Origin of the sequence: Nonomuraea sp. NPDC050394, from assembly GCF_044459065.1 — a bacterium.
Classification (GTDB): domain Bacteria; phylum Actinomycetota; class Actinomycetes; order Streptosporangiales; family Streptosporangiaceae; genus Nonomuraea.
The window spans coordinates 1-55,421 of record NZ_JBITIO010000023.1 but is presented as its reverse complement, the minus strand read 5'-3'; the positions used below and the strand labels follow the sequence as shown (position 1 = coordinate 55,421).

56 protein-coding genes (1 of these 56 running past the window's edge) are annotated in these 55,421 nt (G+C 70.4%); 24 read left to right on the top strand and 32 right to left on the bottom strand.

Annotated elements, in window-relative coordinates; translation table 11 throughout:
- The 3 genes in view from ACIBKY_RS49905 to ACIBKY_RS49895 are tightly spaced (at most 23 nt apart) and all read left to right on the top strand, a layout consistent with a single transcriptional unit that may run on beyond the window.
- On the top strand, positions 1-477 hold the 3' end of the coding sequence (locus tag ACIBKY_RS49905; protein WP_397108826.1) for an acetyl-CoA carboxylase carboxyltransferase subunit alpha. Its footprint begins 1,188 nt before the window's first position; 477 of the gene's 1,665 nt are visible here — the last part of the coding sequence; the start codon falls outside the window, past its left edge; it ends in the stop codon at positions 475-477.
- Between the two features lie 14 nt (positions 478-491).
- The gene (gene accB, locus ACIBKY_RS49900) at positions 492-926 is read left to right on the top strand and encodes an acetyl-CoA carboxylase biotin carboxyl carrier protein (RefSeq protein ID WP_397108824.1); all 435 of its coding nucleotides are present in this window, start codon (positions 492-494) and stop codon (positions 924-926) included.
- Positions 927-949: 23 nt separating this feature from the next.
- Positions 950-2,305 (top strand): acetyl/propionyl/methylcrotonyl-CoA carboxylase subunit alpha, encoded by a 1,356-nt coding sequence (locus ACIBKY_RS49895; protein ID WP_397108822.1) that lies wholly within the window; start codon positions 950-952, stop codon positions 2,303-2,305.
- Positions 2,306-2,307: 2 nt separating this feature from the next.
- On the opposite strand, the gene ACIBKY_RS49890 is transcribed toward ACIBKY_RS49895, so the two are convergent.
- Together ACIBKY_RS49890 and ACIBKY_RS49885 are read right to left on the bottom strand one after the other, a co-directional pair.
- The gene (locus ACIBKY_RS49890) at positions 2,308-3,129 is read right to left on the bottom strand and encodes a BTAD domain-containing putative transcriptional regulator (protein WP_397108820.1); all 822 of its coding nucleotides are present in this window, start codon (positions 3,127-3,129) and stop codon (positions 2,308-2,310) included.
- Positions 3,130-3,289: 160 nt separating this feature from the next.
- Positions 3,290-4,783, bottom strand: coding sequence for a peptide MFS transporter (locus tag ACIBKY_RS49885; RefSeq protein ID WP_397108818.1), 1,494 nt, complete (start codon positions 4,781-4,783; stop codon positions 3,290-3,292).
- Between the two features lie 194 nt (positions 4,784-4,977).
- On the opposite strand from ACIBKY_RS49885, the gene ACIBKY_RS49880 reads away from it, so the two are divergent.
- Positions 4,978-5,346, top strand: a complete 369-nt coding sequence (locus ACIBKY_RS49880; RefSeq protein WP_397108816.1) for a TcmI family type II polyketide cyclase — start codon at positions 4,978-4,980, stop codon at positions 5,344-5,346.
- A complete protein-coding gene (locus ACIBKY_RS49875) occupies positions 5,343-6,371 on the top strand; it encodes a methyltransferase (protein ID WP_397108814.1) in 1,029 nt (342 codons plus the stop codon). The genes ACIBKY_RS49880 and ACIBKY_RS49875 overlap by 4 nt, the downstream gene beginning before the upstream one ends.
- On the opposite strand, the gene ACIBKY_RS49870 is transcribed toward ACIBKY_RS49875, so the two are convergent.
- On the bottom strand, positions 6,368-7,657 hold the full coding sequence (locus ACIBKY_RS49870) for a glycosyltransferase (protein WP_397108812.1): 1,290 nt from the start codon (positions 7,655-7,657) through the stop codon (positions 6,368-6,370). The two genes, ACIBKY_RS49875 and ACIBKY_RS49870, sit on opposite strands and share 4 nt — an antisense overlap.
- A 225-nt stretch (positions 7,658-7,882) precedes the next feature.
- On the opposite strand from ACIBKY_RS49870, the gene ACIBKY_RS49865 reads away from it, so the two are divergent.
- On the top strand, positions 7,883-8,518 hold the full coding sequence (locus tag ACIBKY_RS49865; RefSeq protein ID WP_397108811.1) for a DedA family protein: 636 nt from the start codon (positions 7,883-7,885) through the stop codon (positions 8,516-8,518).
- On the opposite strand, the gene ACIBKY_RS49860 is transcribed toward ACIBKY_RS49865, so the two are convergent.
- Both ACIBKY_RS49860 and ACIBKY_RS49855 read right to left on the bottom strand, forming a co-directional pair.
- On the bottom strand, positions 8,472-11,444 hold the full coding sequence (locus tag ACIBKY_RS49860; protein ID WP_397108951.1) for a BTAD domain-containing putative transcriptional regulator: 2,973 nt from the start codon (positions 11,442-11,444) through the stop codon (positions 8,472-8,474). The genes ACIBKY_RS49865 and ACIBKY_RS49860 overlap by 47 nt on opposite strands.
- A gap of 309 nt (positions 11,445-11,753) precedes the next feature.
- On the bottom strand, positions 11,754-13,136 hold the full coding sequence (locus ACIBKY_RS49855) for an MFS transporter (protein WP_397108809.1): 1,383 nt from the start codon (positions 13,134-13,136) through the stop codon (positions 11,754-11,756).
- A gap of 437 nt (positions 13,137-13,573) precedes the next feature.
- On the opposite strand from ACIBKY_RS49855, the gene ACIBKY_RS49850 reads away from it, so the two are divergent.
- From ACIBKY_RS49850 to ACIBKY_RS49825, 6 genes are all read left to right on the top strand, one after another.
- Positions 13,574-14,392, top strand: coding sequence for an SGNH hydrolase domain-containing protein (locus tag ACIBKY_RS49850; protein WP_397108807.1), 819 nt, complete (start codon positions 13,574-13,576; stop codon positions 14,390-14,392).
- Complete coding sequence (locus tag ACIBKY_RS49845; protein WP_397108805.1) at positions 14,392-15,588, top strand: acyltransferase family protein; 1,197 nt, start codon at positions 14,392-14,394, stop codon at positions 15,586-15,588. The genes ACIBKY_RS49850 and ACIBKY_RS49845 overlap by 1 nt, the downstream gene beginning before the upstream one ends.
- 35 nt (positions 15,589-15,623) lie before the next feature.
- Positions 15,624-16,154: a hypothetical protein gene (locus ACIBKY_RS49840; protein ID WP_397108803.1), complete on the top strand. Its 531-nt coding sequence runs from the start codon at positions 15,624-15,626 to the stop codon at positions 16,152-16,154.
- Positions 16,151-16,834 carry a response regulator transcription factor gene (locus tag ACIBKY_RS49835; protein WP_397108801.1) on the top strand — a complete coding sequence of 228 codons (684 nt, stop codon included), beginning with the start codon at positions 16,151-16,153 and terminating at the stop codon, positions 16,832-16,834. The genes ACIBKY_RS49840 and ACIBKY_RS49835 overlap by 4 nt, the downstream gene beginning before the upstream one ends.
- Complete coding sequence (locus tag ACIBKY_RS49830) at positions 16,831-18,315, top strand: sensor histidine kinase (RefSeq protein ID WP_397108799.1); 1,485 nt, start codon at positions 16,831-16,833, stop codon at positions 18,313-18,315. Before ACIBKY_RS49835 ends, ACIBKY_RS49830 begins: the two co-directional genes overlap by 4 nt.
- Before the next feature lie 74 nt (positions 18,316-18,389).
- The gene (locus tag ACIBKY_RS49825; RefSeq protein WP_397108797.1) at positions 18,390-19,280 is read left to right on the top strand and encodes an alpha/beta fold hydrolase; all 891 of its coding nucleotides are present in this window, start codon (positions 18,390-18,392) and stop codon (positions 19,278-19,280) included.
- A 25-nt stretch (positions 19,281-19,305) separates the two neighbouring features.
- Here ACIBKY_RS49825 and ACIBKY_RS49820 read toward each other — a convergent pair whose 3' ends face one another.
- The 6 genes from ACIBKY_RS49820 to ACIBKY_RS49795 are packed head-to-tail and all read right to left on the bottom strand — an operon-like array spanning position 19,306 to position 26,591.
- The gene (locus ACIBKY_RS49820) at positions 19,306-21,135 is read right to left on the bottom strand and encodes a S9 family peptidase (RefSeq protein WP_397108795.1); all 1,830 of its coding nucleotides are present in this window, start codon (positions 21,133-21,135) and stop codon (positions 19,306-19,308) included.
- Positions 21,125-22,093: an ABC transporter ATP-binding protein gene (locus ACIBKY_RS49815; protein WP_397108793.1), complete on the bottom strand. Its 969-nt coding sequence runs from the start codon at positions 22,091-22,093 to the stop codon at positions 21,125-21,127. The genes ACIBKY_RS49820 and ACIBKY_RS49815 overlap by 11 nt, the downstream gene beginning before the upstream one ends.
- Positions 22,090-23,070 (bottom strand): ABC transporter ATP-binding protein, encoded by a 981-nt coding sequence (locus tag ACIBKY_RS49810; protein WP_397108791.1) that lies wholly within the window; start codon positions 23,068-23,070, stop codon positions 22,090-22,092. Before ACIBKY_RS49810 ends, ACIBKY_RS49815 begins: the two co-directional genes overlap by 4 nt.
- Positions 23,067-23,936, bottom strand: a complete 870-nt coding sequence (locus ACIBKY_RS49805; protein WP_397108789.1) for an ABC transporter permease — start codon at positions 23,934-23,936, stop codon at positions 23,067-23,069. Before ACIBKY_RS49805 ends, ACIBKY_RS49810 begins: the two co-directional genes overlap by 4 nt.
- Positions 23,933-24,898: an ABC transporter permease gene (locus ACIBKY_RS49800; protein ID WP_397108787.1), complete on the bottom strand. Its 966-nt coding sequence runs from the start codon at positions 24,896-24,898 to the stop codon at positions 23,933-23,935. Before ACIBKY_RS49800 ends, ACIBKY_RS49805 begins: the two co-directional genes overlap by 4 nt.
- A gap of 7 nt (positions 24,899-24,905) precedes the next feature.
- On the bottom strand, positions 24,906-26,591 hold the full coding sequence (locus tag ACIBKY_RS49795; protein ID WP_397108785.1) for an ABC transporter substrate-binding protein: 1,686 nt from the start codon (positions 26,589-26,591) through the stop codon (positions 24,906-24,908).
- A 164-nt stretch (positions 26,592-26,755) separates the two neighbouring features.
- On the opposite strand from ACIBKY_RS49795, the gene ACIBKY_RS49790 reads away from it, so the two are divergent.
- Positions 26,756-27,520, top strand: coding sequence for a TetR/AcrR family transcriptional regulator (locus ACIBKY_RS49790; RefSeq protein WP_397108783.1), 765 nt, complete (start codon positions 26,756-26,758; stop codon positions 27,518-27,520).
- Here the strand turns inward: ACIBKY_RS49790 and ACIBKY_RS49785 are convergent.
- Entirely contained in the window at positions 27,461-28,549 is a 1,089-nt protein-coding gene (locus ACIBKY_RS49785; protein ID WP_397108781.1) for a M20 family metallopeptidase, read from the bottom strand. The genes ACIBKY_RS49790 and ACIBKY_RS49785 overlap by 60 nt on opposite strands.
- Before the next feature lie 289 nt (positions 28,550-28,838).
- Here ACIBKY_RS49785 and ACIBKY_RS49780 point away from each other — a divergent pair, with 289 nt between their 5' ends.
- Entirely contained in the window at positions 28,839-29,432 is a 594-nt protein-coding gene (locus tag ACIBKY_RS49780; RefSeq protein WP_397108779.1) for a hypothetical protein, read from the top strand.
- Here ACIBKY_RS49780 and ACIBKY_RS49775 read toward each other — a convergent pair.
- The 6 genes from ACIBKY_RS49775 to ACIBKY_RS49750 all read right to left on the bottom strand — a co-directional run bounded on the left by ACIBKY_RS49775 (position 29,398) and on the right by ACIBKY_RS49750 (position 33,308).
- Positions 29,398-29,763 (bottom strand): hypothetical protein, encoded by a 366-nt coding sequence (locus ACIBKY_RS49775; protein WP_397108777.1) that lies wholly within the window; start codon positions 29,761-29,763, stop codon positions 29,398-29,400. The genes ACIBKY_RS49780 and ACIBKY_RS49775 overlap by 35 nt on opposite strands.
- A 66-nt stretch (positions 29,764-29,829) precedes the next feature.
- The gene (locus ACIBKY_RS49770; RefSeq protein WP_397108775.1) at positions 29,830-30,267 is read right to left on the bottom strand and encodes a hypothetical protein; all 438 of its coding nucleotides are present in this window, start codon (positions 30,265-30,267) and stop codon (positions 29,830-29,832) included.
- Positions 30,264-30,521 (bottom strand): hypothetical protein, encoded by a 258-nt coding sequence (locus ACIBKY_RS49765; protein ID WP_397108773.1) that lies wholly within the window; start codon positions 30,519-30,521, stop codon positions 30,264-30,266. Before ACIBKY_RS49765 ends, ACIBKY_RS49770 begins: the two co-directional genes overlap by 4 nt.
- 14 nt (positions 30,522-30,535) lie before the next feature.
- Complete coding sequence (locus ACIBKY_RS49760) at positions 30,536-30,805, bottom strand: hypothetical protein (protein ID WP_397108771.1); 270 nt, start codon at positions 30,803-30,805, stop codon at positions 30,536-30,538.
- Between the two features lie 121 nt (positions 30,806-30,926).
- A complete protein-coding gene (locus tag ACIBKY_RS49755) occupies positions 30,927-32,792 on the bottom strand; it encodes a hypothetical protein (RefSeq protein ID WP_397108769.1) in 1,866 nt (621 codons plus the stop codon).
- A gap of 312 nt (positions 32,793-33,104) precedes the next feature.
- Positions 33,105-33,308, bottom strand: a complete 204-nt coding sequence (locus ACIBKY_RS49750; RefSeq protein WP_397108767.1) for a hypothetical protein — start codon at positions 33,306-33,308, stop codon at positions 33,105-33,107.
- Between the two features lie 430 nt (positions 33,309-33,738).
- Between ACIBKY_RS49750 and ACIBKY_RS49745 the strand changes: the two genes are divergently transcribed.
- The 3 genes from ACIBKY_RS49745 (at position 33,739) to ACIBKY_RS49735 (ending at position 36,884) form a co-directional block, all read left to right on the top strand.
- Positions 33,739-34,908 (top strand): hypothetical protein, encoded by a 1,170-nt coding sequence (locus ACIBKY_RS49745; RefSeq protein ID WP_397108765.1) that lies wholly within the window; start codon positions 33,739-33,741, stop codon positions 34,906-34,908.
- A gap of 11 nt (positions 34,909-34,919) precedes the next feature.
- Positions 34,920-35,489 carry a hypothetical protein gene (locus ACIBKY_RS49740; RefSeq protein ID WP_397108763.1) on the top strand — a complete coding sequence of 190 codons (570 nt, stop codon included), beginning with the start codon at positions 34,920-34,922 and terminating at the stop codon, positions 35,487-35,489.
- Positions 35,490-35,552: 63 nt separating this feature from the next.
- Positions 35,553-36,884, top strand: a complete 1,332-nt coding sequence (locus tag ACIBKY_RS49735; protein ID WP_397108761.1) for a PKD domain-containing protein — start codon at positions 35,553-35,555, stop codon at positions 36,882-36,884.
- 34 nt (positions 36,885-36,918) lie between these two features.
- Here ACIBKY_RS49735 and ACIBKY_RS49730 read toward each other — a convergent pair whose 3' ends face one another.
- Entirely contained in the window at positions 36,919-37,851 is a 933-nt protein-coding gene (locus ACIBKY_RS49730; RefSeq protein ID WP_397108759.1) for a helix-turn-helix transcriptional regulator, read from the bottom strand.
- Between the two features lie 87 nt (positions 37,852-37,938).
- Between ACIBKY_RS49730 and ACIBKY_RS49725 the strand changes: the two genes are divergently transcribed.
- Both ACIBKY_RS49725 and ACIBKY_RS49720 read left to right on the top strand, forming a co-directional pair.
- On the top strand, positions 37,939-38,367 hold the full coding sequence (locus ACIBKY_RS49725; RefSeq protein WP_397108757.1) for a VOC family protein: 429 nt from the start codon (positions 37,939-37,941) through the stop codon (positions 38,365-38,367).
- Positions 38,364-38,729: a YdeI family protein gene (locus ACIBKY_RS49720; protein ID WP_397108755.1), complete on the top strand. Its 366-nt coding sequence runs from the start codon at positions 38,364-38,366 to the stop codon at positions 38,727-38,729. The genes ACIBKY_RS49725 and ACIBKY_RS49720 overlap by 4 nt, the downstream gene beginning before the upstream one ends.
- A 120-nt stretch (positions 38,730-38,849) precedes the next feature.
- On the opposite strand, the gene ACIBKY_RS49715 is transcribed toward ACIBKY_RS49720, so the two are convergent.
- Entirely contained in the window at positions 38,850-39,611 is a 762-nt protein-coding gene (locus ACIBKY_RS49715) for a hypothetical protein (protein ID WP_397108753.1), read from the bottom strand.
- Between the two features lie 261 nt (positions 39,612-39,872).
- Here ACIBKY_RS49715 and ACIBKY_RS49710 point away from each other — a divergent pair, with 261 nt between their 5' ends.
- The 4 genes from ACIBKY_RS49710 (at position 39,873) to ACIBKY_RS49695 (ending at position 43,854) form a co-directional block, all read left to right on the top strand.
- On the top strand, positions 39,873-40,577 hold the full coding sequence (locus tag ACIBKY_RS49710) for a TetR/AcrR family transcriptional regulator (protein ID WP_397108751.1): 705 nt from the start codon (positions 39,873-39,875) through the stop codon (positions 40,575-40,577).
- A complete protein-coding gene (locus ACIBKY_RS49705; RefSeq protein WP_397108749.1) occupies positions 40,570-41,469 on the top strand; it encodes an ATP-binding cassette domain-containing protein in 900 nt (299 codons plus the stop codon). The genes ACIBKY_RS49710 and ACIBKY_RS49705 overlap by 8 nt, the downstream gene beginning before the upstream one ends.
- Entirely contained in the window at positions 41,466-43,064 is a 1,599-nt protein-coding gene (locus ACIBKY_RS49700; RefSeq protein ID WP_397108747.1) for an ABC transporter permease, read from the top strand. The genes ACIBKY_RS49705 and ACIBKY_RS49700 overlap by 4 nt, the downstream gene beginning before the upstream one ends.
- 355 nt (positions 43,065-43,419) lie before the next feature.
- Positions 43,420-43,854: a hypothetical protein gene (locus tag ACIBKY_RS49695; protein WP_397108746.1), complete on the top strand. Its 435-nt coding sequence runs from the start codon at positions 43,420-43,422 to the stop codon at positions 43,852-43,854.
- Positions 43,855-44,018: 164 nt separating this feature from the next.
- On the opposite strand, the gene ACIBKY_RS49690 is transcribed toward ACIBKY_RS49695, so the two are convergent.
- The 8 genes from ACIBKY_RS49690 to ACIBKY_RS49655 all read right to left on the bottom strand — a co-directional run bounded on the left by ACIBKY_RS49690 (position 44,019) and on the right by ACIBKY_RS49655 (position 49,815).
- Positions 44,019-44,393 (bottom strand): YbaB/EbfC family nucleoid-associated protein, encoded by a 375-nt coding sequence (locus tag ACIBKY_RS49690; protein ID WP_397108744.1) that lies wholly within the window; start codon positions 44,391-44,393, stop codon positions 44,019-44,021.
- 2 nt (positions 44,394-44,395) lie between these two features.
- A complete protein-coding gene (locus ACIBKY_RS49685; RefSeq protein ID WP_397108742.1) occupies positions 44,396-44,779 on the bottom strand; it encodes a YbaB/EbfC family nucleoid-associated protein in 384 nt (127 codons plus the stop codon).
- Entirely contained in the window at positions 44,776-45,603 is an 828-nt protein-coding gene (locus ACIBKY_RS49680) for a hypothetical protein (protein WP_397108740.1), read from the bottom strand. Before ACIBKY_RS49680 ends, ACIBKY_RS49685 begins: the two co-directional genes overlap by 4 nt.
- Complete coding sequence (locus ACIBKY_RS49675; RefSeq protein WP_397108738.1) at positions 45,600-45,923, bottom strand: hypothetical protein; 324 nt, start codon at positions 45,921-45,923, stop codon at positions 45,600-45,602. The genes ACIBKY_RS49680 and ACIBKY_RS49675 overlap by 4 nt, the downstream gene beginning before the upstream one ends.
- Before the next feature lie 443 nt (positions 45,924-46,366).
- The gene (locus ACIBKY_RS49670; RefSeq protein ID WP_397108736.1) at positions 46,367-46,825 is read right to left on the bottom strand and encodes a helix-turn-helix domain-containing protein; all 459 of its coding nucleotides are present in this window, start codon (positions 46,823-46,825) and stop codon (positions 46,367-46,369) included.
- Positions 46,826-46,951: 126 nt separating this feature from the next.
- Positions 46,952-47,848, bottom strand: a complete 897-nt coding sequence (locus ACIBKY_RS49665) for a LysR family transcriptional regulator (protein ID WP_397108735.1) — start codon at positions 47,846-47,848, stop codon at positions 46,952-46,954.
- Complete coding sequence (locus tag ACIBKY_RS49660) at positions 47,845-48,540, bottom strand: hypothetical protein (RefSeq protein ID WP_397108733.1); 696 nt, start codon at positions 48,538-48,540, stop codon at positions 47,845-47,847. The genes ACIBKY_RS49665 and ACIBKY_RS49660 overlap by 4 nt, the downstream gene beginning before the upstream one ends.
- A gap of 258 nt (positions 48,541-48,798) precedes the next feature.
- Positions 48,799-49,815, bottom strand: coding sequence for a helix-turn-helix transcriptional regulator (locus ACIBKY_RS49655; RefSeq protein ID WP_397108731.1), 1,017 nt, complete (start codon positions 49,813-49,815; stop codon positions 48,799-48,801).
- Positions 49,816-49,909: 94 nt separating this feature from the next.
- Here ACIBKY_RS49655 and ACIBKY_RS49650 point away from each other — a divergent pair, with 94 nt between their 5' ends.
- Positions 49,910-51,154: an FAD-dependent oxidoreductase gene (locus tag ACIBKY_RS49650; RefSeq protein WP_397108729.1), complete on the top strand. Its 1,245-nt coding sequence runs from the start codon at positions 49,910-49,912 to the stop codon at positions 51,152-51,154.
- A gap of 232 nt (positions 51,155-51,386) precedes the next feature.
- Here ACIBKY_RS49650 and ACIBKY_RS49645 read toward each other — a convergent pair whose 3' ends face one another.
- The 4 genes from ACIBKY_RS49645 to ACIBKY_RS49630 form a co-directional block, all read right to left on the bottom strand.
- On the bottom strand, positions 51,387-52,598 hold the full coding sequence (locus ACIBKY_RS49645) for a PucR family transcriptional regulator (protein WP_397108728.1): 1,212 nt from the start codon (positions 52,596-52,598) through the stop codon (positions 51,387-51,389).
- A 331-nt stretch (positions 52,599-52,929) separates the two neighbouring features.
- A complete protein-coding gene (locus tag ACIBKY_RS49640; RefSeq protein WP_397108726.1) occupies positions 52,930-53,709 on the bottom strand; it encodes a maleylpyruvate isomerase family mycothiol-dependent enzyme in 780 nt (259 codons plus the stop codon).
- 69 nt (positions 53,710-53,778) lie between these two features.
- On the bottom strand, positions 53,779-54,531 hold the full coding sequence (locus ACIBKY_RS49635; protein ID WP_397108724.1) for an IclR family transcriptional regulator: 753 nt from the start codon (positions 54,529-54,531) through the stop codon (positions 53,779-53,781).
- 73 nt (positions 54,532-54,604) lie between these two features.
- On the bottom strand, positions 54,605-55,421 hold an 817-nt coding region (locus ACIBKY_RS49630; protein WP_397108723.1), incomplete at its 5' end, for an SLC13 family permease.

The following is a 55,421-nucleotide window of genomic DNA, read 5'->3' as shown; positions in this document are numbered from 1 at the left end:
CCCGGCGCGTACCCCGGAATCGAGGCGGAGGAGGACGGCCAGGCGTGGGCGATCGCCGAGAACCTGCGCCTGATGTCGACGCTGCCCGTGCCGGTCGTCACCGTCGTCACCGGCGAGGGCGGCAGCGGAGGGGCGCTCGCGCTCGGCGTCGCCAACCGCGTCCTGGCCCTGTCCAATGCCGTGTACTCGGTGATCAGCCCCGAGGGGTGCGCGTCCATCCTGTGGAAGAGCCCGGCGGCCGCGCCGCTGGCCGCCGAGGCGCTCCGCCTGGACACCCGCGAGCTGCTGCGGCACCGGATCGTCGACGGCGTGATCCCCGAGCCGGGAGAGGGCGCCCACTCGGACCCGGCGACGACCGCGCGGCTGCTGGCGGCGGCGGTGTCCGAGGTGTTCGAGGATCTGGCCATCCATGAGCCGCGCAAGCTGATCGCGGAGCGCCGCCAGCGGTTCCGCCAGTTCGACGTGGGGTCACGATGAGCGCGGAGGATCCCATGGAACGGCCGCTGATCTCCGAGCTGTGCCGCCACGCCGCCGAGCTCATCGCCGTCGGCGGCGGCATGCGCAGAGTGCGGCTGCGGTCCGGCGACACGGTCGTCGAACTGGAACGGCCGGAGGCCGCCGGGGTCCCGGCGGCCGTCTCGGCCCCGGTGCCCGACGCCCCCGCCGAGCGCGACGACCTGCGCCACGTGTGCGCACCGATGGTGGGCACCTTCTACCGGGCCCCCGAGCCCGGGGCGGCGCCGTTCGTCGGCATCGGCGACACGGTCGAGAAGGGGCAGCAGATCGGAATCCTTGAGGCCATGAAGCTCATGAACCCCATCGAAGCCGACACCTCCGGCCGGCTCATCGACATCCTCGTATCCGACGGCACGCCGGTGGAGTACGGGCAGAAGCTGTTCGCCGTCGCCCCGCTCGCCACACAGTGAACGATCGCGCGCCTGGAGGCTCCATGTTCTCGTCGGTCCTCATCGCCAACCGGGGCGAGATAGCGTTGCGCATCGCCCGGAGCTGCCGCGAGCTCGGCGTCCGCGTCATCATGATCCACTCGACGGCCGACCGCGACTCGCCCGCGCTGCGGCTGGCCGACCAGCGGGTGCAGATCGGCCCGGCGGCGGCGAGGCGCAGCTACCTCTACCCGCCCGCGATCCTGGAGGCGGCGCTGAGCACGGGGGCGCAGGCCGTCCACCCCGGCTACGGCTTCCTGTCCGAGGACGCCGACTTCGCCGAGATGTGCGAATCGAAGGGGCTGGTCTTCATCGGCCCGTCACCGTCGGTGATCGCCTCCCTGGGGGACAAGACGCAGGCGCGCAACCTCGCCGCCGCCGCGGGTCTGCCCGTCCTTCCGGGCAGCCCGCGCCCGCTCCAAAGCGGGCCGGAGGCCAAGGAGGTCGCCGACACGATCGGATACCCCGTCATCATCAAGGCCGTGGCCGGCGGCGGCGGCCGCGGCATGGCCGTGGTCCGCGACCCGCGAGACTTCCCGCGGGCGTTCGCCGAGACGAGGGCGAACGCCCAGGCGGTGTTCGGCGACGCACGGGTCTTCGTCGAGAAGTACGTCGAGCACGCCCGCCACATCGAGGTCCAGGTTCTGGGCGACCTCCACGGCGGCCTCGTGAGCCTGGGCGAGCGCGACTGCACCGTCCAGCGGCGCAGGCAGAAGCTGATCGAGGAGTCCCCCGCGCCCGGGTTGCCGGCCGAACTGGTCGGGCGCATCCGCGAGGCAGCCGTGGCCCTGGCGCGGCGCGTGGGCTACGTGAGCGCCGGGACGTTCGAATTCCTCGTCGACGACGCGGGCGGGTTCTTCTTCATCGAGGCCAACTGCCGGGTCCAGGTCGAACACCCCGTGACCGAGATGGTCACCGGGGTCGACGTCGTCAGGGAGCAGCTGCTGATCGCCGCCGGCCGCCCGCTCTCTTTCCGCCAGGAGGACGTGGAGCTGCGCGGCGTGGCGATCGAGTGCCGGGTGAACACCGAGGACCCGCGGCGCGGGTTCCTCCCGACGCCGGGCGTCGTCGAGCACTTCGTGCCGCCCGGGGGACCGTTCACCCGGGTCGACACCCACGGCGCCGACGGCGTCACGATCGGCGCCGAGTACGACTCCCTTCTGGCCAAGGTCATCGTGTGGGCGCCCGACCGTGACCAGGCGATCGCCAGGATGGCACGTGCGCTGAGCGAGTTCCAGGTCACGGGGCGCGGGATCCGCACGACGATCGGCTTCCTGCTGGACGTGCTGGCGGATCCGCGCTTTCGTGACGCCCGGCACACCACGTCGCTCGCCGACCTCATGGTGACCACGCGGTCGTGAGCTCACAGCACGCAGTCAGCCTTGCGCGGGTACGCCGGCCCGTGCCGCCCGGCCAGCGGAGCGTGGCCGGGTACATGGCCGGTGGCCAGCACCGTCCGCTGCAGCTCCTGCATCTCCGAGCCGGGCTCAAGGCCCAGTTCCTCGCGCAGGATGTAGCGAAGCCGGTGATAGACCTCCAGCGCCTCATGCCGCCGGCTGGCCAGCGAGAGCGCCTCCATCAGCCGCAGGTGGAACCACTCGTCGAGCGGGTGGACCGCGGTGAGCTGTTTGAGCTCGGCGATCACCTCGTGGTGCCGGCCCATCCGCAGCCAGGCTTCGATCTTGAGCTTGGTGGCGTGTACGCGCAGTTCTTCCAGCCGGGTCGTGTAGATCGCCAGCCGGGGCCCGGTGACCACGTCCGCGAGCGCCGATCCGTGCCAGAGGCCGAGGGCCTGGCACAGCGCCGCCGACGCGGGTTCGAGCTTGTTCGTCTTGAGGTGCTGCCGTGCGGCGTGCACGAGCCGTTCGAAGCGGACGGCGTCCAGCATGTCGTCCTCGACGGCCAGCAGGTACGCGCCGTGTTTGGTGACGAGCCGAGGCCCGTCGGCCTCCCGGTCGCCCCGCGACAGCAGTTTGCGCAGTTGGTAGATGTAGGTCTGGAGAGTGGTCGGCGCGCTCACCGGTGGGTGCCCCTCCCAGAGTTCCTGGACCAGCGCTTCGGTCGGCATGATCTCATTCGCCGAGGACAGCAGCAGTGCGAGTACGGTCCGCTGCTTCGGCGCGCTCGGTGTCAACCGACGTGTACCAGCCTGTACCTCCAGGGTTCCGAGCACTTGAAAGCGCATGTCGCATCGTTTCCTCACGTAGCGGCGTCGGCACGATCGGGGTTCTGCCTACCGGGGAGTGCGGTCCCTTCACCCTTTGTAGTCGATGCTGGTAAACTGCCGCTTTCGTCTTTCTTTCGCGCATTATCTGGCGTGAGATCCCGGAAACGGGGACAGGCGCTCAGGAGAGCGCCGAGGTCACGGCTACCGCGTCCGAGGGCGACATCGCGGCCGCGAGCCGCCGCCGGGCGACGGCGAACCCCACGGCCGTCACGAGCGCGAGTACGGCGAGGCCGAGGAAATACCCGGGCTGCGGATCCCCGGCGGAGACCACCCGGCCGAGCAGACTGCCGAGCCCGCCACCGACACCCGCGAACATCCAGTAGAGCGCCATGGTACGGCCCGCGAACGAGGAAGGGGCCAGATCCACGGTCGCGCTCATGACCGTCGGCCCGAGGATCACCTCTCCGATCGCCAGCGTGAGCAGCACGAACAGCAGCCACGCGGGCGAGACGGCCTGCCCGCCCGCCGCGAGCACGGCCGCCACGCCGATCGCGGTGAAGCCGGCCGCCGCCAGTCCGTGCCCGAAAGCGATCTTGTCCACCACGCCGACGCGTCCGCCGCCGCGGGTCCAGAACCATGCCGCGACGGGCGCGGTCACGAGGATGAACAAGGGGATGGCCGCCTGGAACCAGCTCGCCGGGATCAGGAAACCGCTCACCTCGCGCGCGGTGTGCCGCTGCGCGAACAGGCTGAGCGTCGAGCCGGCCTGGATGACGAACATCCAGAAGAGCGCCACCGCGAGCAGCATCCACCGGAACGCCGACAGCCGGCGGTTCTCGGCCGGGCCGAGCCGCGCCCGCCGGCGCAGGACCGCGAGGTAGGCGAACGGCGCGACCAGGGTGACGAGCCCCACGAGCGCGATCCCGTGGGTGATCGCGAAGCCGCCCGACAGGACGGCGACCCAAAGCAGCACGCCGAGGACGCCGCCGGCCAGTGCCACCCGGACCGCCACGGTGCGCAGCTCGGCCCGGCTCGCCCGCTGTGCCGGCGCGCGGCCGATCTCGCCGAACCCCCGCGAGCCGATGGCGTACTGGATCACCCCGAAGGTCATGCCGAGCCCGGCGGCCCCGAAACCGAGGTGCCAGTCCATGCGCTCGCCCAGGAAACCGGTGACCAGGGGCGCGAGCAGCGCGCTGATCTGGATGCCGACGTAGAAGACGACGAGCGCGGCCTCGCGCCGGTTGCTCTCGTGAGGGCCGTAGAACCGCCCCAGCAGCGCCAGCATGTTCGGCTTCAGCAGCCCGGTGCCCACGGCGATCGTCACGAGCCCGAGGTAGGCGGTGGGCCGGGTCGGCAGCATCAGCAGGTAGTGGCCCAGCGCGATGACGATCCCGCCGTACAGCGTCGCGCGGTGCTCGCCCAGGACCCGGTCGCCGAGCCAGCCGCCGGGCAGGGACAGCACGAAGATCAGGCCCACGTACGCGCCGTACAGGGCGACCGCGGTCGAGTGCGGCAGCCCCAGCCCGCCCTCCCCGGTGGGGGCGACCGCAAACAAGATCAAGATCGCCTGCATCCCGAAGAAGCTGAACCTCTCCCACATGTCGGTCAGGAACAGCGTGACGATCCAGCGCGGCCTTTCGCGCGGCTTCGGGGTGCTGGAAGGGGGGTGCATGGCGCCTCCAAACCTCCGGACACCCGCCATGCTCCCGGCCGCGGCTAGAGGACAGGTCGAAGGCCGGTCGAGGAACGGCCCTCGAGGTGGATTCGAGCCGCGTGCTAGCCCGCCGACGCAGACTGACGGCCAGATCGCCATCCGGATTCCGGTCCCCCCCGAGGGCCGTCAGCGAAACGCCGAGGAGAAACCGCATGGAACGCATCCTGGTCGTGGCGCGCATTCGGCCCTCCGCCGAAGCGGAGGTCGCCCAGTTATTCGCCGCATCAGACCAAACCGAGCTGCCCCGGCTCGGCGGCGCCGTGAGCCGCAGCCTCTTCTCCTTCCACGGCCTGTACTTCCAGCTCATGGAGGTACGCGAGAACGCCCGGCACACGATGAGCCAGATCCGCCGGCACCCGGAGTTCCAGCGGCTGAGCGAGCGGCTCACGGAGTTCATCGAGCCGTACGACCCGCCGACCTGGCGCTCGCCGCGCGATGCGATGGCCAGGGAGTTCTACCGATGGGAGGCCGAGCCGGGAGGCTCTCCCGTCCACCTCGTCGACGACAGGGAGGGACGATGAACGCCGGCAAGAAATCCATCACCCGCGAGTCGCTGCTCGGCATGATGCAGGCCTACAAGACGACGAGCCTGCTCAGGACGGGCGTCTCGATGGGCGTGTTCGACTGCCTGGAGGACGGGCCGGCCGACGCCGAGACCGTGGCGGGCCGCCTGGGCAGCGACGTGCGCGGCATGCGCATCCTGCTGAACGCCCTCGCCGCCGTCGGCCTGGCCGAGGAGACCGACGGCCGCTTCGCCCTGATCGCCGGAGCCGAGCGGTTCCTGGTGAGCAAGAGCCCGGCGTACTTCGGCGACATGGTCCGCGTCATGGCCAGCGACTGGGAGTGGGACGCGCTCAAGAAGCTGGACCAGGCCGTACGCCATGGCGGAACCGTCATGGAGGTCCACGCCGAGACGCCCGGCTACGCGTACTGGGAGGACTTCGCGTCCTACGCGGTCGCGGTGGCCCGCCCGACCGCCCAGGTCGTGGCCGATGCTCTGGAGCCATGGGCGGTCGGGCGGGACAACCTCGACGTGCTGGACGTGGCCTGCGGCCACGGCCTGTACGGACTGACCCTGACCCGGCGCAATCCCCAGGCGCGGATGTGGGCGCTCGACTGGCCCAACGTGCTCCCGCTGACCGAGCAGCACGCCGAGGCCATGGGGGTACGCGACCGCGTCCACCGGCTGCCGGGCGACATGTTCGAGGTGCCGCTCGGCGGGCCGTACGACGTGGTCCTGGTCACGAACGTGCTGCACCATTTCTCCGAGGAACGCGCGGGTGAACTGCTGCGCAGGCTCGCCCCGGCGGTCAAGCCCGACGGCAAGATCGTGCTGGTCGGCTTCACCCTGGACGCGCCGCCCGCCGAGGACCCGGCCCCGCACCTGTTCTCGATCCTGATGCTGACCTGGACGTTCGAGGGCGAGGTGCACACCGTCCAGTCCTATACGCGGATGCTGGCCGCGGCCGGGTTCACCAACGGCCATCGGCATGAGGTACCCGGCCTGGCCTTCCGCGTTCTGGTGGCGGACAAGGCGGCCGGTTAGGCCAGTTGCTGGACCCGCCGGCCGTACGTCTGGGTGAGGCCCGTGTAGATCTCCTCAAGCCTGGTGAGCGAGCGCAGATGGTCGTGCGTGACCGCGACGGCGCGGCCGATCCCGCCCATGGTCGCCGCCAGCTCGGAGTCGGTCAGTACCCGCGTGAGGAGGCGGGCGAACACCGGCACCTCGCCGGTGCGGTAGAGATATCCGGTCTTGCCCTGCTGGACGAGGTGCGTGAGCGCGTTCGCCTCGGCCGCGACGACTGGAAGGCCGCTGGCCATCGCCTCAAGGGTGGCGACGCTCTCGAGGCCGGAGACGTTCGGCATGGCGAACACGTCGGCCGAGGCGTAGGCGAGGTGCAGGTCGTCCTCCGCGACGTGCCCGAGGAAGTGGGTGCGGCGGCCGACGCCGAGCGTGTCCGCCAGCCGCGCGAGCTGCGGCCGCTCGGGTCCGACGCCCACCAGGACGGCCTGCGCGTCCGCCTGGCGGCACACGTACCGGAGGGCGCGGAGCAGGTCGTCGAGCCGCTTCTCCGCCTCCAGCGGGCCGACGAACAAGGCGGTCTCCCGGTCGGGCAGGCCGAGTTTCGCGCGCGCCCACGTCTTCGGCTCCTCGCGCGGCCGGAACCGGCTCAGGTCGACGCCGCACGGCACCGCCTCGACCGGCCGGGTGAGGCCCTTGTCGGCGAGCAGTTCCGCGGCGCCCCGGGTGGGGACCGCGACGTGGTCCGCGCGCCCGAACACCCGGGCGAGATCGCGCCAGGCCAGCGCCCCCACGAGGTCGTCCACCGCGTTGCTCGCCACGGACCCCGGCGACGGCGCGCGGTGCGGCGGGTGGATCGGCGGCGTGACATGGGTGGTGGCCACGACGGGCACGCACAACTGGCGGGCCGCGTTGATCAGCGTGCGCCCGACCAGGAAGTGGCTGTGCACGTGGACCACGTCGGGAGCGATCCGCCGCAGCAACTTCGTGAGCGTGCCCATGAGCAGGAGTGGCACGGTGACGCGTTTCGTCCGTCGTGCCCGCGTGCGTACCGACCACAGCCGGTGCGCCGTCACGCCGCCCACCTTCTCCACCCGGGGCGGCCCGTCCTCCGATTGGCACACGATGTGCACGTCATACCCGCGGACGGCCAGGGCGTGGGCCAGCCGGTAGGCGGAGCCGGCCGTGCCGTTCACGTCGGGCGGGTAGGTGTCGGTGCCGATGAGCAGCCTCAGCGCTCGTGGCTCGCCCTCGGCTCCGCCGATCGGACGTCCCGGAGGACGGGATCGCCCCCGCGTCGCGGAGATCATGGACCACTCCTTCGCAGCCGTCGTTCGCACGGGAGAGCTGGGGGTCGGTCACCGACCGCATGTCACCATGCTCGTCAGGTACGGTGACGGGTGCCATCGGGAACAACCCTGACGTTTGCCCGGCCGTCCCTGAGATGACCCTGACAAAGCGGCAATCGGCCAGTTGATGACTGCTGTCAACGGCATCATGCGGCGAAACGACACCTTCAGAGGAGATCGCCCAGCATGGGGCTGATCGAATACTTGACCGATGCCCACCCGCTGATGCTCTGCGGCGCCGCGCTGCTGTTCATGTCCGTGGAGACCTCGCTGCTGGTCGGGCTCTTCGTCCCGGGCGACGGGGTGGTCCTGCTGGCGGGGACCACCGTCGACTCGCCGCTCCGGTTCGTCCTGCTCGTCGCCGCCACCACCATCGGGTGCCTGGCGGGGGAGACGCTCGGGTACGTGCTGGGACGCCGGTTCGGCCCGTCGATCCGGCACAGCTGGGCGGGCCGGCGCATCGGCGCCGGGAAATGGGACAAGGCCGAGAGCTTTCTGCGCCGTCGCGGCGGACCCGCCGTCTTCGGGTCGCGGTTCGTCACCGTGATCCATTCCCTGGTGCCGATCGCGGCGGGCACGCTGGCCATGCCGTACCGGCGGTTCATCGGCTGGGCCCTTCCTGCCGCCTTGACCTGGTCGTGCCTCTACGTGGGGGTGGGGGCGGCCGTCGGCGCCTCCTATCGTGAGTTCGGCTCCGAGCTGGGGTTGTGGGGCACGCTGATCCCGCCCGCGATCGTGGGCGCCGTCGTGGCCGTCCGCGTCGTGCGCGCCCGGCTCAGGCGGCGCCGCTGCGACCGTCGCGCCCGAGCGAGCGCGCCGTGAACTCCCCGGCCCACCGGCCGCCCCGCTGGTGCTCGCCGAGCGCGATGTTGGCCTCGGCGAGGATGCGCGAGGCACGCTCCCGCACACGGTACGCGCCCAGTTCGTTGAGCCGGCTCAGGCTCGGAACCAGGAGGGCGACGGCGTCCCGCGCCCGGCCGGCCTGCAGATGGATCTCTCCTTCGAGGCAGGCGACCTCCGCCTCGCCGCAGGTGTCCCCGAGCCGGGCGAAGGTGCGGCGGCTCTCCTCGGCCAGCCGCATCGCCTCCGCGAACTGCCCCTGCTCCAGCGCGACGGCGCCGAGCAGCGCGAGGGGACGCGCCTTGCCGTAGCGGTCGCCGATGCCGGTGAGCTCCCTGGCCTCGTGGGCCCTGAGGGGCGCCGACCGCAGATCGCCGACGCGGAGCGAGGACCAGCCGAGCCGGTTGAGCGTCACCGCCTCCAGACGGGTCTCGCCCAGCTCGCGCGACTGCCGCAGCACCCGCTCAAGCGCGGCGCGCGCCTCGGCCTTGCGCCGCAGGCCCAGCAGCGCGTCAGCGGTGCTGCCGAGCGCGAGGACCTCGGCGTGCGGGTCGGAGCGCCCCCTGGCCAGCTGGTACGCGCGCTTCGCCAGCGTCAGCCCGTCACCGGCCTTCGACCGCGTCACGTTCACGAAGGCCAGGACCGCCAGGCTGTACGGCAGCTCCCCGGCGGCCTCGAGCCGTTCGAAGTTGCTCACACACTTGACGATGAGCCTGTGTGACTCGCTCACCCGGCCCTGCCTGAGCAGCAGCAGGGCGCGGCAGTGCTCGGCCCGCCACCCGGTCCGCTCGTCGCCGTTGGCCCACGCGGTGTCGCGGACCACGACGCACAACCGGATGAGCGCCGACAGGTCGTCGCTGTGGCTGGCGAGCAGGGCGATGATCTCGGTGATGCGGGCGGCGCGCTCGTGCCAGCCGTACCGGCAGCAGCGGACCACCATCGCCCGGAGATGGTCGCGTTCGGCGGCGAGCCACCGCCAGGGGCGGTCGTCGATGCGGGAGAGGTCGTGCGCGGGGATCGGCGCGCCGAAACCGCTCTCCGGCGGGAGCTGGCCGACCGCCCGGGGCAGGTGCCCCGACGCCCGTTCGGCGAACGCGAGGATGGAGTCGGTGTAGCGGCGCAGGGCCGCGCTCGTGAGGACCGGGTCGTCATGCTCGGCGAGGCCGGCCGCGTAGAGGGAGGACAGGGGGTGCAGGCGGTAGGTCGGGTCGAGCAGCGTGTTGAGGCCGACCGGTTCGAGCAGGTTGTGCTCGATCAGCCGGTCGGCCAGCCGCTCGTCGTCGGGGTCGGCGAGCGCGGCCAAGGTCAGGGGCGTGACCACGGTGTCGGACAGCAGACCGAGCCGCCGGAAGGCGGCGCGGGCCGGCGAATCCAGCGCGACGTAGCTGCGCTCCAGGCTGCGCCGCAGGTCGAGATCGCTGATCCTCAGCTCGTTCAGACGGCGCTGCCCGTCCTGCAGCCGGGCGGCGAAGGACCCCAGGCGCGCCAATGGCTGGGCCGCGAGCCTCGCCCCCGCGATCCGCAGCGCCAGCGGCAGGTATCCACAGGCGGCGACGATCTCCCTGGCCGCCTGCACCTCCTCGTGGACCCGCCTGCGTCCGGCCAGGACGGTCAGCAGGTCGAGCGACTCGCCTTCCGACAGGCAGACCAGGCGCTCCGAGACGGTCCCGGCCAGCGCGGACAGCAGGCGGCGGCTGGTGATGACCACGGCACAGGCCGGCGTACCGGGAAGGAGCGGGCGCACCTGCTCGACGTCCCGCACGTCGTCGAAGACGAGCAGGACCCGGCGGTCGGCCAGCCGGGACCGGAAGAGCGCCGATCGCTGTTCCTGGCCCTCCGGGATCGCCGACAGGCTCAGCCCCGTCGCCTCCAGCAGCTCGCCCAGCACCTCGGCGGGCGTGCGCGGATGCTCGCCCGTCCCGCTCAGCCGGACGTACATCTGGCCGTCGGGGAACCGGTCCCGGACATGATGGGCGATCCGGACGGCCGTGGTGGTCTTGCCCACGCCGGCGGGCCCCGTCAGCGTGACGATCGCCATCGAGCCGGTCCGGTCGGCGTCCAGGACCGTGCCGACCCGCTCCAGAAGCTCGGCGCGTCCCACGAAGTCGGAGATGCCGACGGGCAACTGGCGCGGCGTCGCCCATGAGGAGACGGCCGTGCCCAGATCCCTGCCTCCTCTCCTGTAACCGTTTACGGAGACGAGGTCGGGGTCGCCGGTCAGCACGGCGTGTTGAAGGCGCTCCAGTTCGTCGCCGACGTCGAGCCCGTATTCGTGCCGCAGCACGGCGGAGACGGACGCGAACGCCTTCAATGCCTCCACCTGCTGGCCGCAGCGGAACAACGCGATCATCAACTGGCTGCACAGCCGCTCGCGCAAGGGAAACTTCCGGACGAGTCTTCGCAGTTCGGGGACGACGCCGTCGTGGTTTCCCAGCATGAGTTCCACGTCGAAACGCCGATGCAGGCACCGGAACCACTCCTCGGTGAGCTGTGGCACCTCATCGCGCAGGATGGAGTCGGAGCGGATGCCGGCCAGCGCGGTGCCGCGCCACAGCGCCAGCGCCTCGTGCAGGAGGTTGAGCTCGCCGGGCAGGTCGCCGGCGCTCTCCACCCTCGCGGCCCGGTCGACGAGGGCGCGGAACCGCAGCAGGTCGAGATGGTCCTGGTCGGACTCGATGAGGTAGCCGCCGGGGATGGTGTGGATCACCTCCACGTCGCCGAGCGTGCGGCGCAACCGGGCCAGATGCGTCTGCAACGAGGCGCGCGCGTAGCGCGGCAGACGGTCTTCCCAGAGCCGCTCCATGAGGTCGTCCGCCAGCACGACACGGTTCGCCGACAGCAGCAGAGTGGCGAGGATCGCTCTTTGCTTCTCGGCGTTGACCGCGATCGGCCGATTTCCACGCTGCACTTCCAACGGTCCCAAGATTGCGAACCGTATCCCCTTTGCCATGGGTATTGCCCCCCGTGCAGGAATGTAATGAATGGCACATGAAGTGCGCTCGAACATTACGTACGCGATGGCCCCCGCTGGCCCGCCGCTTGGTGCGCGCGTCGCCGGGCCGCGGAGTCCTCGCGCCACCCCACTTGGTCAGTCTTACAAAGTTGCCTTGCCTTGACAAGAATCTCCAACCATTATGTCGAGATCCGTTTAATAGGCGCAAACGGTTTTCTTCCCCTATTTGTGCGTGCGCCTATTCCTATTAAGGGCGGGGAGAATTCAGGAAGTGCCCGTGGGCACCTGCCGCCCGCCCGCCGGCGTACCGTGCGCACGGGTGCGCCGGGGCAGGAGCGGGACCAGCGGGATGGCGGCGAGGAACACCCCGGCGTTGTACAGCAGGGTCTGCCAGGTGGCGCCCGCCCATGCCGCCGGATCGCGCGGTCCAGGACCGACCAGGCCGAAGAAGATCGCGCCGACGACCGCCACGCCCACGGCGGTGCCAAGCTGGATAGTGGCATTGGCCACGCCGGACCCGGCCCCCGCGTCACGGGCGGGAACTCCGGCCAGGACCAGGTCCACCAGGATGGGGACGACCAAGCCGGAGCCCATGCCGGCTGCGAGGAGGCAGGCGAAGACCTGCCAGGAATTCAGGGCGCCGCCGTGAAGCCGGAGCAGCACGATCAGTGCTCCCATTCCCGCGGCCATGACGGCCAGACCGAGGGCGATGAGCCGGCGGCCGGCGATGGCGCCGTACCTGATCGCGAGGGTGGCGGTGAGGCCGAGGCCGATCGTCCAGCCCAGGCCGGTCAGCGCCATGCGCAGGGGAGTCCAGCCGTGTGCGATCTGGAAGTTCCAGACCAGCACGATCATGTACGACATGATGCCGGAGAAGACGAGCGCCATCAGGATGGAACCGGCGACGAACGACCTGTTGCGCAACAGCGCCGGTGGGACCAGCGGGGAGAAACCCTCCCGGCGGAACTGGCGCAGGCCGAAGACCGTGAACACCGGCAGCGAGGCGGTCATCGAGACCACCGCCCATTGCGGCCAGCCCAGCTCGTGCCCCTGCACCAGCGGGAACATCAGCATGACCGAGGCGAGCCCGAGCAGCAGCACGCTCGGGACGTCGAGGCGCAGCGGCCGGTCGGACTTCGACTCGGGCACCATGCGCGCCGCGCCCGCGAAGGTGAGCACGCCGATCGGGACGTTCACCCAGAAGATCCAGCGCCAGCCGGGCCCGGCGGTGAGCAGGGCGCCGACGACGGGTCCGGCGACCGAGGCGAGCGGGACGACCACGCCGAGCAGTCCCATCGCCTTGATGCGCTCGGGCGGCCGGAACATCACCTGGATCACGGACAGCACCTGCGGCACCATCAGCGCCGCGAACGCCCCCTGCGCCACCCTCGCGCCGGCCATCATCTGGCCGCTCTGGGCGAGGCCCGCCAGCGCCGACGCGACGGTGAACCCCGCGACCCCGATGAGGAAGACCTTCCTGCGGCCCGCGATGTCCCCCAGGCGCCCCCCGGTGACCAGGAGCAACGCGAACGCGAGCGCGAAACCGGCCAGGATCCACTGCTGCAGCGAGACGCCCGCCCCCAGTTCGCGCTGGATGTACGGCAGGGCGACGTTGACGATCGTCACGTCGAGCTGATTCATGAACATGGCCGTGAGAACGACCAGGAGTGCGAGCCACCTTCGGGGGAATGCCGTGCGACTTTCGGTGGCCATGTGACCCTCTTCTACAGCATCTTTCGACGCGGAGCTGCGGACATATCTACCTATAGTGTCGTGGGTGACTAGAGCCCGGCTCAAATCCTGCTGGAGCCCATTTCCCGGGTTCAGAGGGTGAAAGGCGTCAATATCCATTTAGGAGAAATAGCCGGTCATGGTGGATTTCTTGGTGATTGTCTAGCCTGATTTCCGCTGGTTCAGGAGGATCGCCAGAGCCGGTATCGCCCCCGGGTGCCCGCCGGGCGCGCCGGGCGAGGTGGGGGGACGGCGGTGCCGCTGGCCTGCCTTTATGACGGCAAGTCCCTCATTGTGTGATGAAACGATGACAACGCCGGTGAGCACTGGATTCGCCTGATTGCCTGACGGCCATGCGATCGACGAATCTCTTCCAGAACATCTGGTTTGCCCAAAAGCAGGCCGGTCGCCGCCGTACCGTGGCGGCCGTGACCGTGACGGCCGTGGTCATGCTCGCGGGGTGTGGCACGGCGGCAGGCGACGGACAAGCGACGGCCAAGCACACGCCGCGGGCCGCGACCGACGTCCGAGTGCTGTGGATGGGCGACTCCATCGCAGGCACGCAAGCCCCGGCCCTGGAAGCGGCGTTGAAGGCCGGTGGAGTGGCGTTCAAGAACGCCAGCTCCGAAGGCGGCGGCACCGTCGTCGCCGGCGACCACCCGGTGACGAGCATGATAGCCGCCGACACCTGGAAGGCGCTGAAGCAGGACCTCTCCTCCTTCCGCCCGACGGTGATCGCCTACCAGCTCACCGGCTACGACTGGGGCACCGCCCGCCAGCAGCTGTCGGCCTATCAGAAGCTCGCCCGGACGGCCAAGGACGCCGGTGCCCGGCTCGTGCTGGTGTCGGCGCCGCCGTTCAAGATCGACGAATTCTTCAAGCCGCACGAGGCCGCGATCAAGAGGGCACCCGCGATGGCCGCCAAGGCCGCCGCAGGCGCTGACGCCCGCTATCTGGACGCCTCCGAGCTGTGGGGCGGCGACCACACGGCCGGCAAGGCCCAGCGTGCCAAGGACGGCATCCACTCCTGCCAGCAGGGGTCGGCGGCCTTCGCCACCTGGTTCACCAAGCAGCTCGGCGAACTGGCGGGCTTCACCCCGGCCGCCCCCGCCGTCTGGGCCACCGGGTCATGGACCGGCGACGAGCGGTTCGTCAAACTCGGCTGCGGCTGATGGCCGCGACCCCTCGCCGCGCGCACATCGGCGCGCTCGACGGGCTGCGCGGGCTCGCCGTCGCCGCGGTCCTGCTGTTTCACGCCGGGCACCTGGACGGCGGGTTCCTGGGCGTCGACCTGTTCTTCGTCCTGTCCGGCTTTCTGATCACCGGCCTGCTGCTGGACGAGCTCGGCCGACATGGCCGCCTCGATCTGGCGGCCTTCTGGGCGCGCCGGGCCCGCCGCCTGCTGCCCGCGCTGACGCTGATGGTGGTGGCGACACTGCTGCTGGCTTGGGCGTTCGCCAGGCCGGACATGCTGAGCTCCGCGCTGCGGGACACGCCGTGGGTGGCCGCCCAGAGCGTCAACTGGCACTACATCGGCGAGCGGATCGGCTACTGGGACGCCTCCGGCACCCGCCTGTTCGCCCACTTGTGGAGCATCGGCGTCGAATGGCAGTTCTACCTGGCCTGGCCCTTGATCGTCGCCGTGGCCGGGCGGGGGCGGGGCGGGCAGCGGCGGGTCGCGCTCGTCGCGGTCGCCGGCGCACTTGTCTCCCTCCTGCTCATGATCAGGCTCGGGGCGGCGGTGGACACCACCCGCGCCTACGAAGGCAGCGACACCCGGGCGTTCTCACTGCTGCTCGGCGCCGCCGCCGCCACCGCGCCGGCACGGGACGCCGTGGCCCGCCTGCCGCGCACGGTCACGGACGTGATCTGCGTCCTGCTGCTGTGCGGGCTGGGCGCCTCGTGGGTGGTGACCGCGGGGGAGAAGGCGCCCGGCCTGTTCCAGGGAGGGATGTTCGCCCACTCCCTGGGTAGCGCCGTGCTGATCGCGCTGCTGTCCCACGTGCCGGACGGGCGGATGGGCCGGGCGATCGGCAGCGCGGTGCCGCGCCGGCTCGGTGAGCTGTCCTACAGCCTGTACCTGTGGCACTGGCCGATCTATTTGCTGCTGCCGCGCCCGGCGCCCGGCGGCTGGGCCTGGAGCTGGGCCTGGACGGTCGCCGCGATCGGGCTGTCGCTGCTGGCTGCGGTAGTCTCGAAGACCGCCGTCGAGGATCCGGTACGGCTGCGCGCCGGATGGGCCACCGGGCGGCGCGGATGGGCGGCGCTGGCCGTCACGGCGGTGACCGCGGCGGGGCTGTGGGCGGCGATTCCGCGACCGGTGCCGGGCGCCGGGACGGTGGACCTGAGCAGACTCGACCAGTTTTGACCGCACCGATCATGCTGGAGAACAGGAGACGACAGATGCCGGGGGTGCTGTGCCGCACGGTCGCCGTCATGGTCGCGGCGGCGACGCTGGCGGGCTGCGGGATCACCGACACCGACGCCCACCCCGCCGGTCAGGTGGTCCGGGGCAGCCTGACCGCGAGCGGCAGCAGCCTCCTGCGGGTGTACTTCGTCACGCCGCAGGGCACCTGGCCGGTGTCCCGCCCGGCCCTGGCGGGCGACCGGTTGCCGCAGGCCATGAAGGCGCTGTGGGCGGGCCCCACGGCCGGCGAGCGCGCCCGGGGGCTGATCACGCACCTGCCCGCGGCGGCGCGGCCGATCCAGGCCCGCGCCACGGAGGGCGGAGCGGAAGTGCGCCTGCCGTGGCTGGTGCGCGACTTGCGGAGCGTGGCCGTGAGCCAGATCGTCTGCACGGCCGCCGCGGCGTCGGACGGCGGTGGCGATGCCGTCATCGAGGTCCTGGAGCCCGGCATGGGTGACCACCCCTGGCAGGTCAGATGCGACGAGAACGGGACAGCCGAACCCACCGGGCGGGGAGGCTTCTCATGACCCGGGTCCTGCTGATCGAGGACGACCCGGCCGTACGCCGGGGCGTGAGCCTCGGCCTTCGCCACCACGGGCACGAACCCGTGGCGGTGACGAGCGGGGAGGACGGGCTGGCCGAACTCGTCGCCGGCGCCCCCGACATCGTGCTGCTCGACCTGATGCTGCCCGGCATGAGCGGCCTGGAGACCTGCCGCCGCATCCGCGCCTTCAGCCAGGTGCCCATCGTGATCCTTTCGGCGCGCGACGACGACGTGGACATCGTCGTGGGCCTGGAGGCGGGTGCCGACGACTACGTGATCAAACCGGCCAGCGGCGAGGTCATCGAGGCCCGCATGCGCGCGGTGCTGCGCCGCACCGCACCGCCGGCCTCCGGCAACCAGGCGCGCACCACCCAAGGCGACCTGCTCATCGACCGGGTCGCGCTGCGCGTGCTCAAGAAGGGCGCACAACTCGCGCTGGCGCCCACGGAGATGAAGCTGCTGTTGTTCCTGTCGGCCGCGCCCGAGCAGACCTTCAGCCGCCAGCAACTCCTCGAACAGGTGTGGGAGCACACCTTCCACGGCGACTACCGGCTGGTCGACGCGTGCGTCATGCGGCTGCGGGCCAAGATCGAGGACGATTCCCGCAATCCCCGCTACATCCAGACCGTACGTGGCTTCGGTTACCGGTTCGGCCCGCTGTGATCCGGCTGTCGCTCGCCCGCGGTCTGCGAGCGCAGCTCGTCGCGGCGTTCTTCCTGGTCTCCGCGCTCAGCGCGCTGGTGGCCGCCGCGGTCACCTTTCACCAGGGCCGCACCGCGATCGTGGAACGTGCCCAGGCCGACGCCCTGCAGGAACTACGCGCCCACCTCACCGCCCGTACACCCGACCTGCCCGCCGAGCCGGCCGTGGCGGACCTGCGTGCCCTCGCCCTGCAACTGGACCGCGCGATGGGCACGCGCGGATGGCGCACCGCCCTGTCCTATCGCGGCGGCCCGCTCGTCACCGCCGGGGCGCAGACACCGCCGCTGCCCGCGCCGCTGCGCTCCCGGGCGGCCACGGCGACCACGGCGCTGGCCCAGCGCTTCCACCACGTCCGGTCGCCCTGGCTGGCCGTGGCCCTTCCCGTCACCGCCGCCGCGCGCCCGGACGGTCCCGCACCGCTCGTCGTCTTCGCGTCCTTCCCGCTGACCTCCCAGCAGCAGGACGTGGACACGCTGGCCGCCGCCGCGCGCGCCGCCGCGCTGCCCGTCGCCGTGGCCTCCATCGCGGCCGCCCTGCTGGCGGCGCGCCGGCTGCTGCGGCCGGTCCGGCGGCTGCGTGCGGCCGCCGTGCAGATGGCCGGCGGCCGCCTGGACACCCGGGTGAACGTCACCGGCGAGGACGAACTCGCCGACCTCGGCCGGACCTTCAACACGATGGCCGCCACGCTCCAGGCCGACGCCGACACGCTGCGCGCCATGGAGGCGCGGGCCCGCAGGTTCGCCGCCGACGTCTCCCACGAGCTGCGCACCCCGCTCGCGGCCATGAGCGCGGTGACCGAGGTCCTCGACGCCGACGCCGCCGGCGGCAGGCTCGCGCCGCTCACCGCCGAGGCGCTGCACCTGGTCTCCGACGAGACACGCAGGCTCGCCCGCCTCGTCGAGGACCTGATCGAGGTGTCACGGTTCGACGCCGGCGCCGCCGTACTTCACCTCGACGAGATCGACCTGGGCGAGCTCGTCACCAACACGCTCGCGCTGCGGCACTGGCAGGAGCGGGTCCGCACCGAGATCCCGGCCGGGCTGCGCGCCCGCCTCGACCCGCGCCGCGTGGACGTCATCCTGGCCAACCTCGTCGGCAACGCGCTGCGGCACGGCGGCGCGGCGGCGTCGGCACTCATCCAGGCACAGGCCGACACCGACCGGCTCGTCGTCATCGTCTCCGACGACGGGCCCGGCATTCCCGCCGGCCTGCTGCCGCACGTCTTCGACCGCTTCACCAAGGGCGACGCCGCCCGCGCCCGGACCGAGGGCAGCGGCCTGGGCCTGGCCATCGCCGCGGAGAACGCGCGCCTGCACGGCGGCATGCTCACCGCGGCCAACAGCCCGCGGGGCGGGGCCGTCCTGACCCTCACCCTGCCCATCACCCCGGGAAGTGGCGGGACGAGGCCACCGATAGGCAGCGACGATCGGTCAGATAGGTAGCGGCTCTTGGACGCCGGCCTGACGGGCCTGCTCGAATCGGTACCATCCACTGTCGAAGCCCTGTGAAGGAAAGCATGAGCGTCCCGCTGCCCGGCATGTTCGCATCACGCACCATCGACGTGGACGGCGTCGCCATCCACACGGTCGTCGGGGGTGACGGGCCGCCCGTGCTGCTCCTGCACGGCTACCCGCAGACGCACCTCATCTGGCACGACGTGGCCCCGGCGCTGGCGTCCCGGCACACGGTCGTGCTGACCGACCTGCGTGGGTACGGCGACAGCGCCAAGCCGGAGCCGGTCACCGACGACGTCTACTCCAAGCGGGCGATGGCCGCTGACCAGCTCGGCGTGATGCGGGAGCTGGGATTCGACCGGTTCTCCGTGGTGGGCCATGACCGGGGGGCGAGAGTGGGCCACCGGATGGCCCTCGACCACCCCGGCGCCGTCGAGGCGCTCGCCGTCCTGGACATCGTGCCGACCCGGCACACGTTCGCGCACGCCGACGCCGCCTTCGGCCTCGGCTACTACCACTGGTTCTTTCTCGCCGCCGGGAATGGCATCCCCGAGCGGCTGATCGGCAACGATCCCGGGTTCTGGATCCGCAGCCGGATGACGGCACGGCATTCCGGCGGCGCCGCCTACGACGAGGCCGCGGTCCGGGAGTATGTGCGCTGCTTCTCCGACCCCGCCGCCATCGCCGCGTCGTGCGCCGACTACCGGGCGGCGGCCGGCGTCGATCTGGAGCATGACGAGGCCGACGCCGCGGCGGGCCGCCGCGTCCGTTGCCCGGTGCTGGCGTTGTGGGGCGAGCACAGCTTCGTCGGCCGCGCCTATGACGTCCTGAAGGTCTGGCGGGAGTACGCCGATCACCTCGGCGGTACGGCGCTGCCGAGCGACCACTATCTCCCGGAGGAGGTTCCTTCGCTGGTCACCGCGGAGCTGGCGGCGTTCCTGGCCGGGGCCTGAGACAGGGCCCCGGCCGGGAGGGCCCTCAGGACCAGCGCTCCCCGCGCAGGGCCTTGCGGGCCAGCTCCATCTCCAGCTCGATCTTGCCCACCACACCGTCGTTGCCGACGGGTCCGTGCCCGCCCTCGAAGAAGCGCAGCAGCACGTCCCCGCCGGCGGCGCGCAGCCGCCGCGCGTACTCCTCGGCCTGGCGGGCCGGGGTGCGGGTGTCGTGGCGCCCCTGGTTGATCAGCACCGGCGCCCGCACGTCCTCGACGTAGGTCATGGGTGAGCTCAGCCGGAACCGCTCTTCGGCGAGCTCGGGCCGCCCGCCCAGGAACCCGCGCCAGGCCGCCTGCAGGGCGGGGTGCATGTCCTCGTAGGCGAGCTTCCAGTCGGCCAGCGCGATGAAGGCGAACCCGCCCGCGAACAGGCCGGGGAGCCGGCCGAGTGAGAGCAGCGTCAGGAAGCCGCCGTAGGAGGAGCCGCGGATGAACACGGCCGAAGGGTCGGCGACGCCCTCGTCGACCAGCCACCGCCAGGCCGCCTCGACGTCCTCCAGCTCGCGGTCACCGACGGCTCCCCAGAACCCCTCGCGGAACGTCCGGCCGAACGTGACGGACCCCCGGTAGTTCAGCGACGCGTAGGCGAAGCCCTCGGCCAGCCACGCCTGCGCCGCGGGATGGTATCCGCCCACGTCGGCGAGGTTCGGGCCGCCGTGCACCCGCAGGACAAGCGGCACCGGCCCGCTCGCGCCCCGCGGCGCCGCGACCCACAGCTGCAGCGCGGTCCCGTCCTTGGAGGTGACGGTGACCGAACGCGTCGGGATGCCCGGCACGACGTCGCGCGGGGCCATGACACCGCGCGGCTCGCTCTGGCCGCGCTCCAGGGACAGCATCTCGAACGGCAGGTCGGCGCGCTGGCGCAGCAACCGGATCTGACCACCGGGCCCGTAGTGCGAGCTCCACTGGTTGGTCACCGCGCACGCCACCTCGGGAGAGAAGTAGGCGCCGTCGGGGTGGGACACGCGCAGCAGCCGGCCGGCCTCCAGGTCGTACTCGTAGACGCGGTGGAGGCCGCCGTCGACGTGGACGAGCAGCAGCCGGGCGCCGTCGTCGGACCAGTCGAGCGGGACGAGTTCGCCCGCCAGCCCGGGTGCCTCGACATCGGTCCGCTCACCGGTGAGGGGGTTCCATATGGCGGGCCGCGCGTACCCGGTGCGTTCGGTGCTGAGCAGCATCCGGGGGTCCCCTGCGACCGGCGAGAACCGGACCCCGCGCACGGGCGCGAGCGGCCCGTCGGAGACCGACGCCAGTACGGCGCCGCCGGAGGCGTCGAGCACCGTGACGGCGAAACGGCGGATGCCGGGGTTGTGGTCCGTGGTGTCGATGCTCGCCAGCGTTCCATCGGCGGAGACCAGGCTGTTCCAGGCCTCGTTCCTGCTGCGGTACAGCCGGTGGGCTCCTGCCTCGGTGAGGTGGTAGAGGGTGAATCCCTCGTCGGTGACCGTCGCGATGACGACCGCCGAGCCGTCGCGCGCGACGTCGATGCCGCGCAGCGTGTAAGGAGGCAGCCCGGGGGTGAGGTCGACGGGTTCGCCGTCGGCCGGGCAGGACCACAGATGGCCGACCTCGCCGCCGTCCTCGTCGTGCAGCACCAAGATGGAGCGCCCGTCGGCGGCGGGCAGCGGGTTCGCGACGTGCGGCGGCAGGCCCGGTACCCGCACGGTCTCGCCGGTGGCCGGATTCCAGAAGGACACCTCGGCGTCGCTGAGGCCCGCCGCGTAGATCATTTCGAGGTTGAGGTCGCCGGGACAGGGACGGATGTCCTGGATGATCGGCGTGTTGAAGCGGTCGCGCCAGGCGTCAGAGGACATGGATCAACTCCGGTTTGTGACAGGCGACGCCGTGGCCCCGCGCGTCGGTGACGAGCGGGGGGACCTCGGCGGCGCAGATCGGGCTCGCCTTCGGGCACAGGGTCCGGAAGCGGCAGCCCGACGGGGGGTCGGTCGGGCTCGGTACGTCGCCGGTCAGGATGATCCGGCGGCGGGCGCGCTCGGCCCGCGGGTCGGGGATCGGCACCGCCGACAGCAGCGCCTGGGTGTAGGGGTGGCGGGGACGCTGGTAGAGCTCGTCCGGCGGTCCTTGCTCGACGATCCGGCCGAGATACATGACGGCCACCTCGTCGCTGGCGTGCCGTACCACCGACAGGTCGTGCGCGATGAGGAGGTAGGTCAGCCCGAGCTGATCCTGGAGGTCTTCCAGGAGGTTGATGACGCCGGCCTGGATGCTGACGTCCAGTGCGCTGACCGGCTCGTCCAGCACGATCACGTCGGGCTCGACGGCGAGCGCGCGGGCGATGCCGACGCGCTGGCGCTGCCCTCCGGAGAACTCGTGCGGGAACCTTCCGGCGTGCAGGGGGTCGAGCCCGACGAGCTCCAGTAGTTCGGGGACGCGCCCGGTGTCCAGGCCGTGGGTTTCGAGGGCCTCGGTGAGGATCGCCCGGACGGTCATGCGGGGGTTAAGCGAGGCGTACGGATCCTGGAACACCATCTGGATGCGCCGCCGCGACCGGCGCAACCGGTCGGACGGCAGCGCCGTGAAGTCGGTGCCGTCGAGGAGCACCTGGCCCGACGTCGGTTCGACGAGCCGTACCAGGCACGCGGCCAGCGTGGACTTCCCGCAGCCGCTCTCCCCGACGAGCCCGAGCGTCTTGCCGCGCTCGATCTCCAGCGACACCCCGGAGATGGCCTGCACGGTGCCGGACCGGCGGCGGAACGCCCCGTTGCGCACGGGATAGGTCTTGACCAGGTCCGTGACCCGCAGCGCCGTCATCGCGGCCGCACCTCCTCCAGCTCCGCCGCACGCAGGCAGGACGCCGTGTGGCCGTCACCGATCAGGACCGGCGACGGGACCGTCGTGTCGCACAGACCGGCGCGGGCGTGCTCGCAGCGCGGATGGAACGGGCAGCCCGGCGCCCGCGAGGGCTGGCCGGGGATCTGGTAGAGCCGCTCGCCGTGCCGGGCGTCGAGCCGGGGGAGCGAGGCCAGCAGACCCCTGGTGTAGGGGTGTGCGGGCGTGTAGAAGATCGGTTCGACGGCGGCCTCCTCGGCCTTGGTGCCCGCGTACATCACCAGCACCCGGTCGGCGACACCGGCCACCACGCCCAGGTCGTGGGTGATCAGCATGAGCGCGGTCGCCGTGCGCCGCTGGATCCGTCTGATCACGTCGAGGATCTGCGCCTGCACGGTCACGTCGAGGGCGGTGGTCGGCTCGTCGGCGATGAGCAGATCCGGTTCGTTGGCGATGCTCATCGCGATCATGACGCGCTGCCGCATGCCGCCGGACAGTTCGTGCGGGTACTGGCTCGCGCGCCTGGCCGGCGAGGGGATGCCGACCAGGTCGAGGAGCTCGACCACCCGCTCACGCAGCGCGGCGCGGGTGACCGACGCGTCGTGCACGCTGATGGCCTCGGCGATCTGCGCGCCGACGGTGTGCACGGGCGTGAGCGCGGTCAGCGCGTCCTGGAAGATCATCGCGATGCGGCTGCCCCGCAGGGTACGCAGGTCGGACTCGGAGCGGCTCAGGAGCTCCTCGCCGCGGAACCGGATCGACCCCGTGACCAGGGCGCGGCCGGGCAGGATCCCGAGCACCGCCATCGACGTGACGCTCTTGCCCGAGCCCGACTCGCCGACGATGGCGAGCGTTTCGCCGGGCGCGACGGAGAACGAGAGCCCGGTGACGGCCGCGACCGTGCCGCCGTCCGTGGGGAGCCGGACGGTGAGGTCGTCGACCTCCAGCAGGGCGTTCACGGGCGTGCTCCCTTCGGGTCGAAGGCGTCTCTGAGGCCGTCGCCGAGGAAGTTGATGGCCAGCGCCGTCAGGAGGATGAACAGGCCGGGGAAGTACAGCAGGTAGACCTTGCCGGTGCCGATCAGCCCGGACGCCTGGCTCAGCAGGTTGCCCCAGCTGGACTCCGGAGGCTGCACGCCGTACCCCAGGAAGGAGAGCGTCGATTCGACGATCACCGCGCTCGCCGCGCCGAGGGAGGTGCTGACGGCGATGACACCGGTGAGGTTGGGCAGGATGTGCCGCACGATGATGCGCCACTTCGTCACGCCCAGCACGGTGGCCGCGGCGATGTACTCCTTCTCCCGCAGCGACAGCACCTGGCCGCGGACGATCCTGGCGACGGTGGTCCAGCCGATCGCCGCCAGCACCGGGACGATCACGACGGGGGAACGGCCGGCGCCCTGGAGCACGACCGCCAGGACCACGATCGCGGGCAGGACGATGAACAGGTCCGTGATCCGCATGATGATCTCGTCCGTCCAGCCGCCGAAGAAGCCCGCCGCGGCTCCCAGCGCGGTGCCGGCCACGGTGGCGAGAACGGCGACGCACAGGCCGATCGCGAGTGAGATTCGCCCGGCGTACAGGAGTTCGGTGAGGTAGTCGCGGCCCAGCTCGTCGGTGCCGAACCAGTGCGCCGCCGACGGCGGCACGGGCCCGAGCATCAGGTTCTGGGCGCCGCGCTCGTAGGGGGCGATCAGGTCGGCGCCGAAGCAGCCGAGGAGCAGGAGCACGAGCACCGCGAGCCCCGCGACGGCCAGACGGTGGCGCAGGAACCGCCGGCGGGCCAGTCGCCACGGGGTGAGTTCCGGTACGGTCGCCGCGGTCATCGCAGTCTCACTCTCGGGTCGAGTACGGCGTAGGCGAGGTCGGCCAGCAGGTTGAACACGATCACGACCACCGCGACCACGAGCGTCCACGGCACGAGGACGAACACGTCGCCCGCGAGCAGGGAGTCGAGGAACAACCGGCCCATGCCCTGGATGGCGAAGATCTGCTCGGTGACGACGAGCCCGCCGAACAGCAGGCCGGCGTCCACGGCGGTGACGCTGACAAAGGGACCGAGCGCGGTGCGCAGGGCGTGCCGCGTGACGATCCGGCGTTTCGGCACTCCCTTGGCCCGCGCGGTCCGCACGTACTCGCTGGTGAGGGCGTCGAGCATCGTGGCCCGGGTGAACCTGCTCCAGCTCGCCACCAGGCCCACGGTCAGCGTCAGCACGGGCAGGACGAGATGGCGCGCGTAGTCGAGCGGGCCGCCGCCGTCGGGGGAGTGCAGGCCCACGAAGTAGAGCGGGGGATCGGTCAGGCCGAGCAGTTCCTGCGGCCAGGCCGCGAGGATCTGGATGAGGATCAGCCCGAGCCAGAACGGCGGCATCGCGACCCCGAGGTAGGACAGCCCCGTGAAGGCCAGGTCGCCGGCGGAGTACTGCCGCACCGCCGAGTAGACGCCGACGGCCAGCGCGATCACCGCGGCGACGAGGACACCCCAGACGATCAGCTGCAGGGTGGTGCCGAGGGCGGGCAGGATCAGGCCGTGGACCGGGCCCGCCGTACGCGAGCTGACTCCCCAGTCGCCGGTGACGAACCGCGTGAGCCAGTGCCAGTACTGCACGGGGATCGACTGGTCGAGGCCGAGGCGCTCGGCCGCGCGGGCGAGCGCGCCGGGGTCGCGCCCGCCGCGCAGTTTGGCCAGCGGGTCGAAGGCGATCCTGACCGCCCAGAAGAGCAGGAAGGAGGCGATGAGGACGACGGGTACCGAGTAGAGCAGCCGCCGTGCGAGGTAGGCGAACATCGGCGGGTCAGCTCGCCAGGCCCCATTGGGCGAGGTTCCAGAACGGACCGCGCGCGGGGTCGATGGCCAGCGGGCCGCCGATCTTGTTGTTCCACAGCAGGATGTTGGGGATCACGTCGAGCGGCAGGAGGGCGGCCGAGTCGGCGAGAAGCTTGTCCGCCTGGCGGGAGATGCCGACGCGCTTGGTCTCGTCGAGAGATGACGCGGCCGTGTCGAGCACCTTGTCGAGGCCGGGCAGGTCGATGCGTGACATGTTGAGCCCGGAGCGGCCGTTGTCCTCGGTGGGGATCGCGCTCGACGAGAAGGACGCGGCGAGCGAGGGCTGGGGGAAGGTGTCGACGAGGGTCCACAGGCCCATCTGGAAGTCGCCCTTGGGGAGCTTGCTCGCGAACAGGTCCGTGGCCGAGGTGTTGTCGATCCTCACCTCGAAGCCGGCGGCGCGCAGTTGCTCCTGCAGGATCTGCTCGGTCAGCTCGCGGCGCTTGTTGCCGGTCATCGTGCTGACGGAGAACGCCGCCCGGTTTCCCGCCTTGGCCCAGATGCCGTCCGAGCCCTTGGCCCACCCGTCTCCCCGCATCAGGGAGCCGACCTTGGCGAGGTCGGGGGTGTACTGGGCGAAGTCGGTGCCGCCGTAGCGGCCGACGAGCGGGGTGTGCGCGCTCTGGGCGGGTTCGCTGACGCCGAGCGCGCCGTACAGGCGGGTGACGACGGCCTTGCGGTCGATCGCGTGCGAGACGGCCTTGCGGAACGTCACGGAGTCGAAGGGCGCTTTGGCGTTGTTGAACCAGATCGCTTCAAGGTTGCCCGACTCGGGATCGACGATCGAGCTCGCGTTGGGCAGCCCGCTCTTGATCTGGTCGATCGAATCGAGCTGGGGCGTGGGGTAGAGCGCGTCGAGCTGGCCGGTCTTGAACGCCTGGAACGCCGCCGCGGTGTCCGCCGTGAACTGGAAGGTGACCTTGTCGAGCTTGGGTTTGTCGCCCCAGTAGTTCGGGTTCGGCACGAGGACGGCCGAGACGCCCTTCGTCCAGGACTCGATCTTCCACGGGCCACCGCTCCAGGTGTAGCCGTCCTTCATCAGGGCGCTGCGGTCCTTGCCCTTGAGCAGGTGGCTGGGGAGCAGGCCGCTGCCGTCGCTGAACAGGCCCTTCCAGCTCGCGTACGGGGCGTCGAACGTGACGACCGCCGTCTTGGGATCAGGAGTGTCGACCTTGGTGATGTGGCTGTATCCGGTCCGGTTCAGGACGTCCTTGCCGTCGCGGATCGCCAGTGCCGTATAGGCGAAGTCCGCCGACGTGATCGGCTCGCCGTCCGACCAGACGGCCGCCGGGCTGATCCGGTAGGTGACCTTCTGCGGCGGTCCGGCGGCGACCTCGGGTTCCGATGCCATGACGTTCGTGGCCGCGAGCCCCCACGTGCCGTCGGCCTTCCTGGGCTCGAACACCCGGGGGATCGTCGGGATGTCCATGATGAACGTGCCCCAGATCGAGGTGGCGCAGCTCGCGATCCAGTCGGTGCAGTCCGGTTCCTGCTCGGCGCCGATGACGATGCTTCCCCCCTGACGCACCGGCGCGGCCGTGGCGGTGCGGGCATCGGACTTCAGGGCCGTGCCGGTGCCTCCGCTCGTGCACGAGGCCGCGAGGAGGGCGAGGGCGGCGAGCCCCATTGCTCCGAGTCTGAACCTGGTGCTCATGCTCTGACCTTTCTGGGGGGTGATGAAAGGGAGAGTATGGGCAAGTCAGAACCCAGGCAAGGGTATTAGGCATGTTTCTAGTCATTCGCGTTGACTATGCTTTAGCCCGTCACTGCGATCAGGTGGTGCGAAAATGCGTGCACCGGCAGACGAGGGAGGCTTTGGTGGCATCAACGCGCCAGTCGAAGGAGAAGGGTTCCAAGAGGGAGGCGCGGCCACGCCGCGCGCGTGACAGCCTCAACCGGGAGGTGATCCTCGCGGCCGCCGAGAAGATCGCTCTGCGCGACGGCCTGGACGCGCTGACCTTCCAGGAGCTCGGAACCGAGCTCGAGGCCCACCCGACCTCGCTGTACCGCCATTTCAAGGACAAGGACGAACTGCTCCTCGAACTGGTCGACGGCCTCAGGGCGCGCTCCTACGGCGGCACCGTCACGCCCACCGACGACTGGCGGGCCGACCTGCGCGACATCGCCCAGCGGGTGCGCGAGCACTACCTCCGCTACGCGCCGTTCGCCCAGCAGATGGTCATGCGCACCACCCGGCGGCCCACGGAGTTCTCCAGCGTCGACTTCACCCTGGACGCCGTCCGGCGGGCCGGAGTCGCCGACGAGGAGGTAGCGGTCGTGCAGCGCGCGTTCGGCAGCTTCGTGCGTTCCGTGGCGAGCCTGGAGGCGGCCGTCCACGCGCTCGACCCGGAGGTCCGGCGCAGGGACGAACTCGCCTGGCAGGTGGAGTACCGGCAACTGGACGCCGGCACGTACCCCGCCATCGCCCATCACGCCGACCGGCTCCCGAGCCTCGGCGGCCCGTCCGCCTTCGACGTCGGCCTGGAGATGATGCTGGACGCGATCGAGGTACGCGCCGAACGGTCACGAGCGCGTCAGCGTGCCGATCAGGGCGGCGACGAGCCGGGCCCGGTCGGCGAGTGAGGCCAGGTCGACCCACTCGTGCTCCGCGTGGGCACCGTCCCCCAGCGGGCCGAGCCCGTCGAGCGTGGGGATGCCCAGCGCGCCGGTGAAGTTGGCGTCGGACGCTCCTCCGGCCGCGACCTCTTCGGGATCGGGTAGTCCCAGATGGGACGCGGCCTCGCGGACCGCCGCGTACAGTTCCCGGGAGCTCGCCGGCTCCAGCGGCGGACGGTTGATCTCGCCCTCGACCCGGACCGCCGCTCCCGGGACGGTGGGGGCGAGCGCGCGCAGGCGCTCGTCGACGCGCGCCAGCTCCGCCAGTTCCCAGGCGCGGACGTCCACGCGCAGGTGCGCCTGCGCGGGCACGGTGTTCGTGGCGGTGCCCGCGCGCGCGACCGTCGGGGTGACCGTCGTGCCACGCCCGGGGTCGGCAAGCTCCGACACCGCCACCACCTGCGCGGCCAGTTCGAGCAGTGCGTTGACCCCGCGTTCGGGCTCCAGCCCCGCGTGGGCCGCTCTGCCGGTGATCTCCACGCTGTAGAACGCCCCGCCCTTGCGTGCCGTCTTGACCGCTCCCGCCTGACTGGGTTCCAGCACGAGTACGGCGTCGCGGGCCCCGGCCATCTCCTCGACCAGTGCCCGCGAGGTCGGCGAGCCGATCTCCTCGTCGCCGGTGATCAGGATGCTCACGGAGCCGGGATCGCGGCACCCGGCGAGCGCGGCGAACGCCGTCACGAGCCCGGCCTTCATGTCGAAGACCCCCGGACCGTACGCGCGACCCCCTTCGGCGCGGAACGGGCGGCGGCCGGTGGTGCCGAGCGGCCACACCGTGTCGGCGTGGCCGAGCAGCAGCACCCCGCCCTCGGTGAGTGGGCGCCACAGCAGGTGGGGGGTGCCGCCCACCGTGACGATCTCCGCCGGCCTGCCGAGCGGCGGTTCTCCCCAGGAGCGCATCAGGGCGTAACAGCCCTCCAGGCCCTCCGCGTGACCGGAGGGCGACTCCACGGCCACCAGGGCGGACAGGCGCTCGAACAGCACGGCGTGATCCATGGCCGGAACTGTAGTCATGCGCATTGACTATCTCAAGGGCTAAGAGTATGACCTGCCGCTGGCTCTTGCGCGGTGAGCGCGGTGAGGATGCCGGTGATGAGGCGCTCGCGGTCGCCGGGAGCGGGGCCGCGACCACGATGCCGGACGTCCGCGGCGGCTCGAAGATGACGTCGCCGGGCCCGGTGGTCTTGCCGGCGGGAGGGTTTGGCGCGTGTGCGCGGGCACTCACGCTGAGGGCGCCCAGGCCCTCGCGTTGACACCGATGGCGGCGACGTCCCAGGTTTGGGTCATGGACGAGTTTCGCATGGCGCGGGTCTTTTCAGCCGTGACCGTTGTCCGGTTGTCTCTCCCCTTTGTGCTCTTAATCCCCGTATGGCTGGTATTCATTGCCTTGATTCCCGATCATCATCGAATCGGGCCGGTGCTCCTCGCGGCAGTGGCGACGGTGGTCTTACCCGGAGTGCGGCTGGCCAGATGGTGGCACCTGGCCGCTGCCACGGTCGTGCGCCTCTCCCCTGACAGCGTGGAGATGGAGGATCGGTACGGCTCGCGTGTGCACCTGGCATGGCGGCACGTTGAGCGCATCGACGTCGTGGAAAGCCGGATTCCCAGTCCGCGGACCATTACCAGGGCCGGCAGGATAGGCGTCCGAACCGGAGCCAGGCAATGCGTCGGCCTGGTCGGCTGGGGCGAATACGAGATCGCCCGCCACGCCCCCAGCTGGCTGCCGGCCCATCGGGCCCGGCTGCCCATCGATCCGGCATCGGGGCTGCGGAAGATCAGCATCCCCCTCGGTGCCGTCGATCCCCTGTGGGAACACGGCCCGATGGGTGACCGGATCCGTCGGTTCAGGCCTGATCTCTTCCAGCCGGCCGTCCGCTGATCGCGCCGCACGGAGACCTGAGGACACGTCCCGCCGGCAAGCATGTGGTCCATGATCTGGCCGGCCACCTTGTTCCATCCATGGGCCGTCCGGAGTCCCGGCCGTCGGCGCGCAGTACCCGCGAGGGTGACTTGATCTTCAGCTCGCGTTTGACGGTGGTCGACACGCTCTTGGCGATCTCCGCCATCAGCGCCTTGATCTCCTTCTCCTGGCTCTTCAGCCCGGCCAGGAAACCGCGCCCGGCGTCGTACAGGAAGTCGGCGCTGTCGCGGCCGAACTGGGTGGAGTTGGCGTTGACGCGCCGCTGCAGCGAATTGATCTCGCGCAGCATTGCGGCCGACGCCCGCGCCAGGGTGTCGGCGACCGCGCCGGACTGGTCGGGGCCGCCGGTGACGAGCTACTCGATCAGGCTCTTGTCCAAGCCGCGTTTCTGCAGCCGTTCCACGTCGGCCTCGAAGGCGTCGGTCGCGCGGAGCCGGTTGTGGAGCGCGGCAGCGATCCCTTCGGGGGTGGCGCGTTCGTCCTCGCTCAGCGTGGACAGGGCGGCTGTTGACCGGGCTCGGTCGGCCACGTCGGTCGCGGTCTGGGTGGCCTTCTCCAGGCTCGCGGCGATCCGGTCGCGTTCGGTGGCGAGCTTGGCCAGGGCCGTGTTCATCGTCTGCAGCCGCGGCACCAGGACGTTGTCGACCTTGGTGTTCGTCTTCTTCAGCGCGGCGCTGATCGACCGCTGCAGGCCCCGCAGTTGCCGGTTGATCTCGTCAGGGGTGGCGGCGCCCAGGTTGCGGACGAAGTCGCCGGACACGGTGCGCAGAAGGTCGGCGACCTTGTCCTTCACCCCTTGGACACCTTGCCGAGCTCGGCGTCGATTGGCCGCTGCGCGGCGCGCAGGCCGCGGGCGAGGTCTCGGCCGAGCAGCTCGCCCAGGTTGACGGCGACGGTCCGGCCAGACGAGCGGACCGACCCGCCGCTCGCGTACCGCGGCAGCAGGTCGAGATGTTTGCCGCCCACCATGCCGCCAGAGGCGAACCTGTTGGAATTGATGGCGCGAAGCAGGTCCTCGTACCGTCTGGTGGCTTTGGCGTTGACCACGAATTCGCCGCTGCTCAGCCTTGCCAGGATGCTGTCGCTGGTGCCGGTGCCGGGTCCGCGCAGCTTGCCGCCTGCGGCGAGCGCCGGGAAGGTGCGCCAGCCGAGCTCGTCGGCCTTGCGCCGGCCCGAGCCGTCACGCGGCCCATCCGCACTTCGACGTCGATGACCTGGCCCTGGGAATTGCGGATCACCCGCTGGATCGCCGCCCGCGCCGGCCCGACGTTGGCTCGCACGTTGACGGTCTTGCTCTTCAGCCCGTTGATGCTGTTGGCCAGGTCGTCCACCTTCGATGCGGCGGCCGCTGCCGACCCGCCTGCGCCCTGCGCCTCGATGGCGAGCTCGCCGACGTTACCCGCCGCGCCCTGGGCGCGGCGGTCCAGTACCCCTGCCTGCCGGGGGCGTCGCTCAACCCGGTCGCCGAGTCGCCCGCCCTTGCCCGGCGGTGCCGAGTGAGTCGCCCGCCTCGTCGGCCGCCCGCTTGGCGCCGGTCAGTGCCCCGCCGAGGTCGCGAATGAGGTCCCGGGCCTCCCTGCTCCGGCCCGCCAGGGCGAGGAGGGTGGGCAGTTGCCGGTCGTAGGCCGCCTTGGTCAAGTTGACGTTCTGGTTGGCGGTGAACTCGGCGTTGGCCTGGTCACGCAAGGTGCCGATGAGGTTCTGCAACGACGTACGGCGCGCCTGGGAGGACGCGTCCCCGTCCTGGAGGACTTTGTTCGCGGCGGCGACGGCGTCCCGGACGCGGGTCGTCGCGGTGAACAGCGCCAGGCTCGGGTTGATCGTCAGGTCGAACGCCGTCTGGAGCGCCTTGACCCGGTCGTACAGGTTGAGCGCCTCGTTCGCGGTGCCGGCGAAGGCGCTCTGGATGGCCAGCGTCGGGTTCTGCGCTGCCTGGACGGCCGCCTGGTAGGCGGCGAACTTCCCAGCCGCCGCCGCGGTCAGGTTCCCGCTCTCCACGATCCCCTTGGACAGGTCGACGCCGACGGCGTCGGCCAAGGCGATGGCCTGCTGCGTGGTGATGCCGTACGTCGAGGCGACCGCTTGCGCCCCAGCGTTGATGTTGGACAGCGCCCGGCGGTTGGCCTCCAGCGCCGCGTACGCCGCGGTGGTCTCGTCGTTGAGGCCGCGCTGCGCCAGAGCGCCCTGGGCGAGCGCGACCGTGTTCACGTTGAGATCCGCGTTCCGGTCCCGGATGGCCTGGCCGATCCGCTCCTGCACCGGCGCCACCTTCGCCGCCAGGATCCGGTTGGCGTTCTCGTAGCCGGCCACGTTGTTGCGGATGGCCAGGTTCTGCGCCTGGATCGAGTCGACCAGCTCGTCACCCTTCGTCTTGGCGGCGGCCAGCGACACGACCAGCACCCCGAGCGCGGCCGCCCCGGCAAGGTAGATGTTCGGCCCGGCGGAGGCCGCCGCGGTGAGCAGTTTCTGCGCGAGCGACGCGTTCTTCGTCTCCCTAACGAATGTTCTGGTGCGAGTCGCGGTCGATGACAGCACGTCGGACACCGCCGAGACAAGTCCCTTGAGCGCCACGGCGGTGACGACGAGCTGCAGTAGCTCGGGCAACAGCTCCGCGACCCCGCCGACAAGCTGCAGCACCCCGGACACCAGCCCGCCAACCACGGGGGCGAGCGGCGACAGCGCCTGGATGAAGCTTGCCGCCGCCGCGCCGCCCTCCTGGGCGATCGACACGATCCCGTCGATCGCGCCCGGCGGCGACGACTTCAGGAAGTCGAAGAACTGCTGGGCCTGGTCGGAGTCGAACCCGTCGCCGAGAGCGTTCACCGCGTCGGTCAGCGCGGTGGTCACCGACCGGCTGAGCGGCACCAGCTCCGGCAGCAGCTCCCTCGTCTCGGTGAGCGCCGCGTTGTAGAGGCGCAGCGTGTCCGGTGCCAGGGTCGCGGACAAGTCCTTGTACTCCTGGACCAGGGACTGGGTCGACACCGCAGCGATCTTCTGGTCCGTGGTCAGCGACTCCCATTCATCGCCCATCTCCGTCTGGGCTTTGATGACCTTGGCGATGGTCGGTACCGCCAGCGCTCCGAACGCGGCGACGCCGGCCCCGGCCTCGACGAACGTTGGGGCGAGCGCCGCTCCGGCGGCGATCGCCGAGATGATCGCCTGCCTGGTGAAGGAGAGCCCGCGGACCACCCGCTCGCTCGCCGGCGGCAGCTCGGCCAGGTTCCGTAGACCGCCACGGCCGCCCGCGCCGATGCCCCTGACGCTGTCGCCGAGCCGGTCGCTGGACTTCTTCGTCTTGTCCAGCTCGACGGCCGCCAATTTCGCGCCGTCCTCGACCGCCTCCAGCGCGGTCTCTCGGAGTCGACGCGGATGTTGCGGCGCCCAAGGTTCGCCGTCTGCCGCATGATGCCGTCGACGTGCCGGTAGATGTCGCCCTGCGGAGATCGCAACAGCCGTGTCAGGTTGGCGTCGTTGTTGCGGATCCGCACCCGAAACCTGGCCACCTACAGCTCCTCTCGGACGGCCGTCAGGCGGCGTCGTCGTAGTCGGGCACGCGCACCTCCAGCTCGACGTGCAGCCCATGCGGGAGGGGCGCCGCCTCGTGGTCAGCGCCCTCGTCGTCCACGAGCCTCATCCACCCTCCTCATAGGTCCCCTCGTCTGGTGCCGCGTCCGTCTGTGACGCGCCGGAGGTTTCGGAGCCGTGGTCGGCCAGCAGCGTCAGCTTGCCCTGATCGATCACCTTGCGGATGCAGGGCGAGTCGGCGATGGCCCGTTCCTCCGTGTCGCGGAAACCCAGCACCGGCACATTGGCCCTCACGGTCAGTAGTCCCATAAATCAAGCAAAGCAGCAGGGCCTGGGATCGCGGCGGACGCGGCCTGTCGTCTCGCCGTGTCGCTCAGGCATCGAGGCGACACTCATGCGTCCCGGCCGGTGCCGCCGATGGGCACTAAAGGGTGGCCCTCAGCGCAGGAAGACCATGGTCCACACCTCGATAGGAGGCGAGCATTCAAAGCGTAACCTGGCGAATCTATATTTCTTCTAGATACGCGAGTGAGATCGTGGATGTGAACCGCTTACATGCAGCGTCAAGCGAGTTGCTCACCGACTATCGACGTGGTGCCGCGTCAAGTGGAAACTCCACCTTTCCGATACACGCTTGACACCGCTTCCCGACTCGCTTTGTATTGCTCTTGTTCTGAACAGCGCGAGAAGGAGACCTATGCCCTGGCGAAGACTGGCCGTTCCCTTATCGTTACTCTTAGTGATCTCGCTTTCCAACGGCACTGCCGCACAAGCCGCTTCACAATCCGACCTTCTCCTGACGGGCTCGCTCGTCAGCGTTGAATTGCAGAGCAATGTGGGGCAGGGGTCTGTCCATGTCTACCTTCTTCCCGCTGGCACCGGCTCGGGGAACGAAACATCACTCGCGCACGATGTTGTCGATGCGTCTGGTCGGTTTAGCTTCGACGTGGGCGCCGAGAAGGCAGCAAGTGCACAACCGCCCAACAGCATGGGATGGCAGAATTTCATAGTCTTCGCGGCTCTATCCGGCGACAGATTCAGTGTTCAATACATATCCAGGCGACACGAGGCAGGCCGCTGGGTAACCCCCGACCGCAAACCTGCAGCCGAGTCGCCGACAACCCTCTCCGTGAGCCATGAAGCCATAGGAGCCCGCCCAGGAACCCGTCACGCTCGCCTTATGGGCGATTTGCTGAAGCAGCAGGCACCATCTGAGCTCACGGACGAGGTCACGCTCACCAGTGCGCCAACCGAAATCTACCGCAACACCATGACCCGTGTGGGGCGAGTAGAAGCATCACCCAATACTAAAGCATCGTTCAGCTATGGAAAAACCTCTGATTCCTCAATCGAGGTCGGAGTCAAGGGCGAGGCTGAACATCAATGGAAAGCGTCTGGTACCCATCACGTAGGGACCTCTGCTGGCTCTGAAGTAACCTACGTGCTCCAGGCAATCACCCCCCGGCCCAAATTTGGAGGCCACGCCGCCCACATCATGGCTGGATTCGACTATGGCGACTTCTTCAAATGCGTCAGCGGCTGGTACTGCTGGAGCGAGCGTTCGGCAATTGCATGGACTGGCGCCCTGCAGGGGAAATCTGACGACTGGCACGGCTGCAACTGGAACGACCCATGCGCCCCATACACAGTCTGCTACGACCCTGCGCACACGTATACAGCTACGAAGACGCAGGGCCAGAACAAGCGCTACACCGGCGCCGCGGAGATCGGTAATGCCACCACTGGTATGTTTACCGCCTCCGCCACGAGCGGATGGTCGGAAAACGTGAAAATCATCTGGGAGTACGACAGAACGCTCCCCGGGGCGTTGGGCTATCAGTGGTGCCTCTATGGCGAAAACGGCTGGTGGACAGACGCTGAAGAAATCTACCTGCAACTTGCACGATAGGGCCCAAGTAAGTGCTCACACGCAAGACATTGATTGCAGCAATCGTGTTGATTGCTGCAATCGCCTCTATCGCATTCGTCATCTGGCAAAGCAACAAAGCCGGCCCGCTGGCGTGGCCGTGCGAAAAGAACTGCGATAGGGCAAGCGGCAGAGTTACCGCGACGCTGGAAAGGGGAGAACGCCTGGACTGGGCCCACATCTTCCTTACCAACCGGTCCGAGAAGACAGCACAGATCGAAGCGATCCGCCTGCTCGCGGAGTCGGCTCGAATCACTGAAGCCAGAGTCGCAGGCCCCGGCCGCACGCTGGGGGGCGGGATTCTCCGCGCGGACAGCGATGTCACCGATTGGGGTGTTCAACTCTTGCCTGCGTACAAGGCAACAGTGCCGCCAGTCACGAGCGATCCTCAGCACAGGGGAGTTGTTCTCGTCTTGACCGTGACGTCGATGTCCGACTCCATTGCTGAAATTAACGGAGTCGAAGTCACTTATCGAACGGGAGGCACGGTCTATACGGATCGATTCCTGTCCGAGCTGATTATCTGTCCTCGCTCGCAGCTAAAGGCTCCGGAATGTCGCTAGCAGGAAGTGCCAACCCTCGAACACATAACGCGGCTTAAATAGAAGCTTAAGGATCTAATCGCCATGCGGCACTTAGTTGCCACTATTCTAGCTTTACTGGTCAGCCTCGGTAGCGTCATAGCCTCGGCGTCGCCTAGCCATGCTGGCTCGTACCGCCTAATCATCAACTATCACTGCACCGGAAGTCTGGCGGGCGCAAACGGCGTCGATCTCGAAGTGAGCGTTGGGACAGTAGAGCCCAAGCACTTCGTTGAGGGTACGCTTACTGCTGACTGGACACTCACGTACACCGGACTGACACGCTTCGGATCGCCAGGTTTTTACGCCGCTGGTAGCCAACTAGTCATCAAGGCCAAAGCCGATCTTACGCAAGCGTGGGATGGCATACTTTACGGAAGTGGAAGCAGCAGGCAGCATGCGAAAACACCTGGCGATCCCCTAACTCTTCCAACCGCCGTATCCGACTCCGCTTATCTATCACGAGCCGGTAGCGTGCGCATAGAGGCGCAGGATATAGAGCTTACCTTTCTGTCTCCGTTCGGAGAAGCCACGGGACACAACGCCACGTGCGTCAACAACGGCGCCACCATGTCCCTGTCGGTATTGGAAGAAACAAACTCTCCGCCCATCGCCCAATTTACACACACCTGTAACAATCAAACGATGACCTGTTCGTTCAATGCGGCAGGATCAGCAGACACAGACGGCAGCATCGCATCCTACGCCTGGAGCTTTGGGGATGGCTCGACCGGCACTGGCGTCAGCCCATCACGCAAGTACGCTGCGCCTGGCAGCTATCGCATACGTCTTACCGTGACCGACAACAAAGGCGCCGCATCCAGCTATACGCAAACCGTCTCCGTCAGTGGCAGCGATGGTGCGCCCATTGCGGACTTCCAGGTGTCATGCGACCAGCCCACTCGCTTTTGCGGATTCGATGCTTCGCAATCCGTAGACACAAACGGCACCATTGCCGCGTACTCCTGGAACTTCGGGGACGGCGCGAGTGGTAGCGGCAAGACTGCTTCGCACATCTACAGCTCCACGGGCACCTACAGCGTCACTCTAACCGTTCGGGACAATGACTCCCTCAATACCACCGCGACGAAGCAAGTGGTTCTTGGTCAACCAGGCAGCAACAAGCCTCCGACCGCGCGATTTGATTGGCTATGCTTCGCTGCGCCAGGATGTCGATTCGATGCCACCCCTTCAACAGATAGCGACGGCACTATCGTCGCCTATCAGTGGGACTTTGGAAACGGAGCAACGTCTGCTGAGAAGGTTGCCTTCTACAAGTATCCTGCCGCGGGCAGCTACATCGTTAAACTGACCGTGACCGATGACAAGGGTGCCCAGGCCACGTACACGCAACAAGCGACCATGCCAGGTCCATGAAGGTCACGCGTCAAGACACGCTCAGCGGCGTCTGTCAGGACCGCGCGTAGCGCTCGGTTAGTTCTTGTCCGATGCGGGCCAGTTCGTCACGGACGGAGCGGGGCTCGATCACGTCGACCATGGCGCCCCAGCCGGCCAGTTGTTCGGCGATCGCGCGTGGCATGTGGGCGGCCACGCGAGCGCGGACGCGGTCGCCGGGTTCGGTCGCGACGACTTCGCAGTGGCGTCCGAAGTGCGAGCGCAGCACGGGCAGGAACCTGGCGTCGATCAGCACCTCCGCGGTGACGAGCGAGCGTCTGCGCTCCATGTGCTCGACGGTGCGCGACCACTCCGCCGCCAGGTCGAACTCCTCCGGCCGCTCCGCGGGCAGGTCGGTGATCTCCGCCTCGGTGACGCGGTCGACGCGGAAGGTACGCCGGCCCGCGGGCGTGTCCGCGATGAGGTACCAGATGCCGTCCTTGTCGACCAGGCCCAGGGGATCCACGAGCCGCTCCCGCCCGGCGTAGGCCAGCCGTACCTTGACTCTGCGCACCACCGCGGCCTGCAAGGACTCGTGCGGGACGGGATGCTCCCGGTCCGCCTCACCCCAGCCGGCGGGGTCGGACACGACGGCCTGCGCGGCGGCCTCGGCGTCGGCCCGGAAGGTCGCCGGCAGGGCGCGGACGAGCTTGCGCAGGGCGGAGGTCAGCTCGGGGGTGGCCGTGCCGGCCCGGCCGAGTAGGAGGAACAGGGCGCGGGTCTCGGCCGCGTTCAGACCGGTGAGGTCGGTACGGGCGCCGCCGACGAGCGACCATCCGCCGCCCCGGCCCGGCTGGGGGTAGACCGGGATGCCCGCCGCCGACAACGACTCCAGGTCACGGCGGGCGGTGGCCACGGAGGTCTCCAGCTCCGTGGCCAGTTCCGCGGCGGTCACCCGGCCCCGGGCTTGAAGCAGCAGCAAGGCTGCCACGAGACGGTCGGCGCGCATGTCCTCATCTTCGCAAACAAAGTGCTCAATTGATGAGCACTTTAATGGAGATGATGGATACACGATCCGCGAGAAAGGGAAGCGCGCATGTTGCGAGGACTCACCACCACGTCGTTCTACTCACCCGACCTGGACGCGACCAAGAGCTGGTACACCGAGCTGTTCGGGATCGCGCCCTACATGGACACCCCGGCCTACCTGGAGTGGCGCATCGGCGACTACCAGCACGAGTTCGGCGTCATCCACAGCTCCTACGCCGACAGCGAGCTGGCCAGGACCCCGTCGCCTGAGGCGGTGGGCCGGCCGGCGGGCGCGGTGGTCTTCTGGCACGTCGACGATGTGCCCGCGGCACTGGAGCGGCTCGTGGCCATGGGAGCCAAGGAGCACGACGCACCCCGCGACCGCGGCACCGGCTTCATCACCGCCACCGTGATCGACCCGTGGGGCAACATCCTGGGCCTGATGTACAACCCGCACTACCTGGAGGTGCTGAGCTCCATGAAGAGCGAGTCGTGAAGATCTTCGCCGACGCCGCCGCATGGCGTGAGTGGCTGAGCGCCCACCACACCTCCGACACGGAGGTGTGGGTGGTGCTGGCCAAGAAGGGCACCACCGAGCCGACCAGCCTCACCTACGAGCAGGCCTTGCAGGAGGCGCTGTGCCATGGCTGGATCGACGGGCTCACCCGCGGGCGCGACGAGGCGACCTACACCCAGCGCTACACCCCACGCCGTCCGCGCAGTTCCTGGTCGCGGCCGAACATCGCGCGGGTGGCACGGCTGCGTCAGGAGGGCCGGATGCGCCCGGCCGGGCTCGCCGAGGTCGAGCGCGCCCAGGCGGACGGCCGCTGGCGGGAGTCTGACGTCCCCGCCTCGTAGAGCTCACCTGCCTGTCCCAGGGGCAGGCGTCCCCCTGCCTTCGTGATGAGGAGGGCTCCCGCGCGGTAGAACCACGACCGCGCGGGAGGGCGGTGGCGAGATCTTCTCCTCGGCGCGCGCCTACTTCCGTACGTGACGTTTCACCACCACGTCGCCGAACGTGGCCGAGGCGTGGATCTCCACGCTCTCCTCGGGCGGCGGCCACGCCGCCAGCAGGTTGCGCACGGCGCCGTAGGTGGAGTCGAGGCTGAGCCGGGCGCCGCTGCCCCTTCTGACGCCCACCTCGATCCGCCCCGAGGCCGTGAGCGTCACCGAGCCCCTGGCCACCTCGCCGATCCCGATGTCGCCGTCCCCGGTCGTGACCTCGACGTCGTCGTGGGCCCGCTCGACCACGATCCGGCCCCGGGCGGTCGTGACCCGCAGAGCGCCGGCGACCTCGCCGAGGCACAGGTCACCGTTCCGCATCATGATGACGGCCGGCCCCTCGACCGCGGCGACACACACCTCGCCCGAGCCGGACTCCACCTCGTGCCCGGCCGTCTGGCCGAGCCGGATCCCGCCGTGGCCGCTGTGGACCCTGGTCTCCCCGAGCCGGCCATGGCTGCGCACCCGGCCGGCCGACAGGTCGATCTCCAGGCCGGAGCCTTCGGGGAGCTGAATCTCCACCTCGACCGCGCCCCGGCGCGGTCCACGCACCCTCAGGTGACCGCCGGAGCACTCCACCTCGGTCAGACCGGCCGCGCTCACGTCGTCGTCGTCGGCCGGATCGAGCGGATTCACCCTGACCCGCGTGCCGGCGCGGCGCTCCGCCACGAGCCGGACCTCTCCCGCCACGAGGTCGACCGCGGCCTGGATGGGTTTCGGGGTGTCAAAGAAGTTCACACTGTGCACTTTAAGTTGACGGTGTACGCGCCGGCAATCACGAGGTGTACCCCCACGGTCGGGCCGAACCCCGCGCTCGGCTGTGCGGCGACCCGGTCCCGAGCGCCGATGCTGGCCCACTCGTGGGCCATGGGCCCTTGCCTGGCCGAATCCGTTGGCTCACGGCGGCTATCCCGCCCTCTCTCGCCATGACTACACACATGTGTAGTATGCTTTCTCGGCATATAGTAATTTGCATGACGGAATAGGGGATCAGTGGCCATGACCACACCCGCACCCGACTCGAAAGACCTGACCGCCCGCGCCAGAATCAGGGACGCGGCCCTGCGGCACTTCGGCGAGCACGGGTTCGAGCGCACCACCATCAAGGAGATCGCCGACACCGCAGGCGTGTCCGCAGGGCTGGTCCGCCACCACTTCGGCTCCAAACAGGCACTGCGCGAGGAGTGCGACGCCTACCTCGCCAAGATGCTCCGCCGGCTCAACGACCAGGCCAGGGCCGGCGACATGAGCTCCGCCGACGTCAACTACGTCGCGCTCAGCCGGGCGGTCCTGGGGTCCTACCAGCCGTACCTGGCGCGTGCCCTGACCGAGGGCTGGGCCGCGCCCGTCTTCGACGGCATGGTCGAGATGGGCGAGCAATGGCTGGCCGAAGCCGAACGCGACCGCCTCGACCCCCCGCTCGCCGACCGCCGGGTACGCGCGGCGCTCGGGGTGGCGATGGCGCTGGCCGTACCGATTCTGCATCGGCAGTTGTCGCGCAACATCGGCATCGACATCTTCAGCCCCGAAGGCGACGACCTGCTCGCCCGTGCCCTGCTCGACATCCGCTCGCACCCGATGCTCACCCCGGAGCAGGCCGCCGCCGCCGTCAACGCCCTCGACAAGCATCGTGGCAACCCACCCCCGCGTGAGCGCGTGGCCGCACTCCGATCCCACGACGATGAAGAGGAAGAAGATGACTGACGCCGTCATGGTGGCCGGGCTGGTCAAGACGTTCGGCTCCACCCGGGCGCTGGACGGCCTCGACCTCGTCGTCCGCGCCGGCGAGGTGCACGGCTTCCTCGGGCCGAACGGCGCGGGCAAGAGCACCACGATCCGGATCCTGCTGGGCCTGGTCCGGGCGGACGCCGGGGACATCGGGCTCCTGGGCGGCGACCCCTGGACCGAGGCGACGACGCTGCACCGCCGGCTGGCGTACGTGCCCGGTGACGTCACGCTCTGGCCGCACCTGTCCGGCGGCGAGGTCATCGATCTGCTCGGCGAACTGCGCGGCGGCCTCAACCCCAAGCGCCGCGGCGAGCTGATCGAACGCTTCGACCTCGACCCGCACAAGAAGTGCCGCGCCTACTCCAAAGGCAACCGGCAGAAGGTCGCCCTCGTCGCCGCGCTGGCCGGTGACGCCCAGCTGCTCATCCTGGACGAACCCACCTCCGGGCTGGACCCGCTCATGGAGGAGGTCTTCCGCGAGGCCGTACGGGAGGAGAAGGCCCGTGGCGACCGCACCGTGCTGCTGTCCAGCCACATCCTGAGCGAGGTCGAGACTCTGTGCGACCGCGTGACCATCATCCGCGACGGGCGCACGGTCGACACCGGTACGCTGGCCGACCTGCGGCACCTGACCCGCACCAGCATCCAGGCCGAGCTGGCCGGTCCACCGGACGGGCTGGCGGACCTGCCCGGCGTGCACGACCTGCGCACCGACGGCGCCCACGTCGCCTTCGAGGTCGACGCGCCCGCGCTGGACAACGCGTTGCGCCACCTCACCCGGGCGGGCGTGCGCGGCCTGGTCAGCCAGCCGCCCACGCTGGAGGAACTGTTCCTGCGGCACTACGACCGGACCGGAGCCCACAGGTGAGCGCGCTGACCGGCACCGGCCGGCTCACCCGCCTGGCGCTGCGCCGCGAACGGGTCATCGCCCCCTGGTGGGTGCTGCTCGTCGCGGCCCTGGGCCTGATCATGGTCAACTACATCAACACCCGCATGGGCACCCACGCGCTCAAGGTCGAATACACCGAGACCATCAGTCGCAACGCCTTCCTGCACGCGCTCGGTGGCGGCACCGTCGAACCCCGGCTGGAGGTGCTCGCCACCTGGCGCAGCGGCGGATTCCTGTATGTGTTCACCGCGTTCGCCGCCGTCATGTCCGTCGTCCGGCACACCCGCGGGGAAGAGGACAGCGGGCGCGCGGAACTCGTCGGCTCGACCGTGGTCGGCCGCCGCGCCCCGCTGACCGCCGCCATCCTGGTGGCGGCGGGTGTCAGCGTGGCCTGCGGGCTCGCCGTCGCCGTCGTGCTGATCGGGATCGGGTTCGAGCCGGTCGGCTCACTCGCCTACGCGGCCGCCGTGGCGGCGGCCGGCTGGGTGTTCGGCGCCATCGCCGCCGTCGCCGCGCAGCTCGCCCGCAACGCCCGGACCGCCACCACGATCGGCCTGTCCGTCCTGGCCGTGTCGTACGTGATGCGCTACGCGGGCGACGCCACCGGGCAGCACTTTCTGATCAACCTGTCACCGATCGGCTGGAGCCACCTGGTGCGGCCGTACCAGGACGAAAGGTGGTGGATGCTCGGCCTGTCGGTCCTGGTCGGCGCCGCACTCCTGGCGCTCGCCTACCGGCTGCTCGACCGGCGCGACCTGGGCGCCGGCATCCTGCCCGAACGCCTCGGGCCCGCCGGTACCACACGCCTGCGCGGGCCGATCAGCATCGCCTGGCGGCTGCACCGTTCGCTGCTGTTGGCGTGGGCGGTCGGGGTCGCCTTCTTCGCCGCCGCCGGCGCGGGGTTGAGTCCCTTCGTCCGTGACCTGCTCGCGCGGCCGAGCGTTGTCACCGACGGCATCATCAAGATGCTCGGCATGCCGGCCGTGGCCATCGGCGGCTACTCCTGGTACCTGATCCTCATCCTGGCCTACGTCATCGCGCTGTATCCGGTGCTCATGACGCTGCGGCTGCGCGAGGAGGAGACCTCGGGGCGGGCGGAAGCCGTCCAGGCCACGCCGATGACCCGGCTGCGCTGGGCCGGCGGGCACCTGATCGTGGCGGGGCTCGGCACGGCGGCGCTGATGGCGGTGGCCGGGCTCGTCTTCGGCACGCTCTACTCCGTGCTCGTGGGCGATCTGTCCACCGACCTGCCCAGATTTCTGGGGGGCGCGCTGGGCGTTGTGCCGGCGGCATGGTGCGTCGCGGCGGTCTGCGTGCTCGCCTACGGCCTGCTTCCCCGGGCCGGCACCGCGATCTGCTGGATCGCCTGGCTCCTGACCGCCGCGCTCGGCCAGGTCGCCGGGCCGCTGTACGGGCTGTGGGGCGGCAGCCCTCTGGAGCCGTTCCACTACGTTTCCAACCCCTTCGGCGGCCAGCCGTTCAACGTGGGCCCCCAAGCCGCCCTGCTCATCATCACGGCGATTCTGCTGTACGGCGGGCTGCGCACCCTGCGCCGCCGGGACTTCGGACAGTGAGGTTGACCATGGTCGAGTTCGCCAAGAAGTACGACGTCCCGCACCAGCTCTTCTGGCTCCGCGGCTCGATCCACCAAGCCGCCGGTCGAGTACGACCCCGCGACCGAGTCGTGGAACGTCCGCGGTTACCAGGAGGCGTTGGACATCTTCGGTGACCCGGTGGCGTTCTCCTCCGACACCATTCGGCTCATCCCCGAGGAGCTCACCTCCGAGGGGACGGCCCACCTGGACGGCTTCATCACCCAGATGGGCCTCCGCCACGCCGCGGGCGGCCGCCTCCAGGTCGTCGCGGTGCAGGCCGCAGTGCAGCAGCCGCCACAGGTAGGGGGCGATCGGGGCGCCGGCGAGGGCGAGGGTGCCGACGGCGGCGCGGGCCGCCGGGGACAGGGACTCCAGCCAGGCGGCCGCCACCCGCCGCGCGATGGGCAGGCCGGGCCGCGGGTCGGCGCCGTGCTGCGGCCCCGGTGCCGTCGCCACCGGGATCGCCGCGAGCACGCGCAAGGCGTTCGCCGAACCGGCCGCGGGCCTGTCCACGGCCCGGGACCGGGTCGAACGGCTCGCGGCGAAGGTCGAGGCCACCCTCGCCCGGTACGGCGTGACCCCCGGCCATGTCGGCGAGCTCGTGGTGGAGGCCATCCGCGAGGACCGGCTCTACGTGCACACCGACCGCGCGGGGATCGGCCTCATCGAGGCGCGCACCCAGGCGTTGCTGGACGCCATGCCCGTGGCCGGCGGCCAGGGCGGCGACTTCGCGGACTTCCGCGCGTCGATCCGGGCCGAGAACCCCTGAGAACGGCAGGATCACAGCTCCAGCGTGCCCGAGGTCGTGAACGACCCGGCCGAGGGCATGGATGGCGGCGGTGCGCCAGATCAGGGCGTACCGGAGGGCGGGCGCCGGCCTCACCACCACCGTCGAAGCCGAGTTCTGCCCAGTCCGGCGAACCGGCGGGACGCTCAGGGTGTCCGGCCGTGCGCGCGGGCCTCGAAGTCGCGTTGGGCATCGCCGCGCAGGCTGCCGAGGTGGTGTCCGGCCGCTGCGTCGAGTTCGGCCTCCATCACGGCTTTGGCCTGGGCTGCCATGGCTTCGGCCGCGTGCACGGCCGCGACCACCGCGTCCGCCAGGGTGACGCTGTCGTACCTGCGCTTGCTCAGGGCGCTGATGTCGAGCGACAGCAACGATCCCGCCGCGTCCACCGTCGCCACGACGCCTCCGTCCGCGGAGGTGGCGGTGAAGGTCCGCGCGATCCAGCTCTCGACGATGGGGTCGATCTTCGCGGAGGCGGCCGCGAGCTGTTCGGCGGACGTCCGTGGTTCCCACATCTCGTCCATGTTCACTCCTGGCGCAGCACGGCGTCGAAGTACGGTTGCAGCACGTCCTGTCCGGCCGGGGGCCGGCCACCGGACAGGGCGGTCATCGCCTTCTCCAGTCCCTCTCCCATCGCCGCGCGGGCGGCCAGGATGGCCTGGAGAACGGCCGGGCCCAGGTCGGAGTGGCCGAGGTCGCGCATCGCCCTGGGGTCGATGGTCACGCGGAGCAGGCGTCCCGTGCCCGAGACCGTGGCCGCCACCAGGCCCGTGTCGTCGACGCCGGTCAGCCGCTCTTCGGCGAGTTCGCGCAGCGCGCCGGCGAACGCGTCGACCCATCCTTCGAAGTCGCGGATGAGCCCGGCGAGGTCGCCGTCTCTGCCTTCCTGGAAGGCGTTGCCGTGGGTCATTTCGGCTCCGCCTCGGAGGCGGGCCGCCAGTGCCGGGGGTCCTCGATGTCCGGGTGTACGTTGAGGTCCCGGGCTCCCATGCCCGGCCGGCCCGCGTTGTAGAAGATGCCGCGTACTTCGTGGAGCTTGAGTTCGAGATCCATGAGGGTGCTCTCGTGTGTGTTGTACACGTCGGCGAACTGCTTGAGCAGGTTGCCGGCCGCGGTGAGGAAGACGCCGGCCTGCGTCATCAGGGCGACCCTGCCGACCGGATGGCCGCTCATGGCCATCAGCGCCTTGAAGACCGGCGCGGAGGTGGCCCACAGCGCGCCGACCGACGCGTCGTACTCGTACACCTCCTTGTATTGGCTGTTCATGGCTTCGGTCATGTCCTTGGCGAGGCTGCCGAGCTGGTCGAACATGCCGATCAGCTTGAACCTGAGGTACTGCTGGAACGTCTCGACCGCGTGGCCCGTCCAGTTGCCGGAGATCTCGCTGAAGTAGGTGATCCAGTCGTCCCAGGCGCTGCCCTTGAGGGTGCCGTGCAGTTCCTTCCACGTTTCCCGGCGGTCGCGGTAGAGGAAGGGATTGCCGAGGTTCAGGACGGTCGCCACGACCAGCGCCCCTCCCGCCGCGCCGGCGCCGGACATCGCCAGCCCGAGCCGGATCGGCTGGTTGTGATTGCGGACCTGGGTGACCAGATTCTTGAAGAATCCGGGGTCACTGCGCTGCCCGAAGGTGACGGTCCGCTGGATCTTGCCGTCGGGGCCGTACACGTGCATCTGGCGTGGGCCGGGCGGAGGCATCTCGCCCGGGAGGTTCAGGTTGGCGGGAGGAGGTGTCATGGGGTCGGCTTCCGGGGATCGCTCTGCTCGATGGTGGCCACGGTCCGCTCGTTGGTGGCGCGATAGTTCCGGGCGACCTTCATCAGCTTGTGGCCGTCCTCTTTCAGCACCTCGCGCAGGATTCCCGCGCAGTCCGCCCAAGAGTCGGCGATGGTGTTCAGCCTGTTGACGAACATCAGCCCGATCATCGGGACACCGGCCACGGGTGCGAGCCGCCATCCCTCGAACCTGGGGGTGGCACTCTGGATGACGCCGACCATGTCGGCCGTGGAGTTCATCACCTCGGCGAACGACACGATCGAGTCGCTACGGAACCCCACACCGCCCTTGTCCCGTGCGGGCTCGGCCGCCTCGCGCCCGGCGGCGTCCGGAGCGTGGCCATCCCGCAGGCTCGGCGGGAGGCACCCAGAGGACGGGCACTTCGGAGTGTGCGGGCATGGGCTGAGCCCGGCGGACGGTGCGTCCGCCGAGGGACTCGACGACAGCTCCGGATCTGTCGGCTCTGCAACGGAGTCGTCGGACAATCTGCTCACCTTTCTGGACCGGGCGGGCCGCCGGTCACGGTCATCTCGGGCACACCACACCCGCGGGTCTCACGGCCGGAGCGGCAGCGGGCCCGGCGGGGCTCAGCCTGGATATCAACCGCCGCCACGGCCGGGAAGATCCGCGCACGGATCGCACAGAAATCCCGCACGGCACGCGCGTGGTCGGGCACCCGCCGCGGCCGCCGCGTGGTTTCGATGGGGTACGGCGGGCGGGAGTTCTACGCGGTCCGACCGGGTGGCGCCGGTAGGCGCGGGGGGGTGATGCCGAAGGCGCGGCGGAAGGCGTGGGTGAAGGCGGACGGGCTGGCGAACCCCCAGCGCAGGGCGATCGCCTGGATGGGCTGGTTGGAGCGGGCCGGGTCGGTGCGGCAGCGTTCCGGGCGGCGGCGCCGTATCAGCGCGGCGACACCCTCCTCCCGGCCGTGATCCAGCGCCGTCTGCTCCAGCGCGGGCAGCTCTTGCGGGGCGCATTCGGCGGCAGGGGTGCGCAGGCAGGTGAGGAACTGCCGGAACAGGGCGCCCAGGCCCTGCCGGGTGATGAATCTGCTGCCCAGCGCCGCGTCCAGCCGGTTGGCAGGAAGAGTGATCATCGTGCGGCGGATCAGCCGCATGGTCCGCCAGAGCTGGTGGCCCGCGGCGATGTGCCGGGAAAGGCTGACCTGTCCCAGACTGAGCATGGCCGAGTGGACGCGGAACCTCGTCCGTGGAACCCCGCGACCACACGACGAATCCTCCTCCTGTCATACGGACGATGCCTGAAAGGGCCCTGCTCTCGAACCGGGACAGACCGGGGAGAACCCGGCTCAAGCCCGGTCCGAGGACTCCAGCGACACGGGCCGAGGTGCCAGGGGGACGGCCGCCAGCTCGGCGAAGGCGCCCGGGGTGGGGAGCGGGTCGGCGGGAAGGGCCAGAAGGACGGTGCGCCCAACCGGCGGCTCCAGCGGGACGGCGTGCACGCCGGGACTATGGGCGGGAAGGGACAGCTCGGGGATGACGCTCACGCCGAGCCCCTCGGCGACCATGGCCAGGATGCTGTTGGTGTCGCGTACCCGGTAGTGGCAGCGCAGGCTGACCTCCGCCGCCCGGGCGACCTTCGTGATCAGGGGCTCGCAGCCACCCGTGGACATGATGAACGGGCGCCGGGCCAGCTCGGCCATCGTCACGGAGTCACGGACGGCCAGGTCGTGCCCGCTGGGCAGGACGGCCAGCATGCGGTCGGCCGCGAGCGTCCGCGTCATCGTTCCGGCGGGCAACGGGATCCCGGCCGAGACCGTCACGACGTCCGCCGCGCCCGTCTCCAGCCATTCCAGCACCTCGTGGTCCGAGCCCTCCATGACGGTGAGCCGCACCTGCGGGCAGGCGTCCTCGAAGCGGCGCAGGATCGGCGGCAGCAGGCGGACGTTGGCGCTGGGGATGGTGCCGACGCGCAGGCTGCCGCGTTCGCGGACCCCGGCGACCTCCTGCTCCAGCGCCTCCATCTGGGTGAGGATGAGCGTGGCGCGGCGGCACACGGCCCGTCCGGTCGCGGTGAGGCTCACCCCGTGGTTGCCGCGCACCAGCAGGGCGACGCCGAGTTCGCTCTCCAGCGTACGCAGGGCGTGGCTGATGGCGGACTGCGTGATGGACAGTTCCCCGGCGGCCCGGGTCATGTTGCCGGTACGCGCGACCGCCTGCAGGATCCTCAGCTGGGTGAAGGTCACAGGGCCGCCCGCAGCAAGCCGACGACCAGCGGGTGCGGCGCCTCAGGACGCGAGCGGGCCTGCGGCACGAACAACGTCGCCACGTAGTAGGGGTGGCCGGGGAGCTCCAGCACGCGGGCCTCGCCGTCGTCGTCGACCCCGGTGACCGAGAAGCCGCCGTCGTGCACGATCCGCTGCCGCGCGGGGTCGAGGCCGAAGTTGCAGTAGTACCGCTCCTCGACCTCGGTCCGCCCGTACCCGGCGGCGACCCGGGAGCCGGGGCTCAGGGTGACGGGCATGGTCCTGCCCACCAGCGAGCAGGCCATCGACGAGATGAAGAGCGTGGAGGCGTAGGGATCGTACTCGGCATGCTGGGCATCCTCGTAGCCGAGTACGTGGCGGGCGTACTCGATGATCATGTGCTGGCAGCCGCCGCAGGTGCCGAGGGTGGGCACGTGGTGCTGCCGGCCGTACCGGAGTGCTTCGAGGGCGCCGCGCAGACTCCGGTACGGGCTGCCGGGCGCGCACCACAGCACGTCGGCGGCCTTGACCTCGGCAAGGTCGGTTTCGAGCGGCTGCGTGTCGAGCCAGCGCACGTCCACGCCGACGCCCAGGTACGCGGCCGCGTGCGCCAGCGCGCCATCGGTGGCCTGGTGCGGGGGAAATTCCGGGTCGCGATCGCCGATGACCGCGACCCGCAGAGTTCGGTCCATGACCCTCATGGTGCGGGCTATCCAGCTCTGAGCGCCAATGCGGGACCACTCGTGGGCCATGAACGATCACTCATGTCTAGCGGGAGTAGTTCTTGGGGCTCCCGCATCGCCGCCCGGCGGAGAAGTCCTGACAGACGGTGATCTTGATCCGGCAGACAGGAGTTCAGCAACTTTTCCACATCGGTCACACCATCAGGTCGATCCACGGGCGGAAAGCGCTGTGCGCGGAGTCGCGGCAAGGGCCGCGCGGCTGTCGATTCACGGCCCCCGGCGGTCGCCGGTACCGGCCGCCACGGCACGCCACCTGCGTACGAGCCGGCGGCAGGCGTGTTTCAGCTCCGGCGGCGTCACCTGATCCAGATCGGCGTCGAAGGTGGCCAGGATGCCGGCGACACCCGCCCACGACCACGCACCGATCGTGAGGCGGCAGTGATCGGGGCCCAGGTGCTCGACCACCGATCCGCCCGGCGCCCAGCGTGCGACGGTTTCGGCGGGCAGGTTCAGGCGCGCGGTCCCGGTGCACGGCCACGTGGCGGGGGTGTCGCCGCGGTCATGGCTGGTCATGACGAAGCGCGCGACGTCGCCGCCGGGGAGATCTCTGGGCGGGAAGGGAACACCGGTGGGGGAGCGCAGGTACAGGCGGTCGAGGCGGCGAACCCGCCAGTGGCCGTCGGCGAGGTCGTAGGCGACGAGGTACCACCGCCCGGCCCAGAGCACCAGGTGGTGGGGCTCGATCCGGCGAGCGGGGGAGAAGTCGTCCTCGCCCGGTGCCGGGCGGGTGCCGTCGGCCCTCACCATGTCGACGATCAGGACGTGGCGGTGGCGTACCGCGATTCCCGCGGCCCTCAGCCGTTCCGAGCCGATCGGATCGGCCGGGAACTCCCAATAGTTCTGCAGGCTGGTCAGGTTCAGTGACTCCATGGCCGTTCTGAGCCTGGCCGGCATGATGCGTTTCAGCGCGTCCAGCGCCCGTTCGGCGTCCTCGCCGAGTCCGAAGACGCTGCTGGGCGCGGTCTGCAGGGCCACCGTGATCGCGAGCGCCTGCTCGTCGTCGAGCAGCAGCGGCGGCAGCGCGTGCCCGGCGCCCAGCCGGTATCCGCCGCCCGGGCCGTGGACGGTGGTGACGGGATAGTCGAGCGCCCGCAGGGTCTCGATGTCGCGGCGGACGGTGCGCTCGCTGACGTCCAGCCGCGAGGCGAGCTCACCCAGCGGCCAGCATCGAGCCGTCGTGAGCAGCGACAGCAGCCGCAGCGCACGTCGTGAGGTTTCGGCCATGAGAACCATCCTGCACCGGTAGTGGACATTCGATGTCCACTACCGATGGCACTGTCTCCGTCGACACCTGTTCGGACAAGCAGCAAGGAGAAGGATGCGCATCATCGTCATCGGGGGCGGCATCGGCGGATTGGCGCTGGCCGCGGGTCTACGCCGGCACGGGTTCGACGTGGCGGTCTTCGAGCGTGACACCGACGTCACGGCAACAGGGGGCTACCACATCACCCTCGACGGCCGGGCGCAGGCGGCCCTGCGCCGGCTCGTACCGCCGGAGATCGTCGAACGACTGCTGGCCTCGGCATCGGCGCTCAGGCTCCGCGACCCGGACGCGTTCTGGGACTGGCACGGACGCCTCCTCGGCCACGGGCCGCGGCTGGCCGGCAGTCCGAGCGTGGACATCGACCGCATCACGTTGCGGACCTTGCTGGCCGACGCGGTCGGCGACGATCTTCATCTGGGGCAGACCGTCACCGGCGTCGGGCACGCCGGCGACGGCACGCCGCAGGTCGTTCTCGCGGACGGGACCACGCGGCAGTGCGACCTGCTGGTGGGCGCGGACGGTGCCCACTCGCTGGTCGCCCGGCACCTCGCCGGAGGCCCCACGAACAGGCCCGTCGGGATCATCGGCTTCTCCGGCAGGACGGCGGCCGAGGACCTGAGCCCGCCGGAGCGCAAGCGCCTCGGGCCGCGGTCGGGGATGGTGATCGCGCCTCGGGGCGCGGCGCTGTACGTCGGCTTCCTCGATCCGGTGGGCAATGCCGTACTCGACGCCCCTCACCTGCGCGCCTCGGTCACGACCGGCCCCACCTACATCTGGGGCGCGATGTTTCCCGAGTCCGGCGAGACCGGCTCGGTACGCGGTCTGCGCGAGGACGAGCTGCGGGACGCCCTGCTGGCCAGGTTCCGCCGCCACGGGTGGGGCGAGGGCCCGCTCGAGGTCATCGCCAAGGCCGACGCGGGCAGCATCGCCGCGTTCCGGTTCAACGCCGCCTCGACACGGGCGCAGGACCTCGCTCCCTGGCCCGCCGGACGCATCACCGCCTTGGGCGACGCCGTTCACGCCACCCCGCCGACGGCCGGCATGGGAGCGGGCGCCGCGATCCGCGACGCCGCAGGCCTGTACGCGCAGCTGTGCGAGGTCGCCGCCGGGACCAGCACCCTCCCCGTCGCCGTCAGCCGGTTCGAGGCGGACATGCGTGTGCGTGGCGCGGAGATCCTCGGCCTGGCCATGCGGACGGTCCGCTGGATTCTGGCCACCGACACGCCGCTGGGCGCGGCCGTCACCGCCGCGGCGACCCCCATGATCGCGGCGGCCGGCCGGCTCAGGCGCCTGCGCTGAGGCGGCACACGCCGTCGCGGAGCCCTTCGCGATCGCCTTCCGGCCGCGCGGTTCCTCCGGCCTGACTCGCAGTACGGCATCGCCACCAACACGTGCCGGTGTGCCGACACGCTCGGGCAGGACGCGGCGGGAGAGGGGCCCCTACGGCACGCCCCTGGAAACCGCCCCCCGGCCGTCTCCCCGGCGGCCGGGGGCGAGCCTCCGCAGGCATGCCGGCGCGTGTCGCCGGCGCTCATCTCAGAGAGGTCAACCTGGCGATCTTGAGCCCCAGGTGCAGGGTGAGCCGGTCGTCTCCGCTGGACAGATCGACCGAGGCGATCTCCTCGATCCTGCGCAGCCTGTAGTAGAGGCTGGCACGGTGGATGCACAGGCTCGCCGCGGTCCGCTTGATGTCGCCGGCATGGTCGAGGAACGTCTCCAGCGTGGTGACCAGCGCGTCGTGACCGGCGTCGTGGTCGAGCAGCCGGCGCAGGCCGGGGTGGAGACTGTGTCCGAGGCGCTCGGTGGGCAGTTCGGCCAGCAGGCCGTAGACACCGAGGTTGGAGTGCGAGACGACGGGGCCGAGGACGCGGATGATCCGGGCCACGTCGGCGGCCTGCCTGGCCTCGGCATGGGAGCGGTGCGCGCCGGTCAGGCCCGGCTGATGCCCGCCGATGCCGACCCAGCACTCCTGCGGGGTCCTGCCGCTCTCGGCGGCCAGTCGCCGGTGGAGTGCGGCGGCCAGGTCGTCGATCTCGGCCGTGACGGGGACGGGCTGGACGAGGATCAGGATGCCATGGTCGGGGCGTTCCAGATGGATGCTCGTGCGCGGGGGCAGACGGCGGCGTGCGTGGTCGAGGCCGGCCGTCAGGGCGAGCCGGTCCCGTTCGCCGAGCGGCCGGCTCTGGTCATGCGTGATCGTCGCCACCAGTGCGCGCACCGGACCGGCCGTGATCAGTTCCTCCTCGATCAATCGTTGCGCGGCGTCATCGCGCAGCCGTGGGTCGGCCGAGATCAGATCGCGTACCAGCTCGCGTTCGCGGCCGCGGCTGAGCTCGCCGATCAGGTATTCCCGGTGCAGCGTGAGCGCGGCGCTCTCGGCGGCCTGCCGTACGGCGGCGAGATCTTTGTCCTTGACCGGACCGTCCGACCCCAGCAACCAGAGAAAGCCCAGAAGCGACCGCTCATGGCGGACGGCCATGCCGACGCGAGCCACGTCGAGCCCGAGTTCGGGCATGGCCGGCACGGTGAACAGGCCCTGGGCCGCCAGCGCGCCGCTGGCATGGATGTGGGCCACCACCTCGGGGGAGACGCGCCGGCGCATGATCGACTCGACGCGGGCCGAGTCGACCTCGCCGGTGTGCGCGGTGTAGGCGAGCAGGCGGATGCTCACGTCGTCGAGCGCCACCGACCGGCCCAGGCGGGCGCCGAGGCTGTCGACCAGTCGCTGGAGCTCCGATGCCATGGGCACCAGGCTACGCGGGGGTCATGTCCAGCTCCCGCATGAGGAAGGCCGGCAGTTCGGCGGCGCGGCCGGTCACCTCCGCGCCGTCCGGCGCGGCGTGGCCGGCGCCCTTCCACACTCGCAGCAGGACGGGAAGTCCCGAGGTGCTCGCCGGCCCGAGCCTGGCGGTGAACAGCCGGCCGTGGAAGGGCCGGCAACCCAGGTCATGCTCGCCGAACGCCCGCAGGATGGCCGGGTACGCGGTCTCCGGCCTGCGCCGGCAATCGATGAACGGTCGGGCCGGGACGGCGGCGGCCGGGTGTGCGGGGCGCGAGGTCGCCTCCGGGTGGGGTCAGCCGCCGGCGACCCAGTCCATGTGCTCGATCCAGTGCTCGAGCAGCGCCCGGTCCCCGTGCACCTCCAGCGCGGGAGCCGCGTCCAGGGGCCGGCGTCGGCTGATCACGAGCAGGAGGTCGGCGGCCGGGCCGCGTACCGCGACGTCCGCCTTGGCGTGTGTGTGCTCCAGCACGACCATGTCCGGTTCCCGGCGGGCCACCCACTCCCCGGGCGCGTCGGTCGCGTGGAAGTGCAGAGTCTGACCGCTGCCGCGCATCGCATCGGAGAAGCCGGGCCTGTTCTCCCAGTAGCCGCGGGACGTCAGCGTTGTCAGCCAGTCCTCGAGGGCCGCGACGGCCAGCTCCGGCTCCAGCTCGTACGGCAGGCCGAGCGCGGCGGCCGCGTCCGCGCGATGCACGCACACCTCGCCCAGGAGCCGGCGTGACCAGAACGTCACACCCGCGGCGGCGCCCGACGGATCCCACACCGGCGTGTCATCGTCGACCGACGCGAACGCCCGGCTCGCCTCGGCCGCGCAGTCGCTCAGCCAGGCGCGCCACTGGCCCGAATCGGCCGGACCCGGAACGTAGCCGGCGAACGCCTCGCTCGGCTCGGTCATCCGCTCGCCCACGAGCATGGTGACCATACGCTGTACGCTGCCGACGTGGTCGACAAGGTCGGTCAGCGTCCACTCCGGACAGGTCGGCACCGGGGCCGCCGCATCCCTGTCATGCACCCAGTCGGCGAACGTGCTCGTCTGCTCGACGACGGCCTTCAGGTACGCGGGCGTGTCCATCGCCGCACCTCCAAGTACGGTTGTGGTGTTCATGGAGCGGATAGGGCGCCAACGGCGCAGGAGCCGGGGTCAGGTGATCTCGGCGAGGAGTTTGGGGACGGCCGCCTGGAGCTGGGCGGCGATCGACTCGACGGCGCCGGCCCCGATGCGCCCCTCCGGGCCCGAGACCGAGATCGCCGAGAGCGTCGGTGCCCCGGTGACCGGTACGGCCAGGCAGCGTACGCCAGGCTCCTGCTCCGCGTCGTCCACGCAGTAACCGCGCTGCCTGATCTCGGAGAGTTCGACCATGAGCCGGTCCGGGTCGGTGATGGTGTTGGGGGTCTGGGCCGGCATGCCGGCGCGTTCGACGAGGGCGCGGGCGTCCTCGGGCGGGAGCTGGGCGAGCAGGGCCTTGCCCACTCCGGTGCAGTGGAGGTAGACGCGCCGGCCGACCTCGGTGAACATGCGCACGGAGTGGGTGGAGGGCACCTGGGCGACGTAGACGGCGCGGTCGCCGTCCATGACCGCCATGTTGGCCGTCTCGCCGACGGCGGCGACGAGGTCGGTCAGGACGGGCCGGGCCCAGGTGGCGAACATGCTGGAGGCGCTCTCACCGAGCCGGATCAGCCGGGGCCCCAGCGCGTAGCCGCGGGAGGGGAGCTGGCGGACGTAGCCCGACCCCACCAGGGTCCTGATGATCCGGTGGATGGTCGGCAGCGGCAGGCCCGAGAGCGTGGAAAGGCGGCTGAGCTGCAGCTCGCCGCCCGCTTCCGCCATCAGCTCCAGTATCGCGAAAGCCCGTTCCAGCGATTGCACGCCGTTGGCCGAGCGTGGTGCCGACATGTCCACAGTCTCCGGAGGCAGGTGGCGTTTTCTACCATACGGAAGAGTACATCCTCCGCAGGGCCACCATGCGTCAGGGCCAGCTGGGTGCGAGGAAGATCAGCCAGGTGAGCAGGGGCGCGATGACGATCATGCTGAATCCCCAGCGCATGAGTCCGCGGAAGACGTAGTCGCGCTCGGTTTCCTGGGAGTTGGCGACGACGAGGGCGCCGCTGGTGGAGAAGGGTGAGGAGTCGACGACCGAGGATGACACCGACAGGGCGATGACCAGGGCGACGGCGCCGATGTCTCCGGTCAGCAGGAACGGCACCGCCAGGGGGATGAGGGCGCCCAGGATGCCGGTGGTGGAGGCGAAGGCGGAGACCGCGGCGCCGATGAGGCAGATGAGCAGGCCGGCCAGCAGCGGGATGCCGATGGTGGCGACCTTGCCGCCGAGGAAGTCGATGGTGCCGACTCGTTCCATGAGGCTCACGTAGGTGACGATCCCGCAGATGAGCAGGACGGTCGGCCAGGCGATCTGGCCGATGGCGTCCTTGGCGCCCTTGGGTGAGACCAGGGAGAGCACGACGGCGACGGTGATGGCGGTGAAGCCGACGTCGAGGCCGAAGAACAGGGCGCCGCCGGCCAGGACGAGCAGGCCGGTGAGGGTCAGCAGGCGCTCCTTGTTGAGCAGGACCACCTCGGCGACCGGTGGGGCCAGGACGGCGGTGCCGCCCGAGCCCGAGCCCGAGCCCGAGCCCGAGCCCGAGCCCGAACCCGGGGCCAAGCCCGAGGCCGGGGCCGGGCCGTCTTCCAGCTGGTTTTCGATGAGTGGTTCCCCGGTGCGGCGCAGCAGTTCGCGGCCGCCGAACAGGAGGAAGACGACGGCGGACAGGACGAGGTTGAAGGCG

Coding starts and splice junctions, on each gene's coding strand:
- accB (WP_397108824.1), top strand. CDS start 492: ATGGAACGGCCGCTGATCTCCGAGCTGTGCCGCCACGCCGCCGAGCTC.
- ACIBKY_RS49895 (WP_397108822.1), top strand. CDS start 950: ATGTTCTCGTCGGTCCTCATCGCCAACCGGGGCGAGATAGCGTTGCGC.
- ACIBKY_RS49890 (WP_397108820.1), bottom strand. CDS start 3,129: ATGCGCTTTCAAGTGCTCGGAACCCTGGAGGTACAGGCTGGTACACGT.
- ACIBKY_RS49885 (WP_397108818.1), bottom strand. CDS start 4,783: ATGCACCCCCCTTCCAGCACCCCGAAGCCGCGCGAAAGGCCGCGCTGG.
- ACIBKY_RS49880 (WP_397108816.1), top strand. CDS start 4,978: ATGGAACGCATCCTGGTCGTGGCGCGCATTCGGCCCTCCGCCGAAGCG.
- ACIBKY_RS49875 (WP_397108814.1), top strand. CDS start 5,343: ATGAACGCCGGCAAGAAATCCATCACCCGCGAGTCGCTGCTCGGCATG.
- ACIBKY_RS49870 (WP_397108812.1), bottom strand. CDS start 7,657: ATGATCTCCGCGACGCGGGGGCGATCCCGTCCTCCGGGACGTCCGATC.
- ACIBKY_RS49865 (WP_397108811.1), top strand. CDS start 7,883: ATGGGGCTGATCGAATACTTGACCGATGCCCACCCGCTGATGCTCTGC.
- ACIBKY_RS49855 (WP_397108809.1), bottom strand. CDS start 13,136: ATGTTCATGAATCAGCTCGACGTGACGATCGTCAACGTCGCCCTGCCG.
- ACIBKY_RS49850 (WP_397108807.1), top strand. CDS start 13,574: ATGCGATCGACGAATCTCTTCCAGAACATCTGGTTTGCCCAAAAGCAG.
- ACIBKY_RS49845 (WP_397108805.1), top strand. CDS start 14,392: ATGGCCGCGACCCCTCGCCGCGCGCACATCGGCGCGCTCGACGGGCTG.
- ACIBKY_RS49840 (WP_397108803.1), top strand. CDS start 15,624: ATGCCGGGGGTGCTGTGCCGCACGGTCGCCGTCATGGTCGCGGCGGCG.
- ACIBKY_RS49835 (WP_397108801.1), top strand. CDS start 16,151: ATGACCCGGGTCCTGCTGATCGAGGACGACCCGGCCGTACGCCGGGGC.
- ACIBKY_RS49825 (WP_397108797.1), top strand. CDS start 18,390: ATGAGCGTCCCGCTGCCCGGCATGTTCGCATCACGCACCATCGACGTG.
- ACIBKY_RS49820 (WP_397108795.1), bottom strand. CDS start 21,135: ATGTCCTCTGACGCCTGGCGCGACCGCTTCAACACGCCGATCATCCAG.
- ACIBKY_RS49815 (WP_397108793.1), bottom strand. CDS start 22,093: ATGACGGCGCTGCGGGTCACGGACCTGGTCAAGACCTATCCCGTGCGC.
- ACIBKY_RS49805 (WP_397108789.1), bottom strand. CDS start 23,936: ATGACCGCGGCGACCGTACCGGAACTCACCCCGTGGCGACTGGCCCGC.
- ACIBKY_RS49800 (WP_397108787.1), bottom strand. CDS start 24,898: ATGTTCGCCTACCTCGCACGGCGGCTGCTCTACTCGGTACCCGTCGTC.
- ACIBKY_RS49795 (WP_397108785.1), bottom strand. CDS start 26,591: ATGAGCACCAGGTTCAGACTCGGAGCAATGGGGCTCGCCGCCCTCGCC.
- ACIBKY_RS49785 (WP_397108781.1), bottom strand. CDS start 28,549: ATGGATCACGCCGTGCTGTTCGAGCGCCTGTCCGCCCTGGTGGCCGTG.
- ACIBKY_RS49780 (WP_397108779.1), top strand. CDS start 28,839: ATGGACGAGTTTCGCATGGCGCGGGTCTTTTCAGCCGTGACCGTTGTC.
- ACIBKY_RS49775 (WP_397108777.1), bottom strand. CDS start 29,763: ATGCTGCGCGAGATCAATTCGCTGCAGCGGCGCGTCAACGCCAACTCC.
- ACIBKY_RS49750 (WP_397108767.1), bottom strand. CDS start 33,308: ATGGGACTACTGACCGTGAGGGCCAATGTGCCGGTGCTGGGTTTCCGC.
- ACIBKY_RS49735 (WP_397108761.1), top strand. CDS start 35,553: ATGCGGCACTTAGTTGCCACTATTCTAGCTTTACTGGTCAGCCTCGGT.
- ACIBKY_RS49730 (WP_397108759.1), bottom strand. CDS start 37,851: ATGCGCGCCGACCGTCTCGTGGCAGCCTTGCTGCTGCTTCAAGCCCGG.
- ACIBKY_RS49725 (WP_397108757.1), top strand. CDS start 37,939: ATGTTGCGAGGACTCACCACCACGTCGTTCTACTCACCCGACCTGGAC.
- ACIBKY_RS49710 (WP_397108751.1), top strand. CDS start 39,873: ATGACCACACCCGCACCCGACTCGAAAGACCTGACCGCCCGCGCCAGA.
- ACIBKY_RS49705 (WP_397108749.1), top strand. CDS start 40,570: ATGACTGACGCCGTCATGGTGGCCGGGCTGGTCAAGACGTTCGGCTCC.
- ACIBKY_RS49690 (WP_397108744.1), bottom strand. CDS start 44,393: ATGGACGAGATGTGGGAACCACGGACGTCCGCCGAACAGCTCGCGGCC.
- ACIBKY_RS49685 (WP_397108742.1), bottom strand. CDS start 44,779: ATGACCCACGGCAACGCCTTCCAGGAAGGCAGAGACGGCGACCTCGCC.
- ACIBKY_RS49680 (WP_397108740.1), bottom strand. CDS start 45,603: ATGACACCTCCTCCCGCCAACCTGAACCTCCCGGGCGAGATGCCTCCG.
- ACIBKY_RS49670 (WP_397108736.1), bottom strand. CDS start 46,825: ATGCTCAGTCTGGGACAGGTCAGCCTTTCCCGGCACATCGCCGCGGGC.
- ACIBKY_RS49660 (WP_397108733.1), bottom strand. CDS start 48,540: ATGGACCGAACTCTGCGGGTCGCGGTCATCGGCGATCGCGACCCGGAA.
- ACIBKY_RS49655 (WP_397108731.1), bottom strand. CDS start 49,815: ATGGCCGAAACCTCACGACGTGCGCTGCGGCTGCTGTCGCTGCTCACG.
- ACIBKY_RS49650 (WP_397108729.1), top strand. CDS start 49,910: ATGCGCATCATCGTCATCGGGGGCGGCATCGGCGGATTGGCGCTGGCC.
- ACIBKY_RS49645 (WP_397108728.1), bottom strand. CDS start 52,598: ATGGCATCGGAGCTCCAGCGACTGGTCGACAGCCTCGGCGCCCGCCTG.
- ACIBKY_RS49640 (WP_397108726.1), bottom strand. CDS start 53,709: ATGGACACGCCCGCGTACCTGAAGGCCGTCGTCGAGCAGACGAGCACG.
- ACIBKY_RS49635 (WP_397108724.1), bottom strand. CDS start 54,531: ATGTCGGCACCACGCTCGGCCAACGGCGTGCAATCGCTGGAACGGGCT.